This is a genomic window from Acetobacterium sp. KB-1 (assembly GCF_003260995.1).
In the GTDB taxonomy this organism is placed as follows: Bacteria; Bacillota; Clostridia; order Eubacteriales; family Eubacteriaceae; genus Acetobacterium; species Acetobacterium carbinolicum.
The window spans coordinates 1,960,657-2,018,327 of sequence record NZ_CP030040.1 but is presented as its reverse complement, the minus strand read 5'-3'; the positions used below and the strand labels follow the sequence as shown (position 1 = coordinate 2,018,327).

Genomic DNA, 57,671 nt, shown 5'->3' with positions numbered 1-57,671 from the left:
ATCAACCAGATCAAAAGCGACGTGGTTGATCGTTTGGGAACCAGCCACAAGAACCAGATCATTCGGGCATAAGTTAGCGGTCAGATGGTTAACAATATCCTCAAAGGTCGAAATAGTGACCGTTGGGATACTGTATTTTGCTTCAATGGCTTTTTGCAGATCCTCGGAATAAACATCCCAGTCATTGTCTTCCCGGTCGGAATAAATATCGTTGAGAATAACATAGTCGGCTTTGGCAAAAGCGTCCACGAAATCATCAAAGAAAAAGAAGGTTCGGGAATAGGTATGGGGTTGAAAAACAACCCAGAGTTTATGGTGTTCATAATTGAGACAGGCGTCCACAACCACCTTTAACTCGGTGGGATGATGCGCATAGTCTTCATAAACGTTGATGCCGTTGACTTCGCCCCGGAACTCGAAACGACGTTTAGCACCGCTGAATTTTGCCATCGAAGCGATCGATATTGCGACTGGGATGTCAAGGAAGTCACCGCAGATAATAGCTGAAAGGGCGTTCAGAACATTATGCTGACCAGGGATGATAAGTTGATAATGGCCATAGAATTCACCCTTCTTATAGACATCAAAGCTGGGCTTACCAACATTGTCATAGGTAATGTTTTCGGGATACCAGTCATTTTTTTTGTTCAACCCGTAGGTGACTACCGGGCAGGCTAAGTCGGTGACGACATCGAGAACATCCTGGGAGTCGCCGTAGGCAATCATCAGTCCATCGGCCGGCAGGATTTTACCAAAATTAGTAAACGATTCTTTGATCTGCTTTAATCCGCCTTTAAAATAGTCCAGATGATCCTCTTCGATATTGGTAATGATGCCAATCGAGTGGGAAGTTGTCAGAAAACTGTCGACATATTCACAGGCTTCCACGACAAAGAACGCTTTGCCGTCAATCACGGCATTGCCGCCGAACTCATCAAGCTTGCCACCAATACTCAGGCTGGGTCGCAGATCGGCATCCTGGAGCAGGCAGGCAACCATGGAGGAGGTTGTCGTTTTACCATGAGTTCCGGAAACGGCGATGGTTTTATCAAAGATGTGGGAAAAGAGACCCAGGAAACTGGAACGTTCGATTTTAGGAAGATCCAGATCTGTGGCTTTCACCATATCCGGGTTATCGTCATGAATGGCGGCAGAATAAACAACACAATCGGTGTCAGCAGGAATGTTTTTATAGTCATGCCCGATATGGATTTTGACGCCCAGGCACTCCAATTTTTCGGTGTAGGATGAAGCAACCATATCAGAACCTTCAATGGAAAACCCCTGGGATAACGACATCGTAGCCAGGCCACTCATGCTACTGCCACCAATTCCAATGAAGAATAATTTATTAATCGGTCGGTTAAATTTGTTTTCGAGTTGTGCTTTCAAATTAATCAGCTCCTTTAACGGTAATAAAATCTTAATTATTTCTTAATGATTCAACGAAAAGTGTTGGTTGCCAAGTTAAGAATAGCTATGAAATAACCAAATTATTGGTCAAAATTGGGAAAAACACTTTGATCCGAATTATAACACAGGTGTTTCTATGGAGTAAAGATTAAAAAAAACTTGCACTTTTAATAAAATATGAATAATATTATAACTATTGAGAAAAATGTTCGGATTTAAAAAATCCATCATAGGTGTAAAATGAAAAAGAATGAAAGAATCAGCGTCATCACAAAAATATTGTCAGACCATCCCAACCAGGTTTTCAGTTTCAATTATTTTACCGATTTACTGGAAGCGGGTAAATCGAGTGTCTGTGAAGATGTGGCGATTGTAAAAAATGCCATCGAATTAACCGGTACCGGTTATGTCGAAACTTTTTCCGGGGCATCCGGGGGGATGGTCTATCATCCCCGGGTTACCAGAGAAGATGAGTTACTGATCCTCAAAGAAATTGCCGACTTGCTCCAATCCCCGGCCCGAAAAATTCAGGGTGGCTTTGTCTATTACAGTGACATCCTCTCGAATCCCCGCTATTCTAAAAATATAGGCCGGATTATTGCTTCAAAATATGGCGAAATGGGGATTGAATATGTGGTTACCACCGAAACCAAGGGCATTCCTGCAGCGATGGAAACAGCGCATTATTTAAATGTACCAATGGGCCTGATAAGGCGATCCAATCGGGTCACCGAAGGGGCAACCACCAGTGTAAATTATATCTCGGGGTCATCCAATAAGATTAATACCATGTATTTAAGTCGACGTATCGACCTTAAAGACAAAAAAGTACTGATCATTGATGATTTTATGAAGGGTGGCGGAACCGCCAAAGGAATGACCAACCTGATGGAGGAGGTGGGCGCCGAAGTCAAGGGAATCTGTGTTATTTTCGTGACCCGTTCCCCGGCCGAAAAATTGGTCGAACATTTCACCCCGCTAATCTGGATGGATGACGAAAATCTGGAAGCCGGATTGCAGGTTTCGCTCCATTTAGAAGACTGAAAGCGAAAAGCTAAAAACCCCCTCAGAACCCACCGTTAACACTAAAACAGAAGCTTAGATAAAAGAATTTTTTTGTATTTTCAAACCCTTTTTGAAAATAATAAGAATCGAAAAAAATTAAGGTTTTTGTTTTAATATAGTTGAATTTGTGTTAGTATATATCTAGAATTAGACATGTGACTTTATTTCAAAGGGGAGGCTTACGAGATGGAAATAACGGACGTAAGAGTACGGAAAACGTATCCAGAGGGAAAAATGAGAGCAATTGTCTCAGTTACTTTCGATGATCAATTTGTTGTTCATGATATTAAGGTAATTGAAGGCCAAAGCGGATTTTTTATTGCAATGCCCAGTCGAAAAACGCCGGACGGTGAATTCAAAGATATTGCACATCCCATTAACATGGGTACCCGTCGTGAAATGCAGGAGAGCGTCCTGCGAGCTTACGAGAAGGCCATAGAAGAGGATAACCAAGTAACCAATGAAGAAGAAGCAACAGTTGAACTAGAAGTAGATTACGAAGAAGAATAAAAATTTAAAACGTTTAAAAAAGGGGGAAGTGCTTCCCTTTTTTTGTTGTTAATGATTAGTAGTGGAGATGAAAATGAACGATTCAAAAACCATCATATTGGCAGCCGGCGAAGGAACCCGGATGCGGTCCCAAAAGCCCAAGGTACTCCATCAGGTATGTGGGGAGAATATTCTGGATTACGTGATAGAAGTCAGTAAGACGTCGGGCATTTCGGAGATTGCAGTGATTGTCGGCTTTCAGGCTGAGTTGGTCAAAGAAAGCCTGCCGCCACAGATCACTACCTATTTCCAGAAAGAACAACTTGGCACCGGTCATGCCGTTTTACAGGCACTCCCCTTTTTTGAAGCGCTTAAGGGAAATCTGGTTGTGTTGGTCGGGGATGCCCCACTGATCCAGGCAGAGACCCTGACCGGCCTGGTTCGGGCTCATGAGTCCGGAGGTTATGCGGTAACGGTCTTAACGGCAGAGTTTGATGAGCCCACCGGCTATGGCCGGATGATTAAAAATAGAAGTGGCGAACTGCTTAAGATTGTCGAAGAGAAGGATGCCAATCTGGTCGAAAAACAGATCAAAGAAATCAATTCCGGGATGTATTGCTTCGACGCTCAGGCCCTTGTCCTGGCACTGGCGCAATTAAAAACAGATAATGTCCAGGGTGAGTATTATCTCACCGATGTCATTGAAATTTTGCGGGAAATGGGAAAAACAGCAGGCACCTTTGTGACCCCGGATCCGGAAGACATTCAGGCGATCAATTCCCGGGTGCAGTTGGCAGAGGCAGAAGCGGTGATGCGAAAACGGATTAACCACAGACTGATGGATGCCGGCGTGACGATCATCGATCCGGCAACGACCTATGTGGGAGCCAGAGCAATCGTTGGTCAGGATACCGTCCTCTATCCCAGCGTTATTCTGGAAGGCGAAACCGAAATTGGCAAAGATTGTGTTATCGGAGCAAATTGCCGGTTAGTTGACGCAAAAATTGGGAATAAGGTTTCTATCCAGAGTTCCACAATATTAGAGAGTCGTGTCGATGATTACACCAACGTCGGACCCTACGCTTATATTCGTCCGGGTAGTCAGATTGGCAAGCATTGCAAGGTTGGTGATTTTGTCGAAGTGAAGAACTCCACCATGGGCGACGGCGCAAAGGCTTCCCATTTGACCTATATTGGCGATGGCGACGTCGGCGAGAATGTCAACCTGGGTTGCGGCACCGTTTTTGTGAATTATGATGGCAAAAATAAATACCGGACGATTGTAGAAAAGAATGCCTTTGTCGGGTGTAACACCAATCTGATTGCCCCGGTAACCGTTAAGGAAGGGGCTTATATTGCCGCCGGTTCCACCATCACGGACGACGTCCCGGAAGACAGTTTGGCGATTGCCAGAGCCAGACAGGTCAATAAGGTCGGCTACTTAAAAAAGTAATACAGGTTAATAAAAAAATAGAAAATAGAGAAGATTAAGAAGAGGTATAAAACGCATGGATGGAAAGTATAGTGGAATTAAGATTATTGCTGGGAACTCAAATATGGCATTGGCACAGGAAATTGCCGAATATTTAGAAGTTCAGCTATGTAACGCTGAGGTGGTCTCCTTTAGTGACGGGGAAATCGGCGTCAACGTTTTTGAATCGGTTCGTGGTGCAGATGTTTTTGTAATCCAGTCCACCGGAACTCCGGTGAATGAAAATTTAATGGAATTACTGATTCTCATCGATTCCATGAAACGGGCTTCAGCAGGGCGAATTAATGCCGTAATCCCTTATTATGGTTATGCCAGACAGGATCGTAAGGCGAAATCCCGGGACCCCATCACAGCAAAACTGGTGGCCAATTTATTAACCACAGCCGGTGCTGACCGGGTCATCACAATGGATCTTCACTCCAACCAGATTCAGGGTTTCTTTGATATTCCTCTGGATCACTTATCAGGCGGTGCCCTGATCACTGAATATTACAAAGAGAAAAAAATGGGAAATATGGTCGTGGTTTCTCCGGATGTGGGTAGCGTCAAGCGATCCAGAAAACTGGCCAGAAACTTAAACTGTCCCTTTGCCATTATTGATAAGGAACGTCCCCGTCCCAATGAAACCGCGGTGATGAATGTTATCGGCGATGTTAAAGGGAAAAACTGTATCATGATCGATGATATGATTGATACCGCCGGAACCATTACCTCCGGGGCCAACGCTCTTCTTGATCTTGGTGCCAATTCGGTCTATGCCGCCTGTAGTCATGGGGTATTTTCCGGGCCGGCCATCCAGCGAATTCAGGATTCTGCGATTGAGGAATTGGTCACACTCAATACCCTGTGTATTCCCAAAGAAAAACAGATTGAAAAAATAAAAATTCTTTCCACTGGAACTCTTTTCGGACGGGCCATTGATTATGTCCATTTTGGTCGATCGCTGAGCAAGCTTTTTGTGGGAAGATACGTATAGGATAGCCGATGCATCTGATTGTGGGATTGGGGAACATTGGTAAAGAATACCAGGGAACCCGACATAATATCGGTTTTGAAACCCTTGATTATCTCAGTGATAAAAAGGGTATCACGATCACCAAAAAAGAACAGAGCGGAGTAACCGGTGTTTATCGTGAAGCGGGGCAGAAGATTATGCTGGCCAAGCCGACCACCTATATGAACAATAGTGGTCAGTGTGTGGCCGGGCTGATGAATTTTTATGATATCCCCCTCGAGAACCTATTGGTGATCTATGATGATATCGACCTCGCCACGGGTGACGTGCGGATTCGGCAGCACGGCAGCGCCGGGACTCATAACGGCATGCGCTCGATTATTTCGCATTTGGGGAATCCCGAATTTTCACGAATTCGGATCGGCATTGGTCGACCCCGGCCAGGTTCTGAATTGGTTCACTATGTTCTGGGACGTTTTCCCAAAAGTGAATTTCCGGCCATTGAGAATGCCATAATGGAAGCCGCAAAAGGGGTGGATATTTTTGTCAAGGATGGCATTGATTTAGCGATGAACCGGATCAATGTGCGCAAAAAGATAGAAAAAACCGCAGAAAAAAAGACTGAAGAAATTCAGGAGAAACAAGAATAAAAGACAGCGATTAATACGTGAAAAAAGAATGAAAACAGGGGGCCCGGGTTTTAAACCCGGGCTATCCGTGTTTGAATATGAAAGAAGAAATCATGGAATTACTTTATCAAAACCTTTTGAAGGCCGAATCGATCCAAACGATAATGAACAACCTGGCCCCGGGAGAAATAATCAATCTCGCCAATGTCAATAACAGCTTTAAAGAAGTGCTTACCGGACTGATCTTAAGGCAACAGCGAAGGCGGATGCTTTTTGTCACAGCAACCGATTATCAGGCCCAGAAAACGGCCGAAAATCTGGCGAAAATTCTAGGAAAGCAAGTGCTTTATTTCCCGGCCGAGCCGATTCATGACTATTTTGCTGATGTACACAGCCAGGAAATCAATCATCAACGGTTGGTTGTGTTTGAAAAACTATTATCAAATCAGCGTTTTGTGGTAGTGATGGGGGCAGAAGCCCTGTTAAAGAAACAAATGCCCAGAGAAAAATTTCAAGGCCTTGGCTTTTCCCTGGCCGTGGAGGACAGTTGGGATCCCATCGTTCTGACTGAACGCCTTTTCTATCTGGGGTATGAACCCGTTTCGCAGGTGGAAGCCAGGGGTCAATTTGCCCACCGGGGCGGAATCATCGATGTTTTTTTAACTACTGGTGAGGAAGCCTATCGGATTGAATTCTTTGGCGATACCATCGAATCCCTGCGTACCTTTGATCCCCAAACCCAGTTATCAACCGATTCGATCGAGCAGGTTAGTATTCTGCCTGGTCGGGAAATTGTTTTAGATGAAGCCGAACGGGCTAAAGCAATCAAACAAATGGTCAAAAATTATGGCAGTGTCCCGGGTTATCAGACGTTGATCGAACGGATTAGCGAAGATCCCGGGGGCCATGATGAGATCCTGTTTTCCTTTATCAAGTCTGAGGGAATGCTACTCGATTATCTGGGAGATGCTTTGATTATTTGGGATGAACCGCCTCGAATCAAAGAATCCCAGGCCGTTTTTGTCAATAAACTACACAGTGATTTTCAGACCCTGGCAGATGAATGGCTCATGTTTCCCGAAGAAAAAAACAAATTCTATTCCTTTTCAAAAATTGAAAAGGCCCTGGAAGCGCAAACCCAGATAAGACTCCATCTTTTTTCATCGCGCGGCAAAAAAGGGCTCACGCTGGATTTGGGGGTCAAGGAAAACGATTCGTTTTTAGGCCAGATCCCTCTATTTATTGAATTTGTTCAAAAACAGCTAAAAAATGATGCCACCATCCATGTGCGGGCCCGGGATGAAGCGGGGTACGAAAAGCTCAAGAGTATTTTAACCGATGCGGATATTCACCGCTTTACCAATGCGGCGCAACCAGGTGTTCAACTGGTCACCGGCGAAATCAGCGGCGGCTTTGAATTGACTGGTGAAAAGCTCATTTGCATCAATCAAAGTGAAATTATTAAAGAATCCACCCGGGGGAAAAAACGCCGGCGCCAAAAAGGACGAAAGATCGATTCCTTTACCCAATTGAACCAGGGCGACTTTGTGGTCCATGATACTCACGGTATCGGGGTCTATCGGGGCATTGAACAATTAAAAATTGATGAGACCATTAAAGATTTGCTGGTCATCGAATATGCCAACGATGCCAAGTTCTATTGTCCGGTGGACCAGATGGATGCCATCCAGGTTTACGTGGGAACCGGGGAGAAAAAGCCCAAAATTAACCAGTTGGGTACCAATGAATGGAGTAAATCCAAATCCCGGGTCAAAGCCGCCGTTGAAGAAATGGCCGATGAACTGATCGCCCTTTATGCTAAACGGCAAAATTTAAAAGGCTATGCCTTTGGTCTCGATTCAAGCTGGCAGCAGGAGTTTGAGGACTCTTTTCCCTATGAGGAAACGAATGACCAGCTTCAGGCTGTGGACGAGATCAAAGAAGATATGGAATCAACCCGACCGATGGATCGGCTGCTCTGTGGTGATGTCGGGTACGGCAAAACCGAGGTCGCTCTACGCGCCGTCTTTAAAGCGGTGATGGAGGGCAAACAGGTGGCTTTTCTGGTACCGACCACCATTTTAGCTCAACAGCATTATCAGACCGCCCTGGACCGGTTTAAAAAATACCCGGTTAGCATTGGTCTGCTTAGTCGGTTCCGGTCAAAAACCGACCAGGATAAAACCTTAAAAGAACTGGCCGCCGGCCAGGTGGATCTGATTATTGGCACCCATCGGCTGTTATCAAAAGATGTTAAGTTCAAGGATCTGGGGCTGCTGGTGGTGGATGAGGAACAACGGTTTGGAGTGGGGCATAAGGAACGGATCAAACAGCTCAAAGAAAATGTCGATGTCTTAACCCTTAGTGCCACCCCGATTCCTCGAACCCTGCATATGTCAATGATCGGGGTTCGGGATATGAGTGTTATCGACGAGCCGCCGGCCGGTCGTCGGCCGGTACTGACTTACGTGATGGAGTACAATGAAGCCATCGTCAAAGATGCCATTTTGCGGGAACTGGCCAGACAGGGACAGGTCTATTTTGTTCACAACCGGATCCATGATATTTTTGAAGTTGCCCGCAAAATCCAGAAGCTGGTTCCCGAAGCCCGGATTGTGGTGGCCCATGGCCGGATGACCGGTCAGGAACTGGAAGACATCATGGTCGATTTTTTAGAACGGGAGTATGATGTGCTGGTGACCACCACCATCATTGAATCCGGACTGGATATTAAAAATGCCAACACCCTGATCATCGATAATGGCGACTATATGGGTCTGTCGCAATTGTATCAGCTCCGCGGCCGGGTGGGACGATCCGATGTCCAGGGTTATACTTATGTGACCCATCGGCCCAAGGTGCTCTCGGAAATTTCGCAAAAGCGTTTAAAAGCCATCAAAGATTTTACAGCCTTTGGTTCGGGCTTTAAAATTGCTCTGCGGGATCTGGAAATCAGGGGTGCCGGAAATATTCTGGGAGCGGCTCAGTCTGGCAATTTGGCCACCATCGGTTATGAACTGTATTGCCGGATTCTGGATCAGGCGATCCATGAGCGGCTGGGCAAAGAATTGGATTTCTCGGCCAGCGAGCTGTTAATTAACCTCAATGTCAGCAGTTATATTCCCGAAAATTATATTGCCGATGAAGAACTCAAATACGATATCTACAAAAAGCTCTCCTATGTGAAGTCGCGGGCGGATTACGACGAGCTGGAGGATGAGCTGTTAGATCGTTTTGGAGAAATTCCCGATGGGGTTTATAATCTGATGGCTCTGGCGATGATTAAGCACTTGGGCAGATCCCTGGGCATGACTGAAATAAGAGAACGCGGCAACAGTGTTTTATTCACCTTTGACAAGTCAAAGGAAATTCCCATTCCCGCTCCGGAACGGATGCAGACGCTGTTTAACACCTACAATATTAAGTTCAATGCTGGAAAAGAGGATCAGATTCGTTGGCGGATCGTTTTAAAACATGAACAGGATCAAGTCTATCTTAAAGCTTTAGGCGAATTTCTATCACAGTTGGTTTCACCAAAGAATTAAGGTAAAGTCCAGTTGTGGTATGTTAAACTAGGCAAGGTTTTAATTTGTATAATAATAAAGAAGAGGAGAACAATAAAAATGAAGAAATCTCGTATGATGGCACTGATGCTGACAGGTGTGATTTGTGTCAGTCTTTTCGCCGGAGGTTGCAGTTTGGTTAAGGTAAATCCGGAACAGGATAAGAAGGTGGAAATCGCAGTCATTGATGGAACCCCTTTGTTAAAAGAAAATTTTAATAATTACATGGCCTATTATAAAATGTATTTTGATGCCAGCGGCATGACCTTTCCCACCGAAACGGAGCTCACCGAGCTGAAAAAGGACATTCTGGATGATCTGGTTCGGGTTGAAACCCTCACCGCCAAAGCGAAAAAAGATGGGGTTACGGTCGATGAAACCGGTATTTCAGACAATGCCACCAGCATGTTGGAATCATTAAAAACAACCTTGGGCGAAGAAAAATACGCATCAATTTTAGAAACATATAATACTGATTCGGCATCATTTGAGGCATTTTTAAATAAATTTCTGCTGAATTACAGCTATGCCAACACCATGGAAACGAACTATAATAATACCTTAAAAGCTGATCCCGGCAAAGAATTAGATACGGTTGTAGGAACCGTTGGTGGAGATGAGGTAAAAAAAGATGTTTATAATTATCGTCTGGCCAATGAGGAGTTATTGACCTATTACCAGACCCAAAAGGCATTGGCTACCGATGATAAAACCATGAAAACGACCAATGAAACCATCTTTAATACCATTGCAGAACAAAAAGCCCTGGCTCAGTATGCAGAAGAAAAGAAATTGACAGCCGATCAGACAAACATCGACAGTTATGTTACTACCCAGGAAGCATTTGTCAATTATCTGTTACCAGGAGACGAGGCTTTGCAACAGTTTTTAGACACCAAGTTCTTAACCATTGCCCAGTTTAAAGCGTTTATGAAACAGGATGCCACCGCATCGGCGATTTCCAAAGCGGTTCAGAGCGATTTAGAAACAGCGGTTAAGGTTACTGATGGCGAGATCAAAAAATATTACGATGAAAATAAAGCGTCCTATGATACCAGCACCGTTTCAGCCAAACATATTTTAGCGACGGAGCAGGCCTTGGCCGATCAGGTTTATGCCGAAGCCAAAAATGCCAAAACAGTGGAAGAATTTGATGCAATTATGACAAAATATCAGGATACCGATGGTATTAAAGAAGCAGCCGACCTCGGTGCTTTCACCAAATCCACGATGGTAACTGAATTTTCAGATGCCGCTTTTGGGATGGATGTGAACACCGTCAGCGAACCGGTCAAAACCGACTATGGTTACCACGTGATCTATCTTTATGATAAAAAAGCCGGTGAAACACCAAGTCTAGACGATAAAAAAGAAGAAATTACGACAACGTTAAAAAGTGAAAAAGTTACCGAAGAGTTTGACAAGCTTAAAGTAAAACTGGTAAATAAACAAAAAATTAAAATTAACGACATCATTACTCCGGCAGCCGCTTATCTGGAAGAGCTGAAAACCGAATTGAACGTTAAAGTTTACCAAAATAAAATCTAACGGCAAGTTAATCTAAATACAATTTAAAGATAAGACAAAAAGCACTGAGTTTCAGTGCTTTTTGGTTGTATATGGATAATTGATGAGATATAATAAAAAACAATCTGCAAAGAAGCATTAGTCATTTGCAACAACATACAAAAGAGGTTTATCTATGACAAAGCGATCATCAAATTACTTAAAAGGTGCCAGTATTCTGGTCGCAGCCGGGATTTTATCGCGGTTGTTGGGCCTCTTTTTTAAGATTCCCCTATACCAGATGGTGGGCAGTTATGGGAATGGGATCTATGGGAATGTCACCAGCATCTACAATTTATTGCTGATGGTTTCCACGGTCGGCTTTCCGGTGGCGATCTCAAAAATGGTGTCCGAGAGTATCGCTAAAAATGAATATGCAACTGCCCATCGGGTCTTCAAACTATCAATTTTAATCTTGGGGATATTGGGAACCTTGTCCAGTCTGTTTTTATTTTTTGGCGCCGAATGGATTATTGAAACAGCCAGCTGGACGGCAGAAAGCTATCCGGCGCTGGTGGCCATTGCTCTGGCACCCTTGTTTATTTCCTTTGTAGCAGCCTTTCGGGGCTTTTTTCAGGGTTTTCAGATCATGACCCCGACAGCGGTTTCACAGATTCTGGAACAGTTTGTCCGGGTTTTTCTGGGCGTTTTTCTATGTTGGGTTTTTGTCGGTCAGTTTGGTATTGGTCTGGGGGTTGGTGGGGCGGTTTTTGGTGCCACGATCGGCGGTCTGGTGGCGGCTATTTTACTGGCCTATCTCTACCGTAGCTTCGTGACCCAAAATAAACGGCTGCTAAAAACGAGAACCCGAAAACGGCAGCGTTCCAACCGGGCACTGCTGAAACGACTGGTCATTATCTCAATTCCGGTTACCTTGACATCGGCTTTAGTAGCGATGTTTTCCACTGTAGACTCGTTTATTTACGTGTCGCGGCTGGGAGTGGCTGGTATTGATGAAATAACCGCCACGATGATGTTTGGCGACTTTACCAATGCCGAGCAACTCATTAATCTGCCTTTGCTCATCAGTGGTAATCTGGCGGTGGCGATGATCCCGGCGATTTCCGAGTCCTTTGCGATGCATGACCGGAAAGCCATGAATCAAAAGATCTTACTGGCAATACGGGTTATTTTGCTGGTGGCGTTTCCTTCCTGTATTGGCTTGTCGGTGTTATCCTATGGCATCTTTGATCTGCTCTTTCCAGGATCGCCTTATGGCGGATTTATTTTATGCACCTTTGCCTATGCGACGATTTTTATGATGCTATCCAACACCTTTCAGAGTATCCTCCAATCAATCGACCGGTTTCGCATCCCGCTTATTAATCTGGGTGTAGCGATTATTATCCGCTTTATCACCGGTTGGATATTTCTGTCGATTCCTCTTTTCAATATTCAGGGGATTGTCATTAGTAGTGTGATTACCTTTATTTATCTGACTGCGGCCAATTACGCGTCGGTTAAGCGTTACACCCACATTAAGGTTGATTTTATCCACACGGCCCTGAAACCGCTGGTGGCGGCTATCGTGATGGGGATTGCGGTATTCTTTACCTACAAGGGGATCGCTTCTTTGTTGGGGGGATTTATGGGCCTTATGATTGCAGTATTCATCGGTATCTTCGTTTACTCTTTTGTGCTGATCTTAATCAAGGGGATAACGGAAGATGAAATAAAAGTACTGCCGGGAAGCCGAACCTTATTACGTTTTTTTCGCCGGCTAGAGCGACTGGTTCCGGGCCGCAAAAAACATCGGATCAGGCACCCGTAATCGATTCAGAAAGGAAATAAAAGCATGCACCAAATAGATATTGTTGGTTTGGGCCCGGGCAGTCCGGGCCAGATTACATTAGAAACACTACAATTATTAAAAGACGCCAGTCCCAATTTTTTTCGCACGGCGATTCATCCAGTAATGGATTTTATTGACAAAGAAGCCATCAGTTATCAGAGTTTTGACTGCTATTATGAGCAGGAAGGCTCCTTTTTAGGGGTTTATGATAAAATTGTAAAGACGCTGATCGATACGGCAAAAAAAACCGAAAGGTTGGTTTATGCCGTTCCTGGAAACCCACTTTTTGGCGAAAAAACGGTTGAAAAACTAATCGTTGCGGCCAAAGAAGAAGGCATCGACTATCGGATTTATCCCGGTGTCAGCTTTGTTGATGTGGCCCTGAACAGTCTGGAAAAGGATCCCATTGAGGGGCTAAAACTTATCGACGCCTTTGATTGCGTCAAGAATCCGCCAGATCCCCGGATTGGGACCTTGGTGACTCAGGTCTATAACCAGCACATGGCTTCAGAGCTTAAGCTGCAATTAATGGAGATTTATGATCCCGAAAAAAGGGTAGTCCTGCTGATCAATGCCGGGATTCCCGGCCAGGAAAAAATAATCGATATCTGTCTCTATGAGCTGGATCGGGTAGCTGCCATCAATCACCTGACCAGTCTGTATATTCCCGCCGAAAACAAAGCTTATCAGGGGTTTTTGGGCACCATTGAGATGATGAAGACGCTAAAGGGCGAAGGTGGCTGTTCCTGGGATCAGAGTCAGACCCATGAAAGCCTGAGAAGTTATCTGCTGGAAGAGAGTTATGAGGTTTTAGAAGCCATCGATAATCAGGATTGGGATAACCTGGCTGAAGAATTGGGGGATGTCTTATTTCAGATTATCTTTCACGCTGAAATAGCCAGTGAGGCTGGCCGCTTTAATATCAACCAGGTGATTAGCGGGATCAATCAAAAAATGATCCGCCGTCATCCCCATGTTTTTAGTGATAAGGCCAGCAGCTTTAATCCGGATCAGATTGAAACCAACTGGGACGCGATCAAACGGCAAGAAAAGGGTGAGACGGGTGAAAGCCTTGGACTGGCAGCGGAAATGAAAAAAATACCCAAAGCACTGCCGGCGTTGATGGAAGCTTATAAGGTTCAGAAAAAGGCTGCTAAAGTTGGCTTTGACTGGAAGGAACCCGTTGCGGCCCTTGAAAAAATCGACGAGGAAAGCCTGGAATTAAGAGCGGCACTTGAAGAAAATGATGCCCAAAAGATTGCAGAAGAGTTGGGCGACCTGCTTTTTTCAGTGGTCAATGTGTCCCGACTACTCAACCTTCAGCCGGAAATGGTGTTAAGGAAGGCGACAGAAAAATTCATCGATCGGTTTGAAAAAATGGAGAAAGTTGCCAGTCAAGAGAAAAAATCCTTAAGTAACTATACTTTTGAGCAGTTAGATGAGGCCTGGAACCTATACTTTTGAGCAGTTAGATGAGGCCTGGAACCTATACTTTTGAGCAGTTAGATGAGGCCTGGAACCGGTCGAAAGGGCTTTAACAGCGGAAAAAACGGAAAAAAGCAAAAAAAACTTGTAATTTGCAGGCGAACACGCGTATAATATTAAAATAGAATACTGGAAACTATCAGATGGAGGAAAAAATGAACAAATCAGAATTAATTGCCCAAATGGCAGAAAAATCGGATTTATCAAAAAAAGATTCAGAAAAAGCATTAGGTGCTTTTTTAGACACTGTGGTAGATGCCTTGAAAAATGGAGACAAGGTATCATTGGTAGGTTTTGGAACCTTTGAGGTTAGAGAACGTGCAGCACGTACAGGTCTTAACCCACGAACAAAAGAGCCCATCGAAATAGCGGCCTCTAAAGCCCCTGGCTTTAAAGCAGGCAAAGGCTTTAAGGATGAAGTAAATAAGTAAGAAAAGTTACAACAGAAGCCGGGGCAATGCTCTGGCTTTTTGTTTTATTTAGGGTTTTGTTTTAAGCTTTTTGATTTAAAATTAATGAGGAAACTATGAGAATTGATAAATTTTTAAAAAATGCCAGAATTATCAAACGTCGAACAGTGGGAAAAGACGCCTGTGATGGGGGTCGTATTTCCATTAATGACAAGCTCGCTAAAGCCGGGGATCAGGTGAAGCCTGGGGACATTATTACCATCCGTTATGGTGATGGAGAACAAAAGGTGGAGGTTCTTGAATGCCTGGAACATGCTCCTAAAGATAAAGCAGGAGAGATGTATCGGGAATTATAAATTGCTCCACCGGAAATGAAGAAAAAAATGAATGAAAAAACGAAAAGTTTGATCAGACGTCGAATGATTATTGCCTTGGCAATCATTGTGGCGATCGTATTTACCGCCTACATCTATCTGGCCAATGCCATAAAAATCTACGAACTGGATCAGCAGAAGATTAACATTGCTCAAGAAATTGAAAACGAAAAAATTAGAAGCAATCAATTAGATGAACAGGTTAAACAAATGGGCAGCAAGAATTATGTGGAAAATTTTGCGCGTAAATATCTTGGTTTGTATTATCCAGATGAAACCATAGTGATTTTGGAAAGCCAGGAAAATGCTGCAGAAAGTGATGGAAAAACAGTTGAACAATAAATGTGAAAGTACTTTAGATGGTGCAGAACTTGATCAGATGGTAACAAAAGAAAAAAAACGGCATCTGGCCGTGATTGATATTGGGACCAATTCGACCCGGATGCTAATCTTTCGAAATGACCATGGGAAATTGGTTCGCGTTAATAAATCCGTTCGTTATACCAGGATGGGCCAGGGTGTCAATCAAACCGGGCGGCTTCATCCCGATGCGGAAAAAAGAAACTTAGAAGCGCTGGAAGAGTATAAAAACATTGCCGCTGATTATGACGTCGAAGAATTTTATTTGTTTGGCACCAGCGCCATGCGGGATGCTGAAAATACTGTTGCTTATCTTGATGCGGTTAAAGAAAAGTTGGGCTTTAACATTGAGGTTATTTCGGGAGAAGCGGAAGCAGAACTTGGTTTTGTCGGGGTGTCACAGTGCTTTGAAGAAAAAATTCTGATCTTTGACATTGGCGGTGGCAGTACCGAATTGATCTATGGGGAAGACAATGAAATAAAAAGAATGATGAGCATTAATCTGGGGTGTGTCCGCTGTACCGAAGAATATCTTTTCTCTGATCCGCCAACGTTCCAGGAACTGGAACGGATGAATGAGCGAATTTATGCTGAGTTTGAAAAAAGAACAAAAGATTTTTTGCCAACCAAGCCTTATAAACTTATTGGCATTGGCGGAACCGCGACCAGTCTTTCGACGATCAAGCAGGAATTAAAGACCTACTGCAGCGAGATGGTTCATGAGAGCACCATTACCAAAGACGAGCTGGAACGCCTGATTGAGCGTTTGGCTGGTAAAACCATCAAAGAACGGCAAAATATGGTAGGTCTGGAAGCGAAACGGGCCGACATAATTCTGGCCGGGGCCTTTTTACTGTTAAATATTTTTAAAATTACCGGTGAAACTATTTTTACCGTCTGTGATTATGATAACCTCGAAGGCGCAGCCTATCGCCGTTTTATTATGGAAAATAAATAAAAACATTCTTTTTTAAAAAAGCTTGACATTAGGTTTGAATGGGCGTATAATAACACTTGTCCCTTGAGCAAGGGGACGGACGAAAAAGTGCCGGGGTGGCGGAACTGGCAGACGCACAGGACTTAAAATCCTGCGGTCCTTTCGACCGTACCGGTTCGATTCCGGTCCTCGGCACCACTTTTTAAAATGATTGCATTTTAAAATCGCCACTTTTACTTGCTCAATTAATTACATCGCGGGATGGAGCAGCTTGGTAGCTCGTCGGGCTCATAACCCGGAGGTCGTAGGTTCAAATCCTGCTCCCGCAACCAAATTTAAAAATTCTTTTTCATGGCGGCGTAGCTCAGTTGGCTAGAGCATACGGTTCATACCCGTAGTGTCAGCGGTTCGACTCCGTTCGCCGCTACCATAAAAATTTGTACTTATCTATGGCCCCTTGGTCAAGCGGTTAAGACACCGCCCTTTCACGGCGGTAACAGGGGTTCAAGTCCCCTAGGGGTCACCACTTAATTTGTATCAATCATAAACCAGTTTTTTGTGGTCGCATAGCTCAGCTGGGAGAGCACCTGCCTTACAAGCAGGGGGTCACAGGTTCGAGCCCTGTTGCGACCACCATTTTTTTTACTTAAAAAGTTAGCAAGAGAATTTATTGAAGTGGTGAAACCATGGAGAAAAAAGTAATTCAGTATATTGAAGAACAGGGAATTTTAGAGGCTGGCGATCATGTTCTCATCGGCGTATCCGGGGGAGCAGATTCGCTGGCTTTATTGTATTTTTTGGATAAATTTGCCAATTGGTTTCATATCTTTATTGGTGTCGCCCATCTTCACCATGGACTCCGGGGACCCGACGCCGATGAGGATGAAGCTTTTGTAAAGAAATTCTGTCAGGATCGAAAGATCCCTTTTTTTTCACGCCAGCGTAATATTGGAGTAATTTCTCAGGACGAGCAGATTTCTGTTGAAGAGGCGGGTCGTAAAGAGCGTTACGCTTTTTTTATGGCCATTGCCGCGACACATGGATATAATCGGATTGCCATGGGCCATCATATCAACGATCAGGCCGAAACGATGCTGATGCGTCTGATCCGGGGTACCGGTGTTAAGGGTGTGTCCGGCATTAAGGCCAGCCGCGATAATTTATATATTCGTCCCTTTCTCTGTCTGCAAAAAAAGGAAATTCTGAATTATTGTGAAATCAACAAACTGGCATTTCGTACCGATGCCACTAACTTGCAAAGAGATTATACCCGCAATAAAATTCGCCTGGATATTATGCCGATGATTTTAGAGATTAATCCCAGGGCTGAAGTTCATTTTAATGAATTTTGCAAAATTGCCAATGAATATGAGGCGTTTTTTGAGAAATATGTGGATCAGATTGAAGATCATATTCTGACCAAGAAAGAAAACCAGGTGTTACTTAACCGCGAGCGTTGGTTAAATGAAGAACCGGTGGTTCAGAAAGAAATCCTGCGGCGGTCGATTTTTAAATTTAAGGGTAGTTTAAAGGAAATTGAGTACAATCATATCACTGCTTTTTATAGTTTACTAAAAAGCGACAAAACTATATGGGAAATCCACTTCCCTCATGAGATCCAAATAATCCGCCGTTATGACCGGGTGTTGGTGACAGAAAAACAAAAAAGCGAAGGTTTTTTCATATCACCTAAGCGGATTATTCCCAATAAAACCTATCTTTTTTCGAAAGAACACCTGATTGTGGAGACAAAGTTTGTTAGCCAGGATGAATTTCGAAAAAAAAGGTGTATTTTTTCGAAAGAAATCAAAAATCATAGTGAAAAATATTTTGATTATGATAAAATAAAGGACATATTGGTTTTACGCAGCCGGCGATCTGGCGATTATTTTTATCCTTCGGGTATGACTGGGAAGAAAACCATTAAAAAGTATTACATTGATAAAAAAATTGACCGAGACCGAAGAAATGAAATTCCGTTGCTGGTGATCGATCACGAGGTGGTGTGGATTTTAGGTCATGCTATCAATCAGCGATTTTTGGCCGATGATGATACAAAAAATATAATTAGGGTAACATACCTTATGTTAGGAGAAAAGTGTGATAGCCGATATTCAGGAAATTTTGATTGATGAAAAGGCATTGGAGAAACGTGTCTCAGAACTTGGCGAAAAGATAACGAAAGACTACCGCGGAAAATATCCGATTTTAATAGGTATTCTAAAAGGGTCGTCGGTTTTTATGGCTGATCTGATCAGAAAAATCCCGATTCCCGTGGAGATTGATTTTTTAAAAGCATCCAGTTATGGTGCGAAAGCGCGCAGTTCTGGAGTCGTTGAACTGGAAACTGATTTATCGATGGATGTCAACGGGCGGAGTATTTTGCTGGTTGAAGATATCGTTGATACCGGAAACACCCTGAACTATTTATTGAACCGCTTTGAAAGTCTGGGGGCAGAAGAGGTCAAGGTCTGTTCGCTGCTGGATAAGCCAGAACGTCGAGAACAGCGCGTTATTGCTGATTATATCGGCTTTGAAATTCCCAATGAGTTCGTCGTTGGGTACGGCTTGGATTATGATCAAAAGTACCGAAACCTTCCTTTTATCGGGATTTTAAAACGAGAAATATATGAATAAAAATAACAGTAAAAAAAAGAATACAAACTTGAGAGGAGTGATGTCTTTTGAATAAATACCTTAAAATGATTGGATTTTATTTAGTAATCCTACTAATCATTATTGTTGCGGTAACCTTTTTAAACCCCATGAAGGAAGAGGTTAAAACCATCGTTTATAGCGAGTTGCTCACCGAACTGAAAAACAATCAAGTCGCTGAGATTGAAATAAACAACTCAACGGTCAAAGGCCAGTTACGAAATGGAGAAGCGTTTGAGGCGGTAGTCCCTCAATATGTAATTGATGAACAGGTTACGCCATATATTTATGAAAATGGTTTGGAGGTTGCAATTACCAAACAGCAGGATTCCTGGTGGATTTCATTAATTCCGTCGGTCGTACTGATTGTATTGATGGTGGTATTTTTCCTGGTCTTCAGCCAACAGGCTGGCGGCGGTGGCGGTAAAGTGATGTCCTTTGGAAAAAGTCGGGCAAAACTTCACGTTGAGGGAGAAACCAAGGTGACGTTTAAAAACGTTGCTGGTGCGGATGAGGAAAAAGAAGAACTTGAAGAGGTTGTTGACTTCCTAAAGGCGCCGGATCGTTACCGAAAACTGGGGGCCCGTATTCCCAAAGGGATTCTTTTAGTAGGCCCTCCGGGAACCGGGAAAACCCTGTTAGCCAGAGCAGTGGCTGGGGAAGCGGCGGTACCCTTTTTTACCATCAGTGGTTCAGACTTTGTCGAGATGTTTGTCGGGGTCGGCGCTTCTCGTGTGCGCGACCTTTTCGAAAATGCCAAGAAAAACGCCCCCTGTATTATTTTTATTGATGAAATTGATGCAGTCGGTCGTCATCGTGGTGCCGGCCTCGGCGGTGGACATGATGAACGGGAACAAACCCTGAATCAATTGCTGGTTGAAATGGATGGCTTTGGCGTCAATGAAGGCATTATTATTATTGCCGCGACCAACCGTCCGGATATCCTGGATCCGGCTTTACTGCGACCGGGACGATTTGACCGACAAGTTACGGTTGGTATACCCGATGTAAAAGGCCGGGAAGAAATTCTCAATGTTCATAAAAAAGATAAACCACTGGATGCTACAGTCGATCTGGGCACCATTGCCAAAGGAACACCGGGCTTTACCGGAGCTGATCTGGAAAACCTGATGAATGAAGCAGCACTTTTGACAGCCAGACATAATGGTAAATCGATCACCATGATTGAACTGGAAGAAGCGATTAAACGGGTCATTGCCGGTCCTGAAAAGAAAAGCAAGGTTATTAACGAGGATGATTTGCATATCACCGCTTATCACGAAGCCGGACATGCGATTGTTATGCACCTGCTGCCCAATTGTGACTCGGTTCATGAGATTTCGATTATTCCTCGGGGAATGGCTGCAGGGTACACCTTGTCGCTGCCGGATGATGATCGTCAGCATATGAGTAAAAGCAAATTGCTTGAGAACATCTGTGGTCTGCTGGGCGGACGGGCGGCTGAAAAAATTGCCCTCGACGATATTTGTACAGGCGCCAGTAATGACATTGAACGCGCCACTCACATTGCCAGAAGCATGGTAACCGAATGGGGCATGAGCGAACATCTCGGACCCATGACCTTCGGGCATCCGGAGAGTGGCGAAGTGTTTTTGGGTCGGGATCTGGGAAGATCGCGTAACTACAGTGAAGAAGTGGCAGCTGTTATTGATAAGGAAATTCGCACCATTGTGGAAAATGCTTTTGATCGGGCCTGTTCCATTCTCGAAACCCATCAGGAAAAGCTGGAAGAAATTGCTACCCGTTTACTAAGAGATAAAACCGTAACCGGTGAAGAATTCAAAGCCTTGTTTGAAGAACATCATGAAGAAGGACAGCCAGAAGAAGAAAAAATGGTTGAAGTTGAGATCGAAGCTGAAATTGAATAATTAGAATAAATAAAAGCCGTTTTTATAACGGCTTTTTTTAAGATATTAATTGATTCGATCGGTTAAAATAAAAGAAACAGGACGAGGAGGATGAAATGGAAGAACTGAAAGTTGGAACCAGTTATGAAAAGAAATTTTTTGTCAATAAAGAAGATACCGCTCTGGCTATGGGCAGCGGTGGCGAAGCCGTGCTGGCTACGCCCCGGCTGGTGGCCTGGATGGAAAATGTTGCCTATGAAGGGGTGGAAGCAACCCAGTCTGAAACGAATACCACGGTGGGAACCTGTATTGAGCTAAAACATCTAGGGGCCTCACCGGTGGGAATGGAAATCCATATCAAAGCGACGCTGGTATCGATTGAAAAACGAGCCTTGACTTTTGATATTGACGCCTGGGATACAGTCGAAAAAATTGGCGAAGCCATTCACCACCGATTTATTGTCGATAAAACCCGATTCAACGAGAAGGTTTTAAAAAAGCGGAGTCTTTAGGAGGAAACATGATTTTAGGGATTGATGTCGGAAATACAAATACAGAGTTGGCGGTGATGGTCGGGGATGAACTTCCATACTCCTGGCGTTTTGTTACCAAAACACCGCGTACCTCAGATGAATATGGGGTATTAATTAAATCTTTTTTCAGAAACTCAGAGATATCGGTGGATCAAGTCAGCAGTGTGATCATTGCGTCAGTTGTGCCAAACATTATGTATTCACTGACCAATGGCATCAAGAAATATATTGGTCTGGAACCGATGGTAGTGGGGCCGGGAATCAAAACTGGGATGCCCATTAACACCTCAGATCCATCAGAAGTGGGTGCAGATCGAATTGTGGATGCTGTGGCCGCCTATAGCATTTATGGTGGGCCGGTGATTGTGACCGATTTTGGTACCGCAACCACCTTTGATTACGTCACTAAGGAAGGTGCTTTTGCGGCCGCAGTAACGACGCCCGGGATTCAGATTGCCGTTGATGCGCTCTGGAAGAATGCCGCCAAGCTGCCCAATATCGAGATTAAGAAGCCCCCATCAATACTGGCCCGAGATACGGTTACCAGCATGCAGGCGGGTTTGGTCTATGGTTATATCGGTCAGGTGGAGTATATCATCGAACAGATCAAAAAAGAAACCGGTGTTAAGGATATGAAGGTGGTGGCAACCGGTGGTTATGGCCGGCTTTTTTATCAGGAGACAAAATCCATTAACGTCTATGATCCCCAACTGTCACTTAAAGGGCTTAAGATTATTCATGACAAAAATTATCGGTAAACAGGATGAACAGGGAAGAAATAAAAACACAAAAAAATAAACGACTTAAAATTGGGGATGTTTCAATTGAAACCCCTCTTTTTTTAGGACCGATGGCAGGCTATACCAATCTGCCGTATCGGTTGATTGCTAAAGAATTTGGAGCAGGGGTGGTCTTTTCAGAAATGATCAGCGGCAAGGGTTTATATTATAAAGATCATAAGACGGCCGATTTAATGCTGACTTGTGAAAAAGAAGCGCCAGCAGGGATTCAACTGTTCGGATCCGACCCGGAAATTCTAGCCCAAGTCGTTCGTGATGATATCAATATTACCGACTACGCATTTTTAGATTTTAATGCCGGCTGTCCGGCGCCCAAGATTACTAAAAACGGCGAAGGATCAGCCTTGTTAAAAACGCCGGCGCTGTTTTTCAAGGTGGTCAGAGCACTGGCACAAGCTTCAGAAAAGCCGCTGATTGTAAAAACCAGAATCGGTTGGGATGAGCAGAATATCAATATCAGAGCAATCGCAGAAGGCGTTGAGCAAGCTGGTGCGGCGGCCTTAACGATCCATGGCCGCACCCGGGAAGCTTATTATTCGGGTCAGGCCGACTGGGGAATGATTGCCGAGGTCAAGAAAAATGCCGGGATACCGATAATTTTAAATGGCGATATCAACAGCGGTGAAGCGGCGCAAAGGGCTTTGGAAGAAACCGGGGTCGATGGTCTGATGGTCGGTCGGGCAGCTATTGGCAATCCCTTTATTTTTCGCGAAATCAACCATTATTTAAAGACCGGCACAGTCCTCGCAAAACCGACACCGGAAGAACGGGTTCAAGTTGCCATTCGGCATATCGATTTGCTGGCGCTTCTTAAAAATGAAGACGCCGGGCTCCGGGAAATGCGCAAGCATCTGGCAGCCTATACCAAAGGTCTTCATCATGCCACGGTGATCCGGAACGAACTCTTTCATGCACCGGATAAAGAAGCGGTGATCCGACTGCTGACCAGCGCCCTGGCGCAATAAAAAAGCCAATGATTAGTCTTATCTGTCTAAAGACGGACAATTGATTAATCATTGGCTTTATTTTTATGCTTACAGCAAATTTTCCCGGATCAGGGTTCGGGCTTCCCCAATCATATAAAGCGAGCCGACAAAAACATTAACCTCGTCTTTTCTGGTTAGGTCGATGCTTTTAACAGCGGCTTCCATGGTGTCGTAGAAATCGACACTTTTTCCGTAGTTCGTGTGAATCAGTGCGGCCATTTTTTCTGCCGGCATGGCCCGGTCACTGTTGGGAGTCAGGGTATGAATGGTGCTGGCGATGGGCACCAGATAAGACAAAGATTCCTCAATGTCCTTATCTTCTAACATCCCAAAAAATAAGTTGATGGTGCGGTTGGCAAAATATTGGTTGATATTGCTCACAAAAGCTTGAATCCCATTGCTGTTGTGGGCGCCGTCAATAAGGACCACCGGATTTTTCAAAAAGATTTCAAAACGTCCGGGAAAGACGACGGTGGCCAATGCTTTTTTAATATCAGACGCACTGATTGTATATCCCTTACGGTTAAGCAGGGCCATAACTTCCAGAGCAGTCAGGCAGTTAAGCGCTTGATGATCGCCCAGAAGTTTTAAACAAAAACCATCCAGATAAAGATGATCACCCCGGTATTTAAGGGTTTGATTGTCGGTGGTATGGCTTAAAATGGAAATGTCATCCGGATTAACCAGAACCATCTTGGCATTTTTGGCGGCACCGAAATCAAGAATTACCGTTAAGGCTTCGGGGTCCTGGGGGTAAACAATAACATCGGAGCCCTCTTTAATAATCGCGGCTTTTTCAAAGGCGATTTCAGCCAGGGTGTTCCCCAGGTAATCAGTGTGATCATAGCTGACACCCATGATCACAACCGCCAGCGGATCGTTGATGATATTGGTGGCGTCAAGTCGTCCGCCCAAACCCACTTCAAGAACCACAACATCAACCTGTTGTTGATAAAAATACTGGAGCCCGACGGCGGTAACCATTTCAAATTCAGTGGGATGGGGTTCGCCCTGTTCGAGCAGGATTTCAATCCGCTGTTTAACAAAAAGGGTGGCAGAGACCAGACTGTCATCATCAATAGGCGCGTTGTTTAACTGTATCCGTTCGTTAAAAGCCTCCAGAAAGGGAGAGGTAAACAAACCGGTTTTGTATCCGGCGGTCTTTAAGATGGTGGCGATCATGGTGGCGGTGGACCCTTTTCCATTGGTGCCGGCAATGTGGATAAACTTGAGTTTATCCTGGGGGTTGTCCATGACACCCAGTAACAGACGCATGCTTTCTAGTCCTAATCGGGTGCCAAACTTATGGGTTGCTTCAATGTAGCTGATGGCTTCGGTAACGTTCATTTTAAATTAATCCTCCTGAATGGGACAACAATTGATGCATTTTTCGGTAACCATGAATTGAACACTTTTGTCATGTTCTTCCATCGGGATGGTCTCAAAAATGAAGTCTTCCCGAATCAGCGCAACGGTGACGCAGTCGTCACTGATGGTTTCCAGAAAACGATCATAATAACCGCCACCAAAACCCATCCGGTGTCCAGAGGGTGAGAACGCGCAGCCGGGAACCATAACCAGATCGAGCTTTTTAGGATCGACAATCCGCAGGCAATCTTCACGTACTTCTAAGATCCCATAATGACCTTCTTCCAGATCATCCGGAAAATTGATCAGCTCTGAGAGGGTAATCGTATGATCGGAAATGTTGCAGATCGGAACGACAATGTGTTTGCCATCAGCTAAGGCTTTTTTGATGAAATCATGGGTGTAGATTTCAGTCCCAAAGCTTATATAGGTCATAATCCAGTTGGCTTTTTTATAAAGATCGCTATTTAGAAATTGCTCGATAATTTTAGCATCGGTGTCAGCACTATAAATTTCTTTACGACGCGCCAGGGTTTCTTTTCGGAATAAACTTTTATCCATTTTTTTCTCCTAAAATTAAGATTAATTCACGATGACATTATAACATAAAGTGAGTTAACAACAAAAAAATATCGAGGGGAAATTTTATCAGAAATTTATCTTGAAAACAAAGGATTCTTGGTTATACTGGATATAGGACAGAAAAATAGTACATAAATAATACTCTTGGAAGAGTAAACAGAAAAAAGGTGTAAAAAATAAATGAAAAGACTATTAATCGCCTGTGAAACCATTCGGGATGAAGTTGAAATGGCATTGCAACACACTGGTGTAAAACTGGAAACCATCTGGATGTCCAATTTACTCCACGACTCTCCGGAACGGTTAAAAACGGCCCTTCAGGAAGAAATTGATAAAGCAGAAGATAACTATAATGAGCTTTTGTTTGCTTATGGTAATTGCGGAAACGGACTATTGGGGCTAAAAAGCGAAACGGCGACGATGATCATTCCCCGCTATGGGGATTGCATCGATATTCTTCTTTCAGAGAAAAAAAATCTGGAGCGGATTCGCACATCCACCTATTTCTTGACACAGGGATGGTTAAGGGGGGAAAAGTCACTTGACAAGGAGTTCCAACACAATCTGGAAAAATACGGTGAAAGTCGGGCCAGGCGGGTTATGGACATCATGTTTAAACATTATAAAAAGCTGATGCTCATCGATACCGGGGCTTATGCAGTGGATTTGCACCTGCCCCGCGTTACGGATATCGGGAAGCTCATCGGTCTGGAGGTGGTGGTGGATCAGGGCAGTATTTCCCCGCTGGAAAAATTGGTAACCGGTCAGTGGCAAGAGGGATTTTGTATTATTCCACCGGGTCAGGTGACCACCCATAATGATTTTGACGGGGTAGCGGTTCGCCCAGTGTAAGCGATAAAGCACTCTTTGAGCAAACACCCGCTTGAGTCAGTAATTGATTTCTCGGGTGTTTTTTACGCAATGGAGTGAAGTGGAATCATGGTTGCATGAACTCGGGAAAGTGTGGTATAGTGAAAGAAAAGAACTATTCAGTAACAGAAAGGACAAAATATGAATCAGTTTAGAGAACCAATAAATGCGTTAACCCATTTAATTGGTGCTATTCTATCTGTGTTTGGTATCATTGCCATGTTGATTTTAATTATTGTGAATGATAATGTGACCCCATTAACCCTGATTTCGGTCCTGGCCTTTGGGGTGGGGCTGATTTGTCTCTATGCCACCAGCTTTACCTATCATGCCGCCCAGGGGGATCAGCAAAAAATTCTACATCTTAAAAAATTGGATCATGCGATGATCTTCATTTTGATTGCGGGTACTTATACCCCTTTTTGTCTCCTTTGTCTAACCGGAACCATGCGGGTGACGATGATGGTGGCGATCTGGGGAGTCGCGTTGATTGGGATTATTCTTAAAGTAGCCTGGATCAATATGCCCAGGTGGCTGGGAACCGGACTCTATATTTTTCTGGGCTGGTTTGCCCTTTTTGTTTTGGGTCCCCTCTATCAGGCTTTGCCGCGGCCGGGATTTATGCTTCTGGTTGGGGGTGGCGTGATGTATACCATTGGCGGTGTCATCTATGCCATTAAAAAACCAAACTTTGGTAAAAACTTTGGATTCCACGAACTGTTTCACATTTTTGTTATTTTAGGATCACTGTGTCATTTTATTTGTGTTTTTTTCTTTATTCTTTAAGAAAAAAATGGTATTATAAAAAAATTGATATTAAAAAACAAAATTTTTATTGTATTTTTTTTAAAAACCGTTAAAATAGAATAGTATTGTTAATTGCATCACTGCAAAAAAAAAACTCATTTTTTGCAGTGATTTTTTATTGGAATAATCAAGAAAATGTAAAAGAAAAAGGAGCCTGAAAATTAATGCAAACTAAGTATATTTTTGTCACTGGTGGAGTAGTATCTTCTTTAGGAAAGGGGATTACAAGTGCATCGTTGGGTCGATTACTTAAGTCCAGAGGCTTAAAGGTCTCGATCCAGAAATTTGATCCTTATTTGAACTTTGATCCCGGAACCATGAGTCCTTATCAGCATGGGGAAGTTTTTGTGACCGATGACGGGGCAGAAACTGATTTGGACCTGGGTCACTATGAACGATTCACCGACGAAAACCTGTCCCAGTTTAGCAATGTTACCACCGGAAGAGTATATTGGAATGTGATTTCAAAAGAACGTCGGGGTGACTATTTAGGGGGAACTGTTCAGGTTATTCCCCATATTACCGATGAAATAAAAGAAGGGATTCTTCGCGTCACCGACTACAGCCATCCAGATGTGGTGATTACCGAAATAGGCGGAACAGTCGGGGATATTGAAAGTCTGCCCTATCTGGAAGCGATTCGTCAATTTAAGGGCGATCTGGGCGCTGAAAATGTCTTGTACATTCATGTTACTCTACTTCCTTATCTTGGAAAGGCGGGCGAACTGAAAACCAAACCAACCCAGCATTCGGTAAAAGAATTGCGGAGCATCGGAATTCAGCCGGATATTATTGTGCTCCGTTCCGAAAAGGAAGTGGAAGAAGGTTTAAAGGCGAAAATATCCCTCTTCTGCAATGTCGATAAAAAAGCCGTGGTTGTTAATATGGATGCCGCAGAGCTTTATGAAGTACCCCTGATGCTTGAAAAAGAAGGTCTGGCCGAATTGGTTTGTGAAAAACTTCATATCGATTGTAAAGAACCGGACCTGACCGAATGGAAAGACCTGGTTAAAAAGGCGAAAAGTCTGGAAAACAAGGTTACCATTGGCTTAGTTGGTAAATATGTCGAACTCCATGACGCCTATCTTTCCGTGGCAGAAGCCCTGCGTCACGGCGGTATTGGTAACAACTCTGAGGTTGTTATTAAATGGATTCATTCTGAAGACATCAATGAAGAAAATGTTGATCGGGTGCTTAAAGATCTGGATGGCATCCTAGTGCCCGGCGGCTTTGGCCACCGGGGTGTGGAAGGCAAGATCCATGCCATTGAGTATGCCAGAGAACATAAGGTGCCTTTTTTAGGTCTGTGTCTGGGTTTGCAGTTGGCAGTCATTGAGTTTGCCCGAAATGTAGTCGGTCTGGCCGGTGCTCATAGTATAGAGCTGGATCCGGAAACCCCTTATCCAGTTATCAATCTGATGGAAGAACAGAAAAAAATTATTGATATGGGGGGGACCATGCGTTTGGGATTATATCCCTGCGAGTTGTTGGAAGGTTCAAAAGCGAAAGAAGCCTATGGTGAGAAAAACATCAGCGAACGGCATCGACACCGCTATGAAGTCAATGATGATTATCTTGCGCAACTTGAAGAAAAGGGGATGATATTCTCGGGAATGTCACCTGACCGGGTTCTTGTTGAAATGATTGAAATAAAAGATCACCCCTGGTTTGTTGCGACTCAAGCGCATCCGGAGTTTAAATCCCGCCCCAATAAACCCCATCCGTTGTTCCAGAGCTTTGTAAAAGCTGCTTTGAACACAAAAGAATAGCGGATAAAAAAATCGAGATCCTAGATCTTGATTTTTTTTATGGGATGAGACACAAGATACGCCAACAGAAAAACTGTGGATAACTTTATATTTGTTGATAATAATTGTATAAAACTGTGGAGAACATAGGTTTTCCCTGTGGACAATGTGGATAACCTTGTTGATTAGCTGAGAAAACCCCAAACAACGCCAATGTAATGGTAAAACAATAAACAGGTCAATTGTGCATAAAAAATTGCCGATTGAACACAGCCTGTGGAAAATAAAATATGATTGTTACAAATCACAAATGGAGCTATAATAAAGATAGGCACAATAACTAAAGAGAAGTAAGAAAGAATTAAATGAAATTTAAAGGAGTTAAGGTGAACCATGCATAAATACGGATTTTTCAGAACAGCCTGTGCTGTTCCTAAACTAAAACTGGCAGACTGCCAGTATAATGTCAATGAAATGATGACCTTAGCGACGAAGGCCTGGGATCAGGGGGTCGAGGTGCTATTGTTTCCGGAGTTGGGAATCACCGGGTACACCTGTGGCGATTTGTTTTTTCAGCGGGAACTGCAGAAAAACGCGGTAAAGGCACTGGATTGTTTGTGTCAATGGTCTGATGGGAAGAAGATGCTTCTGGCAGTTGGCCTGCCCCTGGCTATAAAGGGGAGTTTATACAATTGTTCAGTGCTGCTAAACGATGGTCAGATATTGGGGGTAGTACCCAAAACCTATATTCCCAATTATCAGGAATTTTATGAAAAACGATGGTTTGCTTCGTCAAAATCGCTGTATCAAACCGAGATTACACTTTGTTCGCAACGGGTTCCGATTGGAACCGATTTACTGTTTCAACATGTTCATCGGGAAGAATTTGTGATCGGTGTCGAAATTTGTGAAGACCTGTGGGTGCCGATTTCACCCGGTAGTTTTCATGCCCTGGCCGGGGCTACCGTGATCCTTAATCCGTCTGCCAGCAATGAGGTGGTGGGAAAAAGTGATTACCGCAGAGAGTTGATTCGCTCTCAATCCGGTCGCTGCAATGCTGCTTATCTCTATGCCTCGTCAGGCTTTGGTGAGTCAACCAGTGATTTGGTGTTTGGTGGCAATGCGATCATCTGTGAACGGGGGATATTGCTCAAAGAACTGCCTAAGTTTAACCTGGGGAACGAACTGCTGATTACTGATATTGACGTCGAATCACTCACGCATGACCGGCAAATGCAGCATGGCTTTGGGGATTCGGCTGATCTTCTTAAGGATCATTCTTACCGGACCATTTTATTTGAAACTCCGGGAACCGATGATTTTGATCGGGAGGTATATCCTCAGCCCTTTGTTCCCGCTGATCCTAATCGGCGCAGTGAGCGGTGCGAAGAGATCTTTAATATCCAAACCATCGGTTTGGCTACCCGACTGGCTCACCTCGGCAATGCCCCAATGGTAGTGGGGATATCGGGAGGACTGGATTCAACGATGGCACTGCTTGTTTGTGTCAGTGTTTGTGATCGATTTGATATCCCCCGGGAAAAAATACATGCTGTGACGATGCCGGGTTTTGGCACTACTGATCGCACCTATGATAACGCGGTTGCTCTGATCAAGGGCCTGGGTGCGAGCTTCCATGAAATTTCCATTGTTGCCGCTTGTACGGCTCACTTTAACGACATCGGCCACCCTCTGGATCTCCACAATGTTACCTACGAGAATTCTCAGGCCCGGGAACGAACCCAGATTCTCATGGATCTTTCCAACAAGCTGGGGGGGATTGTCGTTGGAACGGGGGACCTATCGGAACTGGCCCTTGGTTGGGCTACCTATAATGGCGATCATATGTCAATGTATAGTGTCAATGCCAGTGTTCCAAAAACCTTAATCCGTTATCTGGTCAAGTGGGTAGCAGACCATTCGACCAAAGGAGAGATTAAAAAAATTCTTTATGATGTTTTGGATACCCCGGTTTCACCAGAACTGCTGCCCCCGGATGAGGACGGAAAAATCGCCCAAAAAACAGAAGAAACCGTGGGTCCCTATGAACTCCACGATTTCTTTATGTATCAAATGGTGCGCCACGGCTTCTCACCGGAAAAAGTATATTTCCTGGCCTGCAAAGCCTTTGAGGGTGTCTATCAAAAAGCGGTGATTTTTAAATGGCTAAAGCGCTTTTACCACCGTTTTTTCAGCCAGCAGTTTAAACGCAACTGCCTGCCCGACGGGCCAAAGGTAGGCTCAGTATCTTTTTCGCCGCGGGGTGACTGGCGCATGCCCGCTGATGCCCGCGCCACGCAATGGCTTAAGAGCCTCGAGAAAATGGAACCGATTGAGTAAGCGGTTATAAAAAAAGTAATTGGCTTGTGTCAAACACAAACCCAATACCGACAAGTGTAACAACAGATTAACCATTGATCGGCACGGTCGTTTATTGACAACCAAAAAGAAGCTGTTTGCAAACAGCTTCTTTATAATGACTATTCTTTTTTAGAGTAGTGTTGGACGAGAACTTCATGTTTGAAGTTAATAAAATCCAAAATTTCCTTTTTACCCTCTTCATTGGCCATGGCGTAACCGAACAGTCCCAGCAGGTCTTTCATTTCCAACGGTTTAACCAGCTGTTCAGCCGAGTTTAAGGAGCCTTCTGATTTGAGTTTCGCATCATTAAGCGAGGTGGAATTGTCTGTTCGGCAGAGCAAATAGTCAACCGATACATCAAAATAATCCGCGATTTCAACAAGCAACTGGTTTTCGGGAAGGTTTTTATCCTTCTCGTACTTGGAAATCGAGCTTTTGTTTAAATCAAAATGCTCAGCAAAATCCTGCTGGGTCATATCCTTATTAATTCGCAGTCGTTTTAATCGTGTTCCAAAAGTAGACATGGTGTTTCCTCCATAAATTATTCATAATCTCAGTATGAATGAGTAAAATAAACACAGATGTGTTTAATCAGATTATACACCAAGTGACCATAAACTGACTATTAAATTTGCGAAAAGGTGCCAAATCGGAAATTATTAAGATCTTACGTGAATCATAGGCACTATTTCTTAATACATATTAAATAAAGCTTGCATTATTTAATATGTTGGTTTAAAATAAGGTGTTATATATTCGAGAAAGGATACTAAATGAAATTTACAGAATTAGAAATTAATGAACAATTGCTACAAGCCATTGAAGAAATGGGCTTTGTAGAAATGACCGAAATCCAGGAGCAAGCGATACCACAATTAATGATGGGAGGAGACCTCATTGGAAAGTCACAGACAGGAACAGGAAAAACTGTTGCGTTTGCCATTCCAGCCATTACGAAGCTTGACCCTTCTATAAAGAAAGTACAAGTTTTAGTTCTATGCCCAACCCGAGAGTTGGCAGTACAGGTCTCAGATGAATTTAAAAAAGTACTAAAATATCAAAAGAACATTAAAGTATTACCAATTTTCGGTGGCGCATCCATTGAAAACCAGATCAGAGACCTTAAATCAGGGGTTCAGATTGTGGTCGGTACCCCTGGCCGGGTAATGGATCACATGCGACGTAAAACCTTGAAACTTAGTGAGGTGTCAATGGTGGTACTGGATGAAGCGGATGAAATGCTAAACATGGGATTCCGGGAAGATATTGAATTGATTCTGGACGAAATCGCCCATGAGATTCAAACGGTGTTATTCTCGGCAACGATGCCAAAACCAATTTTAAAAATTGCGGAAACCTATCAGAAGAATCCGGTCCTGGTGGAAATTTCACCTAAAAACATGGTGGCGACCAGTATCGAACAAAAATACTTTAATATCAGTGATCACCATAAGTTCGAAGCCTTAACCCGATTACTGGATGTTTACAAACCACAACGATCCCTGATCTTTTGCAACACCAAGAAATATGTGGATGAAATTACCGACGATCTTAAAAAACTGGGTTATTCAGTGGATAAAATTCATGGCGACATGCGTCAGATTTCCCGGATGGCTGTTTTAAAAGACTTTAGCCGTGGGAAGTTAAATATCCTGGTAGCAACCGATGTGGCAGCCCGGGGAATTGACGTCGATGACGTCGATATTGTCTTTAATTACGATGTTCCCGATAATGAAGAATATTATGTCCATCGGATTGGTCGAACCGGGCGGGCAGGAAAAAGCGGTATCTCGCTGACCCTGGCGCGATCCAGAGATCAGTTTAGACTCAAAAAAATCACGGACTACACTAAAAAAAGCATCGAACGGGGTTTAATCCCAACGAGTGCTGTTATCAATGATATCAAGATAGCTCATTTCCACGAACGCTTCAAAATTCGTGCCGACAAGGGCGCTGAGACAGGTACCTTAGAGACCTATGTGAAAATTATTGATGAGCTGGTCGAAAAAGGCTACGCCGCTGAAACCATTGCGGCTGTTTTGCTGCAGGCTCAATTGCCACTTTCAGAAGCCGAAGATCTCAATACGGTTGAACGGCGTCCACGACGCAATGACTCAGCTCCACGTCGCGATGGTCGAGACAATCGCGGTCGTCGCGAGGGTGGGTCCCGTCGTGCTGGTCCGGAAAAAACAAAACGTCTTTTTATTAGTGTTGGTGAAAAAGATCATGCCCAAAAACGGGATATCCTGGGAGCTATTTGCGGTGAATGCGGGATTCCGTCTACTGCTGTAGGTAATATTGACATGTATGATAAATTTACCTTCGTGGATGTGGATGAAGAGCAGGCTAAAAAAGTAGAAAAGAAATTAAACGGAAAAATAATTAAAGAACGCAAAGTTAAAGTCGAAATATCAAAAAAGAAAAAATAGCAAAAGACTAATTAAAGTATCAATAGAACCTGGGTGTGAGGCTGACTTTGTCCTTGGATTCAGGTTTTTCATTTACTTTAATGTATGAATAACAAGGAGGTGCCTGATGAAAGACACTCAAACCGAAAAAAAGAATAAACTGGGCGTCGTTCCAATACCAAAGCTTCTCTTTTCAATGTCAATACCGGCGATCATTTCGATGATGATTCAAGCGATGTATAATATTGTGGACAGTATCTTTGTGGCGCAAATTGGGGAAGAGGCCTTAACAGCCGTTTCCCTGGCATTTCCCATTCAGATGATTATTATCTCCTCTTTTGTGGGTCTGGGAGTCGGAATTAACTCAGCTATTTCGAGGCGCCTGGGGCAGAATAAAAAGAGCGAAGCAGCTAATGTGGCGGAACATGGTTTTTTACTGGCGATGCTGATTGCAGCAGTGCTGGGCATCTTGGGTTTTTTCACGGCGGAAGCATTTATCAGTTTGTTTACCGACAATGCCAGCATCATTGCCCAGGGCCGGGCGTATTTAATGATTGTCACCACGCTTTGTTTTGGCAGTTTCATCACCCAGGCGGCTTATGCCACCTTACAAGGTAGTGGCGAAATGATCCAGCCGATGGTTGGACAGATTATCGGAGCGGTGGTCAATATTATTCTGGACCCCATTATGATCTTTGGATGGCTTGGCTTTCCGGCATTGGGAGTGGCAGGCGCGGCGATTGCCACGGTGATTGGTCAGATCTTTGGGATGGCCTATATGTTACTGGTTGTTTTTAAAAGCAGCAAAAATTATTTAAAACTCGATTATAAGGTGTTTCATTATGAATCGGCAATCATCAAAGATATTTTTAAAGTCGGATTACCAGCGGCGATTATGCAGGGGTTGGCGTCGCTGATGATTACCGGATACAATCTGATTCTGGCTGGATTTGGGATGTCGGCAGTGGCTGTTTTTGGGGTTTACTTTAAAATTCAGTCGATTATCTTTATGCCCATCTTTGGATTGGGTCAGGGGGCCATGCCGATCTTCGGTTTCAATTATGGAGCCAAAAACCGGGAACGGTTTAATGAAACCCTGAAGGTTGCAATGACCGCTGCCCTCAGCATTATGGCCTTGGGAACGCTATTGTTCTGGATTTTCCCGGCTCAGATTATGATGGCTTTTAACCCTTCTGCTGAAATGATGGAAATCGGAATCAAGTGTCTAAGAAGCATCAGTCTGGCATTTCCGCTGGCCGGGATTTCGATTATGCTCAGTGTCAGTTTCCAGGCCATCGGCAAGGCTTATGTCAGTATGATTGCATCTTTTATCCGGCAGATGATTGTGCTCTTGCCGGTTACCTATTTGTTGGCGCAGGCCGGTGGTTTGGATTGGATCTGGTACGGGTTTATCATTTCAGAAATGTTCTGTCTGGCTTATGAGCTGTTCATGTACCGATGGTATCAGCGAAATATTTTTGATAACTGGGAAGCCTCTCCAGTCGTGATGCAAAACTAACAGTCAGCTGTAAACAGTAAAAAAAAGATCTTCAAAAGACAATGTGCTTTTGAAGATCTTTTTTTATATTTCGCTGTTTTGGTTGATGACATCAATGCTCTGACAAATTAGGCTGTTCATCCGTTTGACCTCGCCGCAGAGAAACAGGTAGCCAATCAGGGTTTCAAAACCGGTGGCATAACGGTAGTCGGAAGGGTTCGCGTTTTTGGGAACCTGGGAGGCGGTGTTCCGGCCTCGTTTAACCATCCGCTCCTCCGTTTCAGAAAGTTCTGGTAGCAGCGCCCGGACGATTTGGGCCTGGGCACTGGCGCGGACATAACAAATCGAGGTTTTGGTCATGACATTAACATTCTGGTGACCACAGCCGAGCAGATATTTGCGAATCAGATCCGAGAATATCCCATCACCAATGTAGGCAAGTGCCAGCGGATTCATGGCGGCGGCCTGTTCCCGGGTGTAGTGTGTGTCGATCGTGGCCTGGATGGTTTTTAGACGGTCTGACGTTTCTGGGGTTAGGCTTTTTTCCATTTAACACCTTCCCGGGTATCCTCCAGAACAATACCTTTAGCCAGCAGTTCATCCCGGATTTCATCGGCCCGTTTGAAATCTTTGGCTTTGCGGGCCGCCTGTCGCTGCGCGATCAGGTCTTCCACAGCCGCATCCAGATCGGTTTCTTTTTCTTTTTCCGCCAATCCTAAAACGGCAGTGAGTTCGGCAAAAATGTTTTGACCAGCAATGATCGCCGGTGTAGAAGAAGCGGCATTAAGCGTCGAGTTAAGATCCCGGACCAGCTCAAAAATAACGGCAATGGCATCGGCGGTATTGATGTCATCATCCATGGCTGCGACAAAATCGTGTTTGTACTTAACCAGCGAACCAATCCAGCCTTGTTCTGTTTCGGTGGACATCTCAGCGGTGGCGTTTGCAAGCAGGAATGCCATCTGGAATTTAGCGGTATATAACCGTTCCAGAGCATTGGCGGCCTGCTTTAGCAGCGGCTCACTGAAGTTAACCGGGCTGCGGTAATGAGCCATTAATAAAAACATCCGCACCGCTTCGAGATCAAAGGTTTTGGCAATATCCCGGACGGTAAAAAAGTTACCCTTGGATTTGGACATTTTTTCGTTGTCAATATTAATATAGCCGTTGTGCACCCAATAGTTAGCAAAGGGTTTGCCGCAGCAGCCTTCGGATTGAGCAATTTCATTCTCGTGGTGGGGAAAGATCAGATCCTGGCCGCCGCCGTGAATATCGATGGTATCGCCCAGGTGTTTTTTTGACATCGCCGAACATTCAATGTGCCAGCCCGGTCGCCCCTGGCCCCAGGGACTGTCCCAATAGGGCTCGCCTTCTTTTTTCTTTTTCCAGAGGGCAAAATCCAGGGGGCTATGTTTTTCATCATTGACATCAATCCGGGCTCCGGATTTTAAATCATCGATGGATTGTTTGGATAATTTACCATAATCTTTAAAGGCATCAACATGATAGTAGACATTGCCATCGACATTATAGGCCAGTTCTTTTTCTTCCAGGGTTTTGATCATGGCGATGATTTCCGGCATGTGCTCACTGACCTTGGGATGGACCGTAGCGCGTCTGATTCCCAAGGCATCGGCATCGGTAAAATATTCAGCGATGTATTTTTTAGAAACATCGCCAGGCGAAATTCCCTCTTCGTGACTCCGGTTGATGATTTTATCATCAACGTCGGTAAAGTTCTGGATAAAGGTTACCTCGTAACCGGTATATTCCAAAAACCGGCGCAGCACGTCAAATACGATAAAGGGACGGGCGTTGCCGATATGAAAATAGTTGTAAACTGTGGGTCCGCAGGAATACATCCGGACCTTGCCCGCTTCAATCGGGATAAATGTTTCTTTCTTCTGGGTCAGGGTATTATATAATTTCATAAAGTTCACCTTTCAATTTATTTATTTACAGCAATGTGTTATGATAACATATTATACACTAAAGATAAGATTAAGTGTCAATGGATAAAATTTTTTAGGAAGAAAATTTCTTTATCAACCCAAAAGAATAAAAAAGAAATGAATGAGGATTCTCCATGGAAGCAAATACAAAACGAAAAGTTCTGGCCCAGGCGATTTTAGCCCTTGAAACCGAAGAGGATTGTAATTTATTACTCGAGGACCTGTGTACCATCAAAGAAATTGAAGACATGGCCCACCGTTTTGAAATTGCCTATCTACTATCCCAGGGAAAAACCTTCATCGATGTGGAAAAACTGACCGGAGCCAGCTCGGCCACCATCAGCCGCGTCAACCGCTGCCTCAAACACGGCAAAGGCTACCGCAACAGCATCGAAAAAATGAAAAAGGACCATACATTGGAGTAGTCTTGCGACGATAAACAAACTCAAAAGCAGTACCGACAATTGTTACATCATGTTGTAGGCATCAAGGCGGACATGGCAGCGCCTGTCCGAGCTTGCAGCATACAACAGATTAACAATTGATTGGTACGGTAGTCTGCAGGATCCTGAATCTTATCTAAAATTTAATATTAAAGGAGTTGAGTGTAGTGATGAAGGCTGTGAAAAAGTCGAAGAAGTTGGACAACGTTTGTTATGATATTAGAGGACCGGTGGTTGAAGAGGCGGATCGCATGGAACGGGAAGGCATTGACATTATCATGCTCAACACCGGGAATACAGCCCCCTTTAATTTAAATGCCCCGGATGAGATTATTCAGGATATCAAATATAATATGCGGCCGGCCGAAGGCTACTGCAATTCTCAGGGGATTTTCTCAGCCCGAAAGGCTGTGGTTCAGCATTATCAGACCAAGGGTCTGATGGATCTGAAGGTGGATGATGTTTTTCTTGGCAATGGGGTCAGTGAACTGATTCTATTTTGTATGCAGGCGCTGTTAGATAATGGGGACGAAATTCTGGTTCCGTCACCAGACTACCCGCTGTGGTCAGCTGCGGTTAACCTCTCGGGCGGAACCGCTGTCTATTATACCTGTGATGAAGAAGATGAGTGGAACCCCAATCTTTTGGATATTGCCAGTAAGATTACGCCTAATACCAAGGGAATCGTGGTCATCAATCCCAATAATCCCACTGGTGCCCTTTATCCCAAAGATATTCTTGAGGGGATCGTCGATCTGGCCATTGCCAACAATTTGATTATTTTTGCCGATGAAATCTATGATCGGGTTCTCTATGATGATGCGGTTCATATCCCGATGTCAACGCTGACCGAGGAGGTGCTGGTGGTAACGCTCAATGGTTTGTCAAAATCTCATCGGATTCCCGGTTATCGGGTCGGTTGGATGATTTTGACGGGTAACAAGGAAGGGGCCAGGGATTATATTGAAGGGATTAAAATGCTTTCCAATATGCGGATGTGCTCCAATGTTCCCGGACAACATGCGATCCAAACCTCTTTAGGCGGCTACCAAAGTATCAACGATCTGCTTAAACCTGGAGGTCGGCTCTATGAACAGCGGGAGATTGTCTGTAAGCGAATCAATGCGATACCGGGTCTGTCCTGCGTTAGACCCAAGGCCGGGTTTTACGTCTTTCCCAAGATTGATACAGAACTTTTTAATATCACCAGCGACGTCCAGTTTGCGCTGGATTTTCTCAAAGAAGAGCATGTTCTGATGGTTCAGGGAACCGGTTTTAATTGGCCTCATCCGGATCATTTCAGAATTGTCTTTTTACCCCATCCGGAAGATCTGTTGGAAACCATGGATCGACTGGAACGGTTTATGGCAAACTATCAACAAGAACAAGTTTTAAGAACGGAAGAATAATGAAAAAACAATTAATGAAAAGCAAAAAACGAGCAATTCTGGCCGGCGTCTGTGCCGGTCTGGGGGAATACTGCAACACTTCGCCCTGGATTTTCAGAGGGTTGTTCCTGTTGCCCTTTTTTCTTAGACTGATGCCGGGGATCCTCAGCATCATTGTCTATATTCTGCTGGCGGTGGTACTCCCGGGTAATCAGCGGATTGAGGATGTGGTTGAAGTGGATTATGAGATTATTGATGATGAAAATGATGAAGAAATCATTGACTTCAGCGACGAAAAGTCAGGCACCAAAGAAAAGGTAAAGTAAATGCTGGAAAAAAGAATCATTACAAAATCAAGTCAGGAAACCTTTGATTTTGGAAAATCTCTGGGGGAAGCCATCGACTTCCCCCTGATTGTTTTTTTACAAGGGGATATGGGGGCTGGGAAAACCCTGTTTTGTAAAGGCTTTGTGGCCGGAATGGGAATTGATGATGAGGTCACCAGTCCCACCTACACCATTGTTAATGAATATGGTAATCCGCCTGGAATTTTTCATTTTGATTTGTACCGGCTTAAGGATTCACAGGAGCTTTATGAGATGGGCTTTGAAGATTACCTCAACCAGGGCTGTACGCTGCTACTGGAGTGGCCGGATCTGATAGGGGAAAATAACTTTGAGCCCCGGCTGGAAATTGAGTTAAAATCGCAAATCGATACACCAGATGAGCGGGAAATAGTATTAAAGACGGACAATGAAAAAGTGGCACAACGACTAAATTCACTTTAGCCCAAAAACGGCAAGCATTATTTCATAGAGGGCGGGTGTACCGATTGGTCATGACGGATGGCCTGCTTCTCGATCGATAATAATTATAATAAGGTGGCAAACATGGAAAAACCTCTAACCAGCGTAATCATTCCTGCCGCAGGAATGGGACGAAGGATGAATGCACCAATCAACAAGCAGTATCTGACAATAAATGGGAAACCAATCTTAGCCCATACCCTGGATGTTTTTGAAAAGTGCCCTCTGATTAATGAAATTGTATTGGTGATTAATCAGGACGAGTTTAGCATCTGCCAATTGCAGGTTTTAAAGCCCTATCGCTTTAAAAAGATAAAACTGGTGCGCGGTGGTAATACCCGGCAGGAGTCAGTTTATCGGGGGCTCAAAGCAATTAATCCCAGGACGGATCTGGTGATGGTTCACGATGGCGCCAGACCAATTATCCAGGAGTCGGTCATTGTCCGAAGTATTTTAGAAACCATTGAACATCGGGCCACTACCGTGGGCGTGGCAGCTAAAAACACCATAAAAGTGATCAGCAAGGATGGCTTTGTTGATCATACCCCAAATCGGGATGACCTGGTTGAAATTCAAACTCCCCAAACCTTTGAGTATGGTCTTTTAAAAGAAGCCCATGAACAGGCGATTTTGTTGGGGATTGAGGGAACGGATGATGCCTTTCTGGTAGAACGTCAGAATGTACCAGTGAAAATTGTAACTGGCCACTACACCAATATCAAGATTACAACCCCGGAAGATCTGATTATTGCCGAGTCGATTATTAAACGGTTGTTGAAAAATGATAAAAAAGCACGGAAAAATTAAAAGATTATTAATAGAAATAAAGAATGAAGTGAAAATAGCTGATATTTTATGCAGTTTTTCGCTTCATTCTTTATTTATTGGGGAATAAAAGATATAATGGAAAGACACGAAACAAAATACTAAGGGTTATTCACCTTTTTAAAATAAATTTAAGAAAATGTGGAGGAAGCCATGATTGAATTATCGGAAGAACTTCTCTTAAGAATGTATTATAAAATGAATCAGGCTCGCTATTTTGAAGAAAAATTGGAGGAACTCGCCGCAAAGGGCCAGGTCCATGGTACGATCCATCTGGCCATCGGTCAGGAAGCTTCGGGGGTGATGCCTTGTCTGGCTCTCGAAGAAGGGGATCTGGCGTCGCTGAGCCATCGGGGTCATGCCCAGGCGATTGGCTTTGGACTGGATGTCAATCTGATGATGGCAGAATGTCTGGGGAAATATACCGGCTACAGCAAGGGCAAAGGAGGTTCTATGCATATTGCCGATGTGGAAAACGGAAATCTGGGCGGCAATGGCGTTGTCGGCGGTGGTTTTAATCTGTCCTGCGGAGCAGCATTGACTCAAAAATATAAAAAAACCGGTAAGGTTGTTTTGTGCTTTGCCGGGGATGGTGCTACCAATGAAGGAAGCTTTCATGAATCCTTGAATCTGGCCTCAATCTGGAAATTGCCGGTCGTTTTTTTCATTGAAAACAACCAGTATGGGATGTCAAATCCGGTCGAGAATCACATCAATATTGAAAATATCTCAGACCGCAGCGAAGCCTATAACATGCCAGGTCTTACCATTGACGGCAACGATTTTCTTGATGTTTACAATACCGCGACCAAAGCCCTGCGTTATGCCAGAGCAGGGAAGGGTCCCGTGCTGATTGAAGCAAAAACCTATCGCTACAGTGGGCATAGCAAGAGTGATAAACAAGTTTATCGGGATAAACGGGAGGTTCTGGAATGGCAAAAAAAAGATCCGCTTTTGAAGATTAAAGAATATCTTCGGGAAAACCGGGTTTTTACTGAAAAACAGATCCTCAAAATGGAAGACGAGGCCCGGGTTTCGATTGAGCAGGCGGTAGCGTTTGCAAAAAAAAGCCCGCAACCCCAGCTAAACACTGTTTTAGAAGATGTATATGCGTGAGAGGTATAACTAAATGAAAACAAGTGATATGACAAGAATGACCTACCGCGATGCCATCCGTCTGGGAATCACCGAAGAAATGCGACTGGATCAGGATGTCATTTTTTTAGGTGAAGATATTGGTCTTTACGGCGGTGCCTTTGGGGTGTCAAAGGGCTTGCTGGAAGAGTTTGGCGAAGCACGAATCCTGGATACTCCGATTTCGGAAGGAGCCATTGTTGGGACCGCTGTCGGCGCAGCAACGACCGGGTTGCGACCAATTTGCGAAATGATGTTTATGGACTTTATTACTCTGGGGTTGGATGCCCTGGTTAATCAGGGTGCTAAAATGCGCTATATGTTTGGCGGTCAGGCCCAGGTACCGATGGTCCTGCGGCTTCCGGCTGGATCCGGTACCGGGGCGGCAGCGCAGCACAGCCAGAGTCTGGAAGCCTGGTTATGCCATGTGCCGGGATTAAAGGTGGTGACCCCATCGACCCCAGCCCAGGCAAAAGGGCTTATTAAAGCGGCAATTCGGGACAATAACCCGGTCTGTTTTATCGAGCATAAAATGCTCTATGATACGGTGGGGCTAGTTCCTCTGGATGAAGATTACACCCTGGAAATTGGAAAAACCGTTGTCGAGCGAGTTGGCAAGGACGTGACCATTGTTGCATATGGTACCATCTTGGGCAAAGCCATTGAAGCCGCCGAATTTTTAGAGGAAGAAGGGATTATGGTGGAAATTCTTAATCCCCTGACCCTGTATCCGATGGATATGAAACCCATTATTGAATCGGTTATTAAAACCGGTTGTCTGATTGTCGCCCATGAGGCCGTTAAAACCGGCGGGGTTGGTGGCGAAATCGTCGCCCGGGTGGTCGAAAGCGAAGCCTTTGACTACCTTACCGCACCGATTATCCGTTTGGGCGGTCTGGATGTCCCGATTCCTTTTAATCAGGAATTAGAGGCAGCAGTGGTACCCCAGCGAAACGATTTTGTTCATGGAGTCTATCGTCTCCTTAACCGGGAATAGGGAGTTGGCAGAATGATGGAAAATGAAATAATCTTACCGAAAGAGAATTTAGATATGGCAGCAGCAGATCGTGAACAAGCAACCAAAGAGATGACAAATAAAGATCAAGGGGAAGTAAACCGGGAAGAAAATCTGGAAGAAAAACTCACTACGGTGCTTGAGGCGCTGGAAAAGAATCTGGAAGAGGCCATTAAAGAAGGTATCAAAACAGAAGAGATCAAAACAGAAGAGATCAAAGAACAACCTGCGGAAGTTATTCCGGGAATCATCAAGGATGAAGAAATAAAAGAGTCACAGGAAATCTCTGATGCGCCAGATCCCCGAGCAGGAAAGCTCAGAGCAACCCCAGCGGCAAGACGAATTGCCCGGGAATTTAAGGTGGAACTTCAAAAGGTCACCGGCAGTGGACCAAATGGAAGGATTGAAACCGATGATGTTAAGAAGCTGGTCGTGATTCAGCCGGGAACCTTTGAGTACAAATCAAAAGAACCGGTGGTAATCAAAACGAACCTGGACAATATCGTTGGGAACCCCAAAAACCTCTTTTCTACACCGGTGAAGCTGGAAGCGATTCCTGAAAAAGCGCCTCGCCCGCGCAAAAAATTAAAAGAAATGAATCATAAAATAGAAAAAGTGCCAAATCCAGCGCTGGACTTTGTTCCCTTTGTGGATGAAGACGATGAGCGGTTAAAAGCAGAAGAAGCGGAGGTGGTGACAAAAATTTCAGAATTGGATTTTGTACCGTTTGTCGATTTAAAAGCGGAGCCGCTACGGGAAGAAATTATTGTTAAACCAACGCCGATGCATCTGCTTTATGAAAGTGAGCAGGAAGATCTGAAGCGCAAATCCCGGGGCCAGCAAAAAAGAAAGCCGGTTCAGGACGAAAGCAAGGCGACAGAAACCAGCGAGCAAGTTGTTGCTGAACCGACGCCGGAAGAAAAAAATACCGAATGCCAATCCAGCAACATCCAGGCACCGGAACTAAAAGAAAATCAGCCAGCGCATGTTTTGCTTGAAACGGACGAAAAAGAAGTTCTTGAGCCCAAAGTTACTGAGCCCAAAGTTACTGAGCCCGAAAAGGTCAAGCAGATGGTCGAGCAAAAAATAGAACCTGAGGCAGCGGTTGCCATTGTTGAAAAAACTGATGAAATCATAGAATCGCCAGCTGAGATAAGCGGTGCGACTGTTCAAGAACTTACTGAGGAACCGGAGATCACTAAAGATCATCACAAAAAAAACGCGCAAGAAAGTACAGAAAAAAATAGGGTCAGGACGGTTCGATCTAAAGCGATTAACAGGTATAGGATAAAAAACAACGAGGAAACACCAGTCATCAGCCTAACCACAGAAATTGATATGACCGAAATTAAGGAGCTTAGAAAGAAGATCACTAAAAAAATTGAGGAACAGGCCAGATATCGTTGCACGTATACGGATTTTCTACTCCTGGCAACCTCTCGGGCACTGGTTACACATCCGCTGATCAATGCCAGACGGGAAGACGATGCAGTGGTTGCTCACGCCCATGTCAATATGGGTTTAACCGTCGAAGCCGAACATGGATTTATTGTACCGGTGATCCCAAACACTCAGTCAATGAGTTTTGTGGAAATTGTCAAAAGCCGGGGTGATCTCTTAAAAGCCGTTAAAAACAATCACTTGCCCGAAGATCAGAACAGCACCTTTACGATTACCAACCTGGGGATGTATGGGATCCGGGAATTTACGGCAATCATCAATCAGAGCAACAGTGCCATCCTCAGCGTTGGAGAAGTGGTTCAACGGATCCGCATTCATCAGGGTGAACCGGTGGTGCGATCGGTGATGAAAATCAGCTTAAATCTGGATCAACGGGTTGCCAATGGGGTGGACGGAGCAAAATTCCTTCGCGATATCAAGGCGGACATGGAGAATCCGTCACTTTTATTGTTTTAGTGTGTAAATTTATCAAAATAGCGAAAAGATAACGTTACCAAAAAAATAAGTATTGTCACATTTAAGCAAATTGTGTTAGACTAAACAGCATAATAAAGATTACAGAACTTACATGAAGCAGATGAAAAGCAATGGCCAATTGTCTGCTTTTTTTGTATCTAAGCGAGAGTTGAATTCGAAAGGAGTACAAGGTTGGAGAAGATATTAAAGGAAGGCATTACCTTTGATGATGTATTGTTAATCCCGGGGAAATCAGAAGTGTTACCAGGCGACGTCAACACCGGCACCCATCTGACAAAAAAAATTGCGCTGAATATTCCGATTATGAGCGCCGGTATGGATACGGTTACCGAGGGACGACTGGCGATTGCCATGGCGAGAGAAGGCGGCATCGGGATTATTCACAAGAATATGACCATTGAAGAGCAGGCTTTTGAAATTGATAAGGTTAAACGTTCAGAAAACGGGGTTATCGTGGATCCGTTTTTCCTGTCACCAGAACATAATATCGGTGATGCGCTGGAGCTGATGTCCCGTTATCGGATTTCCGGCGTTCCGATTACGATTGAAGGAAAATTGGTCGGAATCATCACCAACCGGGACCTGCGTTTTGAAAGTGATCCTAAAAAGAAAATCAAAGACGCGATGACGAAAGATAATCTGGTAACGGCGGAAGAGGGGACTACTCTGGAAAAAGCCGAGGCCATTTTAAAACAATACAAGATCGAAAAGCTGCCAATTGTGGACTCTGAAAATAATTTAAAAGGTTTGATCACCATTAAAGACATTGAAAAGAGTATTAAGTATCCAAACGCCGCTAAAGACTATCGGGGGCGGCTGATCGTTGGTGGTGCTGTCGGAATTAGCAGTAACACCTTTGAACGGGTAGCAGCACTGGTAAAAGCTCAGGCTGATGTCATCGTGGTGGATACTGCTCATGGTCACTCTATCGGTGTTATTAAAACGGTCGCAGCAATCAAGGAAAAATATCCTGATGTTCAGCTCATCGTGGGAAACATTGCGACTGGAGCCGCCGCTAAAGACTTAATTAAAGCAGGCGTCGATGCCCTTAAGGTTGGGATTGGCCCCGGTTCCATTTGTACGACTCGGGTTGTGGCCGGGATTGGCGTGCCCCAAATCACCGCGATCTTAGATGTGGTTGAAGTCGCCAAAGAACATGGTATCCCTGTCATTGCCGATGGTGGGATTAAGTATTCAGGGGATGTGGTTAAAGCCATTGGTGCTGGTGCTGATGTGGTTATGATCGGGAGTCTTTTTGCCGGCACCGATGAAAGCCCGGGAGAAACCATAATTTACCAGGGTCGCAGCTTTAAAACCTATCGGGGGATGGGATCTTTAGGCGCCATGAAAGATGGCAGCTCGGATCGCTATTTCCAGGAAGGCCAGAAAAAATTGGTTCCCGAAGGCGTTGAAGGTAAGGTTCCCTACAAAGGACCGCTAGCCGATACCGTCTACCAATTGGTGGGTGGTCTTCGTTCGGGAATGGGTTATTGTGGATCGGCGACGATTAAAGATTTAAGAGAAAAATCGCAGTTTATAAAAATAACCAGTGCGGGTTTGATTGAAAGTCACCCCCACGATATTTCCATCACCAAAGAATCACCTAACTACAATAGCGCTCAATTTTAGGAGAATTTATGATAACAAAGCATTACCAAGATGAAATCATCCTCATTGTGGATTTTGGAGCACAATACAATCAACTCATCGCCCGACGAGTTCGTGAAGCCAGAGTATATTCTGAGGTTGTTCCTTATGATATTACCCCCGCTGAGATTCGCAAGAAAAATCCCAAGGGGATTATCTTCACTGGTGGACCGTCTAGTGTCCATGAAGCAGGAGCACCTCTTTGTGATCCGGAAATTTATAACATGGGGATTCCTATTTTAGGGATCTGCTATGGCGCGCAGTTAATGGCTGAGCAATTAAAAGGCATCACTGATTCGGCCGATATTCGGGAGTATGGTAAAAAAGCCCTGAAATTTGAAACAGACTCCGTGCTGTTTAAAGATATTCCTGATGGATCGACCTGTTGGATGAGTCACACGAACTATATCCAGACGATCCCGGAAGGATTCTGCATCACTGCGACGACTGATTCCTGTCCGACTGGAGCCATGGAATGCCAGGAACGCAAGCTCTATGCAGTACAATTCCATCCCGAAGTGGAACATACCAAATATGGTAAAGAAGTTTTAAATAACTTTATCTATCATGTCTGCGGATGTGAAGGTTTATGGACTATGCATAACTTTGCTCAGGAACAGATTGAAGCCATCAAGAAGCAGGTTGGCGATCGTCGGGTGTTATGCGCCCTTAGTGGCGGGGTGGATTCTTCCGTTGCGGCAACCCTGGTTCATAAGGCCATTGGGGACAAGTTGACCTGTATTTTTGTGGATCATGGTCTGCTTCGCAAAGATGAAGGCGATCAGGTTGAAGCGATCTTTAAGAAGCGCTTTCATATGAACTTTATCCGGGTGAACTGCGAAGAACGTTTCCTTGGTAAACTGGCAGGTGTCAGTGATCCGGAGCAAAAACGAAAAATTATTGGAACGGAGTTTATCCGTGTCTTTGAAGAAGAATCAAGTAAATTAAACGATATCGATTTTCTGCTACAGGGAACCATCTATCCTGATGTCATCGAAAGCGGTACCAAAAATGCAGCGGTCATCAAAAGTCACCACAACGTTGGCGGACTGCCGGATGATGTCGATTTTGAACTAATTGAACCCCTGAGAAACCTGTTTAAAGATGAGGTTCGGGCTGTCGGGGAAGAAATTGGTCTGGATCACGATCTGGTCTGGCGGCAACCCTTCCCGGGGCCAGGTCTGGCCATTCGAGTCATGGGCGATATCACCAAAGAAAAACTGGAGATCTTAAAAGAAGCCGATTTTGTCTTCCGGGACGAAATCGCTAAAGCCGGTCTGGATGAAGAAATCTGGCAATACTTTGCGGTATTGCCGGGAAACCGCAGTGTTGGGGTTATGGGTGATGAACGAACCTATGACTACACCATCGGCCTGCGCGCCGTGACCTCAGTTGACGGGATGACCTCCGACTGGGCCCGCATTCCCTATGATGTTTTAGAAAACATCTCCACCCGTATTGTCAATGAAGTGAAGCACGTCAGTCGAATTGTTTATGACATCACGAGCAAACCGCCTTCGACGATTGAGTGGGAGTAATAGGGATAAGAACAGTTAATCAGGTTAAAATTGCAAATTAACGGTTTATAAGAAATAGGAACGTTACTATTTTAATATGGATAACAACGAGTAAGTGGTTATGATGTAATGCATGGAATTTATGCAATCATAGCCACTTTTTATTTGATTATTTTTATAACGATAACTTTATATTTATCAACAGTCAAAGAAGTGGTACAATAATAACACGACAAAAACCGAATTGGAGGGTGATCATGAAATACAGCGCCGGAATGGTTTCTAGCCTGTTTTGGCTCAGTGAAACCCGAAAAACTGCCAAGCTTTTAATGGTCGGGAATGACGTTCAGGCGATTCGGGTTCTCGCCCAGACAGAAAATATTTATCAGGTAAAAAACGAAACCCGGGCCCGTAAAATAGCTAACGTCATCGTGAAGCGTCTAAAAAGCCTGCCCGATGATTATTTGAAATTCATCGTAACCGGTGATATTGGCACCGCCAAGCTGATTATTCTGATTAGCATTATGAAGACCGATCTGCTTTTTTTTGAGTTTATTCATCAGGTTTATCGGCTGGCGATACGCTTAGGTGAGATGGCCATCACTGATCGGTCCATTAACAACTTTTTTGATGAAAAGAAACGGCAAAGTGAAACGGTAGCAGTTTGGACCGAAACGACCACCCAAAAATTAAAGCAGCAATATATAAAAAACCTTCTCGAAGCCGGGGTGATCCAAATCGTAACCGGCCAACGAAAAATCATTATCCCCCTGGTTGACTACAACTTGAGAAAACAACTGGAAGATCATGGCTTCACACCCTATTTGAATGCCATAACCGGAGAGGCCTAACATGAAAAAAATCGAAATCCGATTAGAGCAAATTGAGGCAAAAATCACCAATGATGATTTTTTAAAAAACAAGGGCCTGGGCAATGAAGTGGGCTACTACATCTTTGACTATCCCCCTCAGGACGAACTAAGGGTCAGGCAGCATATTGCCGATCTCAAAGCAAAAATCAATCAATCAACCAGCGGCCTAAAGATTGTGGAATACGATCTTTATAAACTGGTGATTGCGGTATTAAAAGAACGGGGCTATCTGGAAAAATGTTTCCAGTTCGAAAAAGCAAAAGGCCTGGACTATACCTATGAGGCCATTATCAAAATGCTTCGCCTCACTAGTAAGACCAATCTGCTGGTCAACCATATTATTGAGCATACCCCGCCCCATTCGGTAGTCTTTATTACTGGGGTGGGAAAATGCTATCCCATTGTCCGCTCCCACAATGTGCTGAACAATCTTCATCAGGTACTGGACTCCGTGCCAGTGGTGATGTTTTTCCCCGGTATTTATTCCGGCCAGGATTTACAGCTCTTTGGCACCATTAAAGATGATAATTACTACCGGGCCTTCAAACTCATTTGAAGCTACCCGCTGTAACTATATAAGTTGAGTTAAATCGTTAATGTAGGGGCGATTATTAATCGCCCGCACACTGCACGATGGCCAGTTCAATTTGCATAATTACTTAATTCAACGTATATACCTAAAACTTAAAAACGTGTTAAGCAAAAAAACTTTGGAGGAAAAAAATGCGTATTGCAGATATGTTTGTCAAACCCATTGATCGGGACATTAAAGGAGTCATTAAAGTCGGCCAGGACGACGATGCCAACATTTATCAGGAACTGGATGAATATGTAGTGACCAAAGAGTTGCAAAAACACTTCCGCAGCTTTTTCGAAAGCTACAAAAACGGCATTTCCGGCCATACTGATAAGATGGGGGTTTGGATTTCCGGCTTCTTTGGTTCGGGTAAGTCCCACTTTCTTAAGATTTTATCCTATCTGCTGGAAAACAAAGACGTCAACGGGAAAAAAGCCGTTGAGTTTTTTACCGATGGCAGCAAGTTAGACGATTCGCTGATTATGGCAAACATCCGTCTGGCCGAAAATGTGCCTTGCGACGTGATCCTCTTTAATATCGATTCTAAAAGTGAGTCCAACTCTAAATCCGCCAAAGATGCCATCATGGATGTCTTCATGAAGGTTTTTAACGAGATGCAGGGTTTCTGCGGTTCACTCCCCTTTCTGGCCGACCTGGAACGCAAACTCGCTGATGACGGAAATTTTGACAGCTTCAAAACCGCCTACCTTGAAGCTTACGGCAACACCTGGGAAGATACCCGGGAAGACTTCTATTTTATCCAGGACGAACTGGTGGCAGTTTTAGCAAAACAGGGGATTATGAGTGAAGAAGCCGCCCGAACCTGGTGTGAAAAATCAGCCGATACTTACACCCTCTCGATCGAAAAATTTGCCAGCCTGATTAGACAGTACTGCCACAAAAAAGGCAGCAATCATCATGTGGTGTTTATGGTTGATGAAATCGGCCAGTACATTGCGGAAGATCCCCGGCTGATGCTTAATCTCCAGACCGTCACCGAAAATCTGGGTACCGCCTGTGGGGGTAAGGCCTGGGTGGTTGTCACCAGTCAGCAGGATATTGATTCGGTGGTAGCTGTTAAGGGCAATGACTTTTCCAAAATTCAGGGCCGTTTTGATACCCGGCTCTCCTTGTCCAGCTCCAACGTGGATGAAGTGATCCGCAAGCGAATTCTTGAAAAAAACCAGGCCGGAATGGTGACTCTTCAGCTTTACTACGACCAAAAAGAATCAATAATCAAAAATCTGATTATCTTTTCCGGAGAAGTGGAAAAGAAACTCTATCGGGACCGGGACGAGTTCGCTGGGGTTTATCCTTTTATCCCCTATCAATTTAATCTGCTGGGCCAGGTTTTAACCGCAATTCGCACTCACAGCGCTTCCGGGAAGCATCTGGCCGAAGGGGAACGCTCGATGATTGCTCTGTTTAAGGAATCAGCCATGTCTCTGATGGAAGAGGCTGAAGGGGCCATTGTGCCTTTTTATACCTTTTACAACGCCTTGGATCAGTTTATCGACCACACCCATCGCATTGTGATTAAGCAGGCCGAAGAAAATACGCTGCTGGAATCCCAGGATGTGGAGTTACTTAAAATTCTCTTTATGATCAAGCACGTCAAAGAAATTAAAGCCAATACCGAAAACCTCACCACCCTGATGGTGTCAAACGTCGACGATGATCGGATCAATTTAAGAAAAAAAGTTGAAGTTTCTCTGGGCCGACTGATCACCCAGACGCTGGTTCAGAAAAATGGTGATATCTATATGTTTTTGACCAACGAAGAGCAGGATATTAACCGGGCGATCCAGAATGAAACGGTGGAAATGGGCGAAATCATCAACGAAGCCGCCGCCATCATCTTCCAGGAAATCATCAAAGAAAACAAGTACCGCTACAATAATCGCTATCATTTTCCCTATAACCAGATTGTCGATGGGCGCTATTTTAAAAACAACCAATCCGAAGAAATGGCGGTTCATATCATTACCCCCTACCATGAGGAGGACTACAAAACGGAAACACTCCGAATGCTGTCCGCCCAGAAACCCCAGGTGCTGGTGCAGCTCCCCGGGGATGCCACCTTTCTGGATGAAATCATGGAGACCTTAAAGATCAGTAAGTTTATGACCAAACAGGGCGTTGCCCTGGAAAAAAACTTTGGCAGCATTAAACGGGCCAAACAGGATGAGTTGATCGAAAAGAAACAGCGGATTCGAATTTTTATCGAAGAAGCCATTAAAAATGCCGCGATCTACGTGTCCGGCGATAAAACCAATATTCCGGCTAAAGACCCGGAAAGTCGGATTAGTGATGGCCTGGCTAAGCTGGTCAATACGCGCTACAATAAGCTTTATTATATGGAAACCCAGCCGCTGGCCTCAGATATTGAGCAGATATTCAAGTCAACCAATCAGCTTTCGATGGGAACAACCACCGCTCCGGCAGCCAATAATCTGGCCCTGGAAGATCTATTAAATGCCATTGAGCTACTGTCCCGGCACACCAAAATTTCATTAAAATCGCTGATTAAACATTTTTCCGAGGCTCCTTATGGGTTTATTGACTGGGATGTACGGTGGCTGGCGGCGATGCTCTTTAAGCAGGGAAAGGCCAGCCTGATTTTAAACAGCGAAACCCTGTCCCCGGTGGAAACGGACCCCAAAGAGTTGGTAAAGGTGATGACTAAACTTGAGTTTGCCGACAAACTTTTAATAAAAAAGCGGGAACATCCCACCGTCACCCAGATTAAATCGGTCAAAGAGGTGATGAAGGGTCTTTTTGCGATGACTGCCATTGATGATGAAGAGGACACCATCATGAAAACCTTCAAAGCAAGAGCGATCAGCAAATTAAGAGAAATCGATGCTCTTTTAATTGAATACCGGTTTGAAAAACGCTATCCTGGAAAGTCGGTGCTCTTAAATGGCAAAGCGATGCTGGAATCCATCTTGACGATAAAAAATGCTCTAATATTTTTTAAACATGTCCATGATCAGCGGGATGACCTCCTGGATCTGGGCGATGATCTGGAACCGATTATCAGCTTTTTTAACAGCGAACAGAAAAAGATTCTCAAAACGGCCTTTAAATATATGGATATCTATGAAAACAGCAAAAACTATATTGTCGATGAAGAGCTTAAAGACACTATTGAAGAAATCCGGCTGGTCGCTAAAAAGCCCAGCCCCTACAACGCTATTTTTAAACTGCCAGATGCTTTAAGCCGCTATGCCAAACGACATAGTGCACTGATTGCCGTTGAAGTTGAACCGATTCGGGAGCTTGTTTTAAATGACGAAAGGGAGGTGCTGGCACAGCTCACACCCACTGAAGTTAAAGAGAAATTTGAAAGCCACTATCTCAAAATCTTTCGGGAACTGATCGATAAGCTGGAAGGTTCCAATGAAATTGCCACGGTCAAAAACATCCGTTATGAAAGTGAAACGCTAAAAGAACGGTTTACGCATGAGATTGTCGCCTATAAAAATACCTTGGTGGTGGTTTATCCACCGTCGGAGTCGGGTGAGGTAGCGGTGAATGAACCGCCGGAGATCATTAAAACAACTAAAATCGTCAAGCTTAAAACGATGAAAATTCCTACCACCGTCACCATCGAAACTGAAAGCGATGTGGAAGCCTTTATCCAGACCGTTAAAAGCGAATTATTAAACGAACTCAACCGCAGTGATGATACGATCATCAATCTGACCATTTAAGGGAGCCCAGACATGAACAAGACCGCCATTAAAGATTTTGCCGTAACTGCGCGAAGAAAACTCCTGGCATCCGTTACGGACAAAGCCGGAATAATCGGAATTACAACCGACAGCATTACCACCGCCATTACCTCGGGGAATGGCTTTGCTGTCTTTCCCACGCACTTTGGCACTGAAACCACCCTTTCCGGAAAAGAACTGACCCAGCGGGAAAACCTGATCAGTCAGATCAAAGAAAAAGGTTATAACACGGTGATGGAAGAGGTGGCCTATACCTGGTTTAACCGAATTATCGCCATTCGCTTTATGGAAGTCAACGACTATCTTCCCACTAAGGTGCGGGTGCTGTCTTCAGAAACAAAGGATAAATTGGAACCGGATCTGGTCACCCAGGCGCCCGATATTGAACTGGGTTTAACCCCGGCCGAAAAGGACGAGATCCTGAGCCTGAAAATGAAAAATGACATGGACAATCTATTTCGGATGCTCTTGATTAGACAATGCAACGCCCTGGGGGGAATTCTGCCGGAGCTGTTTGAGAACACCTCAACAGCCAACCGGGATTATACCGAAATTCTCCTGGATATTGCTTACACGAAAGAAGACAGCGTGATTCGGGATCTGCTTAAGATTGAGGAGGCAGATTTTCTGGATGCGGTGGAGATTATCGGATGGATGTATCAGTACTACAATACCGAGCCCAAAGATGAAACCTTTGCGCTTTTAAAAAAGAACGTAAAAATTACCAAAGAGCGGCTTCCTTCGGCCACCCAGCTTTTCACCCCCGATTGGATTGTTCGGTATCTGGTGGAAAATAGTTTGGGACGTTTGTGGCTTGAGCATTGTCAGGCCGAAGCTGGAATGACAAATGAGTATTTAAATGGCAGCTATTTGGGCTGGAAATACTATCTGGAAGAGGCCGAACAGGAACCGGAGGTGATGGCACAGCTGGAAACCCTGCGCCAAGATGCTAAAAATCTCAACCCGGAAGACATCAAAGTGATGGACCCCTGTATGGGTAGTGGCCATATCCTCGTTTATGCCTTTGAAGTGCTGATGCAGATTTATGAAAGCTGTGGTTATACCCAGCGGGATGCCGCCAGACTGATTATTGAAAAAAACCTTTACGGCCTGGATATCGATGACCGGGCTTTTCAGCTGGCCTATTTTGCCGTGATGATGAAGGGGCGAAAATATAACCGTCGGATTTTAACCAGTGGGATACAAACAAATCTCTGTAGTATTCAGGAAAGCAACGCGATTAAAACGGAGTTGATCAGCTTTATTGCAGATGGGAATGAAAGTCTTTTAAAAGATACCCAGACACTTGTTGAGGTGTTTACGGATGCCAAAGAATACGGCAGTATTCTGGAAGTACCTGTCATTGATTTTGAAGCGCTGAATAAACGGGTCAACGCGATTAACGAAGCAGTTTATGACAATATTATGGATCGCATTATTCAGAATGATGTCAGGAATCACTTGATACCGCTGATCAAACAGGCGGAGATCATGGCACAAAAATACGATGTGGTGATTACCAACCCGCCTTATATGGGAAGCACTGGCATGGGCCTGAAGCTAGGAGACTATGTTAAGAAGCATTATCCGGATAGCAAGAGTGATTTATTTGCGGTGTTTATAGAATGTTGTGGGCAAATGTCAAAAATAAATGGTTATCAGGCAATGGTCACCATGCAATCTTGGATGTTCCTTTCAAGTTTCGTGAGATTGAGAGAGAATAGCATAAATAACACTTCGATTTCAAGTCTCATTCAAATTGGTTATAATAGTTTTCCCGAAATAAATTCTAAAGTTGCACAAGCGGTAGCTTTTGTAGTTAGGCGCACAGTCATAAGTAGGTATTCAGGAAAATATCTTGATCTAACAAATAATTATACTCAAATTTATGATAAAGAATTAGCATTTTTTGAACAGAAAAAAATGGGAGCATATTGTGTACAAAGTGAAATATTCTCGAAAATCCCTGGCAAGCCAATTGCTTATTGGGTAAGTGAAAGTGTTGTTCAGAATTTTAATAAAGGAATAAGTATACAGAGTATAAGTGATTTTACAGGCTCACAACATATTACGGCCGATAATGAAAAGTTTCTCAGAAATTGGTGGGAAATTCACTCATCGGAAATCAGAAATGATCACTGGAAGTTTTATGCAAAAGGAGGAGAATTTAGAAAATGGTATGGTAATTTGGAACTTATAGTTGATTTTTCGGATGAAGCATTATCATTTTATAAAGAAAATAAGACTTCAAACTTATTAAATGAACGTTACTGGGATCAAGAAGGTATTACCTATACTGAATTAACGAGTAGCATTAATACATTTAGGTATTTACCGCCTAAATGTATTTTTGATAAAAAAGGACCAAGTATTGTTAGATTAGAAAAATTAGAATATTGTTTGGGAATTTTAAATTCACCAGTTGCTAATATGTATTTCAAAGTGTTAAACCCATCAATAAGTACACAGGTAAGGGACGTTAAGAATTTGCCAATTATTATAGATAATGATAATAAACCATGCATTGATAAATTAACTCAACAAAATATTAACATAGCCAAAATTGATTGGGATAGCTTCGAAACTTCCTGGGATTTTAAATGCCATCCCTTATTAGAATTAGGCAGCGAAAATCGCTACGATGTATCATTCAAAAATGATGGCAAAGTTTTTCCAAAAGACAAAACTGATCAAATCCCATTCAAACACTCGCTTGCTTTAGCGTACCGCAATTGGCAAACCTTCACTGAAAACCAATTCGCCCAACTCAAAGCCAACGAAGAAGAACTCAACCGGATCTTCATTGAAATCTATGGTCTGGAAGACGAACTCACCCCGGAGGTGGAAGTCAAGGATGTCACCATTCGCAAGGCCGATCTGGGGCGGGATATCCGTTCTCTGATTTCCTATGCGGTGGGCTGTATGCTAGGGCGTTATTCACTGGATGCACCCGGCATTGCCTATGCCGGTGGGGAATGGGAAGTGGACAACTACACTACCATCATTCCAGATAAGGACAATATCATCCCCATTACCGATGAAGAATATTTTGATGACGACATGGTAGCCCGGCTGGTTAACTTTATCAAAGTAGTTTATGGAGACGCATCCCTGGAAGAAAATCTCGACTTTATTGCCGGGGCCTTGGGGAATAAAGGCAATACCTCCCGGGAGGTCATCCGGAATTATTTTCTCAAGGATTTCTATAAAGATCACGTAAAAATTTATCAGAAACGGCCGATTTACTGGCTCTTTGACAGTGGTAAAGAAAACGGCTTTAAAGCCCTGATCTATATGCACCGTTACGATCAGGACACGGTCGGGCGGGTACGAACCGATTACCTTCATAAAGTTCAGGCCAAACTTGAAGACATCCTTAACCACTGTAATATTATCCTCGCCAGTGAAGCCTCGACCAGCGAGAAAGCAGCAGCAGTAAAGAAGAAGGAAAAACTGATCAAACAATTGGCCGAAACGAGGCTCTATGACCAGGCCATCGCCCACATCGCCCTGAGCCGCATCCCCATCGATCTGGATGACGGGGTTAAGGTGAACTACGCTAAATTCCAGGAAGTGGAAGTCGCCAGTGAAGGAAAAAAAGCGGTTAGGGTCAACTTGCTGGCTAAGATATAAAGTCGAGTCTAAGGGTTTGGGACTGCTATAGTAGTCAAGTGATTAAAGATCGACTGTATCCATTATGGAAACAGTTGAAAATTTATAACCAGCTAAAACAGGATAACAAATAAAATATGCTACCAACATTTTCAGCCAGTGAATAATTTTCAGAAACTGAAAATGATGGTAGAATGTTCTAAATTATCGATGAAAAAATTGCTGTCTATGAGTTGCTCCAAAAATCTAAAAATACCAGAAGAGAGGTCTATGTGATGAAAAATGGGATCAACAAAGAATGGACGCTCCATGTTGAAAACTTTGCTAAAATTGTCTCGGCCGACATAAAAATAGCGCCGCTGATGTGTTTTGTAGGAGACAACAATAGCGGAAAAAGCTATTTGATGAGCTTGCTGTGGGGCTTGCTGACTTATAGCAAAGATTATTTTCCGTCCAAACCACCTGAAACAGCCAATTATAAAGTCTGTGAAGCGTTTGTTAAAAAGAATATTGGCAAGGACATGCAATTGTCAAACTCGGAAATACAGCTATTTATTGACTGGTTTAACCAGATATTGGCAAAAAATGCCAGAGCATTAACAAAAAAAATCTTTAACTATGAGATGGAAATCGGGAAAATAGAAATCCGAGACTATTCGATCAAAGACTCTTTGACGATGAAATGGAACAATGATGGGGTACGCTATTCGTTTAGAAATAATACCATCACGATTCCGTTAAAAGAAAATCATACCAAAGAGGATATTTTTATAACCTGTGTTTATTTCTGTTGGAATATTGTCATGGAAGGAATCGCAGCGCCTCTTTATACACCGGTTGTCAAAGGTCGAAGAAGTGGCGAACCGGTCTATTTGCCGGCTTCTCGAATGGGGTTTATGCTAACCTATTTACAGCTATTGGATGCATCTTTGACCAATAGCTTTTCGGGAACGGATGAAACGGGTAACAGTAGTACCTTGACCATGCCCTACGTTGACTTTCTGAGATTGATATTAAAATTTGAAAATGTCAGCAAAATCTCGAAAAAGAATGAACAATTGATTGAATTTATTGAGGAGAGGATGATCGGTGGAAAAATAGCAATTAAAAAAGAATACGCGCCGACTTTTAATTATATACCTTTTGGATCAAAGAGAGAGCTTCCCCTTTATATTTCATCTTCGGTAGTGGCTG

General features: G+C 43.9%; 46 protein-coding genes and 5 tRNA genes (2 of these 51 only partly in view). 45 read left to right on the top strand and 6 right to left on the bottom strand.

All coding sequences use genetic code 11. From position 1 onward, the window contains the following. Window positions 1-1,392, bottom strand: the 5' portion of a protein-coding gene (gene murC, locus DOZ58_RS09425; RefSeq protein ID WP_111888048.1) for a UDP-N-acetylmuramate--L-alanine ligase. 27 nt of this gene lie to the left of the window's left edge; only the first 1,392 of its 1,419 coding nucleotides appear in the window; the start codon lies at window positions 1,390-1,392; the stop codon falls past the left edge of the window. Between the two features lie 261 nt (window positions 1,393-1,653). On the opposite strand from murC, the gene purR reads away from it, so the two are divergent. From purR to dusB, 24 genes are all read left to right on the top strand, one after another. Then, complete coding sequence (gene purR / locus DOZ58_RS09420) at window positions 1,654-2,457, top strand: pur operon repressor (protein ID WP_111888047.1); 804 nt, start codon at window positions 1,654-1,656, stop codon at window positions 2,455-2,457. A 207-nt stretch (window positions 2,458-2,664) separates the two neighbouring features. Next, window positions 2,665-2,988, top strand: a complete 324-nt coding sequence (spoVG, locus tag DOZ58_RS09415; protein ID WP_111888046.1) for a septation regulator SpoVG — start codon at window positions 2,665-2,667, stop codon at window positions 2,986-2,988. A gap of 73 nt (window positions 2,989-3,061) precedes the next feature. After that, window positions 3,062-4,420 carry a bifunctional UDP-N-acetylglucosamine diphosphorylase/glucosamine-1-phosphate N-acetyltransferase GlmU gene (gene glmU, locus DOZ58_RS09410; RefSeq protein WP_111888045.1) on the top strand — a complete coding sequence of 453 codons (1,359 nt, stop codon included), beginning with the start codon at window positions 3,062-3,064 and terminating at the stop codon, window positions 4,418-4,420. Window positions 4,421-4,475: 55 nt separating this feature from the next. Then, on the top strand, window positions 4,476-5,435 hold the full coding sequence (locus DOZ58_RS09405; RefSeq protein WP_111888044.1) for a ribose-phosphate pyrophosphokinase: 960 nt from the start codon (window positions 4,476-4,478) through the stop codon (window positions 5,433-5,435). A gap of 8 nt (window positions 5,436-5,443) precedes the next feature. Beyond that, window positions 5,444-6,064, top strand: a complete 621-nt coding sequence (gene pth / locus DOZ58_RS09400) for an aminoacyl-tRNA hydrolase (protein WP_111888043.1) — start codon at window positions 5,444-5,446, stop codon at window positions 6,062-6,064. Between the two features lie 77 nt (window positions 6,065-6,141). Beyond that, window positions 6,142-9,588 carry a transcription-repair coupling factor gene (gene mfd / locus DOZ58_RS09395; protein ID WP_111889729.1) on the top strand — a complete coding sequence of 1,149 codons (3,447 nt, stop codon included), beginning with the start codon at window positions 6,142-6,144 and terminating at the stop codon, window positions 9,586-9,588. Window positions 9,589-9,666: 78 nt separating this feature from the next. Further along, on the top strand, window positions 9,667-11,154 hold the full coding sequence (locus tag DOZ58_RS09390; protein ID WP_111888042.1) for a peptidyl-prolyl cis-trans isomerase: 1,488 nt from the start codon (window positions 9,667-9,669) through the stop codon (window positions 11,152-11,154). A 154-nt stretch (window positions 11,155-11,308) separates the two neighbouring features. Then, complete coding sequence (locus tag DOZ58_RS09385) at window positions 11,309-12,943, top strand: polysaccharide biosynthesis protein (protein WP_111888041.1); 1,635 nt, start codon at window positions 11,309-11,311, stop codon at window positions 12,941-12,943. Between the two features lie 24 nt (window positions 12,944-12,967). Continuing rightward, complete coding sequence (gene mazG, locus DOZ58_RS09380) at window positions 12,968-14,428, top strand: nucleoside triphosphate pyrophosphohydrolase (protein ID WP_111888040.1); 1,461 nt, start codon at window positions 12,968-12,970, stop codon at window positions 14,426-14,428. Window positions 14,429-14,592: 164 nt separating this feature from the next. Then, window positions 14,593-14,880: an HU family DNA-binding protein gene (locus DOZ58_RS09375; RefSeq protein WP_305781823.1), complete on the top strand. Its 288-nt coding sequence runs from the start codon at window positions 14,593-14,595 to the stop codon at window positions 14,878-14,880. Window positions 14,881-14,975: 95 nt separating this feature from the next. Continuing rightward, the gene (locus DOZ58_RS09370; RefSeq protein ID WP_111888038.1) at window positions 14,976-15,215 is read left to right on the top strand and encodes an RNA-binding S4 domain-containing protein; all 240 of its coding nucleotides are present in this window, start codon (window positions 14,976-14,978) and stop codon (window positions 15,213-15,215) included. Between the two features lie 15 nt (window positions 15,216-15,230). Beyond that, a complete protein-coding gene (locus tag DOZ58_RS09365) occupies window positions 15,231-15,575 on the top strand; it encodes a septum formation initiator family protein (protein ID WP_111888037.1) in 345 nt (114 codons plus the stop codon). Then, entirely contained in the window at window positions 15,553-16,551 is a 999-nt protein-coding gene (locus DOZ58_RS09360) for a Ppx/GppA phosphatase family protein (protein ID WP_242988461.1), read from the top strand. The genes DOZ58_RS09365 and DOZ58_RS09360 overlap by 23 nt, the downstream gene beginning before the upstream one ends. Window positions 16,552-16,640: 89 nt before the next feature. Next, a tRNA-Leu gene (locus tag DOZ58_RS09355) sits at window positions 16,641-16,728 on the top strand. 57 nt (window positions 16,729-16,785) lie between these two features. Continuing rightward, window positions 16,786-16,862, top strand: a tRNA-Met gene (locus tag DOZ58_RS09350). 21 nt (window positions 16,863-16,883) lie between these two features. After that, window positions 16,884-16,960, top strand: a tRNA-Met gene (locus DOZ58_RS09345). A 21-nt stretch (window positions 16,961-16,981) separates the two neighbouring features. After that, window positions 16,982-17,056 (top strand) — tRNA-Glu (locus DOZ58_RS09340). 34 nt (window positions 17,057-17,090) lie between these two features. Next, a tRNA-Val gene (locus DOZ58_RS09335) sits at window positions 17,091-17,166 on the top strand. 50 nt (window positions 17,167-17,216) lie between these two features. Further along, window positions 17,217-18,662, top strand: coding sequence for a tRNA lysidine(34) synthetase TilS (gene tilS / locus DOZ58_RS09330; RefSeq protein ID WP_111888036.1), 1,446 nt, complete (start codon window positions 17,217-17,219; stop codon window positions 18,660-18,662). Then, window positions 18,631-19,167 carry a hypoxanthine phosphoribosyltransferase gene (gene hpt / locus DOZ58_RS09325; protein WP_204355384.1) on the top strand — a complete coding sequence of 179 codons (537 nt, stop codon included), beginning with the start codon at window positions 18,631-18,633 and terminating at the stop codon, window positions 19,165-19,167. Before tilS ends, hpt begins: the two co-directional genes overlap by 32 nt. A 65-nt stretch (window positions 19,168-19,232) precedes the next feature. Then, the gene (gene ftsH / locus DOZ58_RS09320; RefSeq protein ID WP_111889726.1) at window positions 19,233-21,074 is read left to right on the top strand and encodes an ATP-dependent zinc metalloprotease FtsH; all 1,842 of its coding nucleotides are present in this window, start codon (window positions 19,233-19,235) and stop codon (window positions 21,072-21,074) included. Window positions 21,075-21,169: 95 nt separating this feature from the next. After that, complete coding sequence (locus DOZ58_RS09315; protein WP_111888035.1) at window positions 21,170-21,565, top strand: thioesterase family protein; 396 nt, start codon at window positions 21,170-21,172, stop codon at window positions 21,563-21,565. An 8-nt stretch (window positions 21,566-21,573) separates the two neighbouring features. Next, the gene (locus tag DOZ58_RS09310) at window positions 21,574-22,344 is read left to right on the top strand and encodes a type III pantothenate kinase (protein WP_111888034.1); all 771 of its coding nucleotides are present in this window, start codon (window positions 21,574-21,576) and stop codon (window positions 22,342-22,344) included. Between the two features lie 5 nt (window positions 22,345-22,349). After that, entirely contained in the window at window positions 22,350-23,351 is a 1,002-nt protein-coding gene (gene dusB, locus DOZ58_RS09305) for a tRNA dihydrouridine synthase DusB (protein WP_111888033.1), read from the top strand. Window positions 23,352-23,420: 69 nt separating this feature from the next. On the opposite strand, the gene DOZ58_RS09300 is transcribed toward dusB, so the two are convergent. Then, window positions 23,421-24,719 (bottom strand): folylpolyglutamate synthase/dihydrofolate synthase family protein, encoded by a 1,299-nt coding sequence (locus tag DOZ58_RS09300; RefSeq protein WP_111888032.1) that lies wholly within the window; start codon window positions 24,717-24,719, stop codon window positions 23,421-23,423. Window positions 24,720-24,725: 6 nt separating this feature from the next. Then, window positions 24,726-25,301: a 5-formyltetrahydrofolate cyclo-ligase gene (locus DOZ58_RS09295; RefSeq protein ID WP_111888031.1), complete on the bottom strand. Its 576-nt coding sequence runs from the start codon at window positions 25,299-25,301 to the stop codon at window positions 24,726-24,728. A 201-nt stretch (window positions 25,302-25,502) separates the two neighbouring features. On the opposite strand from DOZ58_RS09295, the gene DOZ58_RS09290 reads away from it, so the two are divergent. The 4 genes from DOZ58_RS09290 (at window position 25,503) to DOZ58_RS09275 (ending at window position 31,087) form a co-directional block, all read left to right on the top strand. After that, complete coding sequence (locus DOZ58_RS09290; RefSeq protein WP_111888030.1) at window positions 25,503-26,174, top strand: DUF1638 domain-containing protein; 672 nt, start codon at window positions 25,503-25,505, stop codon at window positions 26,172-26,174. A gap of 159 nt (window positions 26,175-26,333) precedes the next feature. Then, window positions 26,334-26,978 carry a hemolysin III family protein gene (locus tag DOZ58_RS09285; protein WP_111888029.1) on the top strand — a complete coding sequence of 215 codons (645 nt, stop codon included), beginning with the start codon at window positions 26,334-26,336 and terminating at the stop codon, window positions 26,976-26,978. 185 nt (window positions 26,979-27,163) lie between these two features. Beyond that, on the top strand, window positions 27,164-28,768 hold the full coding sequence (locus tag DOZ58_RS09280) for a CTP synthase (protein ID WP_111888028.1): 1,605 nt from the start codon (window positions 27,164-27,166) through the stop codon (window positions 28,766-28,768). A gap of 372 nt (window positions 28,769-29,140) precedes the next feature. Then, window positions 29,141-31,087, top strand: coding sequence for an NAD(+) synthase (locus DOZ58_RS09275; protein WP_111888027.1), 1,947 nt, complete (start codon window positions 29,141-29,143; stop codon window positions 31,085-31,087). A gap of 140 nt (window positions 31,088-31,227) precedes the next feature. On the opposite strand, the gene DOZ58_RS09270 is transcribed toward DOZ58_RS09275, so the two are convergent. Further along, complete coding sequence (locus DOZ58_RS09270; protein ID WP_111888026.1) at window positions 31,228-31,632, bottom strand: helix-turn-helix domain-containing protein; 405 nt, start codon at window positions 31,630-31,632, stop codon at window positions 31,228-31,230. A gap of 249 nt (window positions 31,633-31,881) precedes the next feature. Between DOZ58_RS09270 and DOZ58_RS09265 the strand changes: the two genes are divergently transcribed. Both DOZ58_RS09265 and DOZ58_RS09260 read left to right on the top strand, forming a co-directional pair. Continuing rightward, on the top strand, window positions 31,882-33,537 hold the full coding sequence (locus DOZ58_RS09265) for a DEAD/DEAH box helicase (RefSeq protein ID WP_111888025.1): 1,656 nt from the start codon (window positions 31,882-31,884) through the stop codon (window positions 33,535-33,537). A 106-nt stretch (window positions 33,538-33,643) separates the two neighbouring features. Next, window positions 33,644-35,035, top strand: coding sequence for an MATE family efflux transporter (locus DOZ58_RS09260; RefSeq protein WP_111888024.1), 1,392 nt, complete (start codon window positions 33,644-33,646; stop codon window positions 35,033-35,035). A 63-nt stretch (window positions 35,036-35,098) separates the two neighbouring features. On the opposite strand, the gene DOZ58_RS09255 is transcribed toward DOZ58_RS09260, so the two are convergent. Both DOZ58_RS09255 and cysS read right to left on the bottom strand, forming a co-directional pair. Continuing rightward, on the bottom strand, window positions 35,099-35,563 hold the full coding sequence (locus tag DOZ58_RS09255; protein WP_111888023.1) for a Mini-ribonuclease 3: 465 nt from the start codon (window positions 35,561-35,563) through the stop codon (window positions 35,099-35,101). Continuing rightward, window positions 35,548-36,945: a cysteine--tRNA ligase gene (gene cysS, locus DOZ58_RS09250; protein ID WP_111888022.1), complete on the bottom strand. Its 1,398-nt coding sequence runs from the start codon at window positions 36,943-36,945 to the stop codon at window positions 35,548-35,550. Before cysS ends, DOZ58_RS09255 begins: the two co-directional genes overlap by 16 nt. A gap of 155 nt (window positions 36,946-37,100) precedes the next feature. Here cysS and DOZ58_RS09245 point away from each other — a divergent pair, with 155 nt between their 5' ends. From DOZ58_RS09245 to DOZ58_RS09175, 15 genes are all read left to right on the top strand, one after another. Beyond that, window positions 37,101-37,391, top strand: coding sequence for a YerC/YecD family TrpR-related protein (locus DOZ58_RS09245; protein ID WP_111888021.1), 291 nt, complete (start codon window positions 37,101-37,103; stop codon window positions 37,389-37,391). A 188-nt stretch (window positions 37,392-37,579) separates the two neighbouring features. Beyond that, a complete protein-coding gene (locus DOZ58_RS09240) occupies window positions 37,580-38,818 on the top strand; it encodes a pyridoxal phosphate-dependent aminotransferase (protein WP_111888020.1) in 1,239 nt (412 codons plus the stop codon). Then, on the top strand, window positions 38,818-39,123 hold the full coding sequence (locus DOZ58_RS09235) for a PspC domain-containing protein (protein WP_111888019.1): 306 nt from the start codon (window positions 38,818-38,820) through the stop codon (window positions 39,121-39,123). Before DOZ58_RS09240 ends, DOZ58_RS09235 begins: the two co-directional genes overlap by 1 nt. Then, on the top strand, window positions 39,124-39,585 hold the full coding sequence (gene tsaE, locus DOZ58_RS09230; protein WP_111888018.1) for a tRNA (adenosine(37)-N6)-threonylcarbamoyltransferase complex ATPase subunit type 1 TsaE: 462 nt from the start codon (window positions 39,124-39,126) through the stop codon (window positions 39,583-39,585). Between the two features lie 102 nt (window positions 39,586-39,687). Then, window positions 39,688-40,410: a 2-C-methyl-D-erythritol 4-phosphate cytidylyltransferase gene (ispD, locus tag DOZ58_RS09225; RefSeq protein ID WP_242988655.1), complete on the top strand. Its 723-nt coding sequence runs from the start codon at window positions 39,688-39,690 to the stop codon at window positions 40,408-40,410. Window positions 40,411-40,581: 171 nt separating this feature from the next. After that, the gene (locus DOZ58_RS09220; protein WP_111888017.1) at window positions 40,582-41,544 is read left to right on the top strand and encodes a thiamine pyrophosphate-dependent dehydrogenase E1 component subunit alpha; all 963 of its coding nucleotides are present in this window, start codon (window positions 40,582-40,584) and stop codon (window positions 41,542-41,544) included. Between the two features lie 28 nt (window positions 41,545-41,572). Further along, window positions 41,573-42,559: an alpha-ketoacid dehydrogenase subunit beta gene (locus DOZ58_RS09215; RefSeq protein WP_371414208.1), complete on the top strand. Its 987-nt coding sequence runs from the start codon at window positions 41,573-41,575 to the stop codon at window positions 42,557-42,559. 12 nt (window positions 42,560-42,571) lie between these two features. Further along, window positions 42,572-44,494, top strand: a complete 1,923-nt coding sequence (locus DOZ58_RS09210) for a 2-oxo acid dehydrogenase subunit E2 (RefSeq protein ID WP_111888015.1) — start codon at window positions 42,572-42,574, stop codon at window positions 44,492-44,494. Between the two features lie 192 nt (window positions 44,495-44,686). Further along, entirely contained in the window at window positions 44,687-46,144 is a 1,458-nt protein-coding gene (gene guaB / locus DOZ58_RS09205) for an IMP dehydrogenase (RefSeq protein WP_111888014.1), read from the top strand. Window positions 46,145-46,152: 8 nt separating this feature from the next. Continuing rightward, complete coding sequence (gene guaA / locus DOZ58_RS09200) at window positions 46,153-47,700, top strand: glutamine-hydrolyzing GMP synthase (RefSeq protein ID WP_111888013.1); 1,548 nt, start codon at window positions 46,153-46,155, stop codon at window positions 47,698-47,700. Window positions 47,701-47,936: 236 nt separating this feature from the next. After that, window positions 47,937-48,530, top strand: a complete 594-nt coding sequence (locus DOZ58_RS09195; RefSeq protein WP_111888012.1) for a DUF1819 family protein — start codon at window positions 47,937-47,939, stop codon at window positions 48,528-48,530. A gap of 1 nt (window position 48,531) precedes the next feature. Then, complete coding sequence (locus DOZ58_RS09190; protein WP_111888011.1) at window positions 48,532-49,107, top strand: DUF1788 domain-containing protein; 576 nt, start codon at window positions 48,532-48,534, stop codon at window positions 49,105-49,107. A 167-nt stretch (window positions 49,108-49,274) separates the two neighbouring features. Continuing rightward, window positions 49,275-52,844 carry a BREX system P-loop protein BrxC gene (brxC, locus tag DOZ58_RS09185; protein WP_111888010.1) on the top strand — a complete coding sequence of 1,190 codons (3,570 nt, stop codon included), beginning with the start codon at window positions 49,275-49,277 and terminating at the stop codon, window positions 52,842-52,844. 12 nt (window positions 52,845-52,856) lie between these two features. Continuing rightward, entirely contained in the window at window positions 52,857-56,498 is a 3,642-nt protein-coding gene (pglX, locus tag DOZ58_RS09180; RefSeq protein ID WP_111888009.1) for a BREX-1 system adenine-specific DNA-methyltransferase PglX, read from the top strand. A gap of 212 nt (window positions 56,499-56,710) precedes the next feature. Next, window positions 56,711-57,671, top strand: partial view of an AAA family ATPase gene (locus DOZ58_RS09175; protein ID WP_242988654.1) — the 5' portion only. 425 nt of this gene lie beyond the right edge of the window; only the first 961 of its 1,386 coding nucleotides appear in the window; the start codon lies at window positions 56,711-56,713; the stop codon falls past the right edge of the window.

Coding starts and splice junctions, on each gene's coding strand:
- purR (WP_111888047.1), top strand. CDS start 1,654: ATGAAAAAGAATGAAAGAATCAGCGTCATCACAAAAATATTGTCAGAC.
- spoVG (WP_111888046.1), top strand. CDS start 2,665: ATGGAAATAACGGACGTAAGAGTACGGAAAACGTATCCAGAGGGAAAA.
- glmU (WP_111888045.1), top strand. CDS start 3,062: ATGAACGATTCAAAAACCATCATATTGGCAGCCGGCGAAGGAACCCGG.
- DOZ58_RS09405 (WP_111888044.1), top strand. CDS start 4,476: ATGGATGGAAAGTATAGTGGAATTAAGATTATTGCTGGGAACTCAAAT.
- pth (WP_111888043.1), top strand. CDS start 5,444: ATGCATCTGATTGTGGGATTGGGGAACATTGGTAAAGAATACCAGGGA.
- mfd (WP_111889729.1), top strand. CDS start 6,142: ATGAAAGAAGAAATCATGGAATTACTTTATCAAAACCTTTTGAAGGCC.
- DOZ58_RS09390 (WP_111888042.1), top strand. CDS start 9,667: ATGAAGAAATCTCGTATGATGGCACTGATGCTGACAGGTGTGATTTGT.
- DOZ58_RS09385 (WP_111888041.1), top strand. CDS start 11,309: ATGACAAAGCGATCATCAAATTACTTAAAAGGTGCCAGTATTCTGGTC.
- mazG (WP_111888040.1), top strand. CDS start 12,968: ATGCACCAAATAGATATTGTTGGTTTGGGCCCGGGCAGTCCGGGCCAG.
- DOZ58_RS09375 (WP_305781823.1), top strand. CDS start 14,593: ATGGAGGAAAAAATGAACAAATCAGAATTAATTGCCCAAATGGCAGAA.
- DOZ58_RS09370 (WP_111888038.1), top strand. CDS start 14,976: ATGAGAATTGATAAATTTTTAAAAAATGCCAGAATTATCAAACGTCGA.
- DOZ58_RS09365 (WP_111888037.1), top strand. CDS start 15,231: ATGAAGAAAAAAATGAATGAAAAAACGAAAAGTTTGATCAGACGTCGA.
- DOZ58_RS09360 (WP_242988461.1), top strand. CDS start 15,553: ATGGAAAAACAGTTGAACAATAAATGTGAAAGTACTTTAGATGGTGCA.
- tilS (WP_111888036.1), top strand. CDS start 17,217: ATGGAGAAAAAAGTAATTCAGTATATTGAAGAACAGGGAATTTTAGAG.
- ftsH (WP_111889726.1), top strand. CDS start 19,233: ATGATTGGATTTTATTTAGTAATCCTACTAATCATTATTGTTGCGGTA.
- DOZ58_RS09315 (WP_111888035.1), top strand. CDS start 21,170: ATGGAAGAACTGAAAGTTGGAACCAGTTATGAAAAGAAATTTTTTGTC.
- DOZ58_RS09310 (WP_111888034.1), top strand. CDS start 21,574: ATGATTTTAGGGATTGATGTCGGAAATACAAATACAGAGTTGGCGGTG.
- dusB (WP_111888033.1), top strand. CDS start 22,350: ATGAACAGGGAAGAAATAAAAACACAAAAAAATAAACGACTTAAAATT.
- DOZ58_RS09300 (WP_111888032.1), bottom strand. CDS start 24,719: ATGAACGTTACCGAAGCCATCAGCTACATTGAAGCAACCCATAAGTTT.
- DOZ58_RS09295 (WP_111888031.1), bottom strand. CDS start 25,301: ATGGATAAAAGTTTATTCCGAAAAGAAACCCTGGCGCGTCGTAAAGAA.
- DOZ58_RS09290 (WP_111888030.1), top strand. CDS start 25,503: ATGAAAAGACTATTAATCGCCTGTGAAACCATTCGGGATGAAGTTGAA.
- DOZ58_RS09285 (WP_111888029.1), top strand. CDS start 26,334: ATGAATCAGTTTAGAGAACCAATAAATGCGTTAACCCATTTAATTGGT.
- DOZ58_RS09280 (WP_111888028.1), top strand. CDS start 27,164: ATGCAAACTAAGTATATTTTTGTCACTGGTGGAGTAGTATCTTCTTTA.
- DOZ58_RS09275 (WP_111888027.1), top strand. CDS start 29,141: ATGCATAAATACGGATTTTTCAGAACAGCCTGTGCTGTTCCTAAACTA.
- DOZ58_RS09270 (WP_111888026.1), bottom strand. CDS start 31,632: ATGTCTACTTTTGGAACACGATTAAAACGACTGCGAATTAATAAGGAT.
- DOZ58_RS09265 (WP_111888025.1), top strand. CDS start 31,882: ATGAAATTTACAGAATTAGAAATTAATGAACAATTGCTACAAGCCATT.
- DOZ58_RS09260 (WP_111888024.1), top strand. CDS start 33,644: ATGAAAGACACTCAAACCGAAAAAAAGAATAAACTGGGCGTCGTTCCA.
- DOZ58_RS09255 (WP_111888023.1), bottom strand. CDS start 35,563: ATGGAAAAAAGCCTAACCCCAGAAACGTCAGACCGTCTAAAAACCATC.
- cysS (WP_111888022.1), bottom strand. CDS start 36,945: ATGAAATTATATAATACCCTGACCCAGAAGAAAGAAACATTTATCCCG.
- DOZ58_RS09245 (WP_111888021.1), top strand. CDS start 37,101: ATGGAAGCAAATACAAAACGAAAAGTTCTGGCCCAGGCGATTTTAGCC.
- DOZ58_RS09240 (WP_111888020.1), top strand. CDS start 37,580: ATGAAGGCTGTGAAAAAGTCGAAGAAGTTGGACAACGTTTGTTATGAT.
- DOZ58_RS09235 (WP_111888019.1), top strand. CDS start 38,818: ATGAAAAAACAATTAATGAAAAGCAAAAAACGAGCAATTCTGGCCGGC.
- tsaE (WP_111888018.1), top strand. CDS start 39,124: ATGCTGGAAAAAAGAATCATTACAAAATCAAGTCAGGAAACCTTTGAT.
- ispD (WP_242988655.1), top strand. CDS start 39,688: ATGGAAAAACCTCTAACCAGCGTAATCATTCCTGCCGCAGGAATGGGA.
- DOZ58_RS09220 (WP_111888017.1), top strand. CDS start 40,582: ATGATTGAATTATCGGAAGAACTTCTCTTAAGAATGTATTATAAAATG.
- DOZ58_RS09215 (WP_371414208.1), top strand. CDS start 41,573: ATGACAAGAATGACCTACCGCGATGCCATCCGTCTGGGAATCACCGAA.
- DOZ58_RS09210 (WP_111888015.1), top strand. CDS start 42,572: ATGATGGAAAATGAAATAATCTTACCGAAAGAGAATTTAGATATGGCA.
- guaA (WP_111888013.1), top strand. CDS start 46,153: ATGATAACAAAGCATTACCAAGATGAAATCATCCTCATTGTGGATTTT.
- DOZ58_RS09195 (WP_111888012.1), top strand. CDS start 47,937: ATGAAATACAGCGCCGGAATGGTTTCTAGCCTGTTTTGGCTCAGTGAA.
- DOZ58_RS09190 (WP_111888011.1), top strand. CDS start 48,532: ATGAAAAAAATCGAAATCCGATTAGAGCAAATTGAGGCAAAAATCACC.
- brxC (WP_111888010.1), top strand. CDS start 49,275: ATGCGTATTGCAGATATGTTTGTCAAACCCATTGATCGGGACATTAAA.
- pglX (WP_111888009.1), top strand. CDS start 52,857: ATGAACAAGACCGCCATTAAAGATTTTGCCGTAACTGCGCGAAGAAAA.